A 56957-nucleotide genomic window follows, 5' to 3' on the forward strand; every position below is an offset into this window, starting at 1 on the left:
AAACCTGCACCGCTGGCTGGATATGGCGCAGGAGCGCATCGCCTTCCAGGGCCTGCCGGCGCGTATTTGCTGGCTGGGGCTGGGCGAGCGTCATAAAGCGGCGCTGGCATTCAATGAGATGGTGCGCAACGGCGAGCTGAAAGCGCCGATCGTGATTGGTCGTGACCACCTCGACTGCGGCTCGGTGGCGTCACCTAACCGTGAAACCGAGGCGATGAAGGATGGCTCGGATGCGGTGTCAGACTGGCCGCTGCTGAACGCGCTGCTGAACACCGCCGGCGGGGCCACCTGGGTGAGCCTGCACCACGGCGGCGGCGTCGGTATGGGCTTCTCGCAGCATTCCGGGGTGGTGATCGTCTGTGACGGTACGGCTGAAGCGGATGCACGCCTTGGTCGCGTACTGTGGAACGACCCGGCCACCGGCGTGATGCGTCATGCCGATGCGGGCTACGAGCTGGCGCAGACCTGCGCAGAGCAGCACGGTCTCAATTTGCCGATGCTGAAGTAGTTCCAGGTGCGCATCAATGCGCACCCTACGGGATGTTACCCTGGCTGGGCAATGCCGCAATGTGGGTCTGTTAAGACTTAACACTGTTCGCAAAGATTGCACTGTGTAAGGTCGGCATTCATGCCGACCGCGTGCAGCGCCAGCACGGCGGTATCCCATCGCGCTCTGTAGGTTCGGCATTTATGCCGACCGCGTGCAGCGCCAGCACGACGGTTTCCCATCGCGCCCTGTAGGGTCGGCATTTATGCCGACCTTGCCCCTGCCCCTTATGCCAATCCGCTATAGCCTATAGCCAAATTATTCCTTTCCACGATAGACGCCCCCCACGCTTACCACTACAGTGGACACTTAACTTCCCGCGTCGGAGATTGCGCAGCTGACGCTGCTGATGGAGCCTTACCTTATGAGCCTGCCTGCTGTCCTGCTGGAAAACGCCCTCACCTGGCGTCGTCAGTTACATCAACACCCTGAACTGGGTTACCAGGAGCGGCAGACCAGCGAGCTGGTAGCCCAGGTGCTGACCGATGCCGGACTGCAGGTGTTTCGCGGTCTCGCCGGCACCGGCGTGATCGGCACGCTGGAAAATGGTCCCGGTCCGGTCATCGGGCTGCGCGCCGATATGGATGCCCTGCCGATCACCGAAAAAGGCGAGCCGCAGTGGAAATCGAGCCGGCCTGGCGTGATGCACGCCTGCGGTCACGATGGCCACACCGCGATACTGCTGGCCGCAGCCTGTCAGCTGGCCGCCACGCGTAATTTCAAAGGTACGGTACACTTCCTGTTTCAGCCGGCCGAAGAGAATCTCGGTGGTGCGCGCAAAATGGTGGAGGAAGGTCTGTTTCAGCGCTTCCCGATGGATGCCGTGTACGCGATGCACAACTGGCCGGGATTGCCGGTGGGATCGCTGGCGGTAAATCCGGGCGCGATGATGGCATCGCTGGATTCGTTTGAGATTACGCTGCACGGCAAAAGCTGCCATGCGGCGATGCCGGAAAGCGGTGCCGACCCGATGGTGGTCGCCGCCGAGCTGATTCTGGCGCTGCAAACCATCCCGTCGCGCCGCCTGTCACCGCTGGCGTCGGCGGTGGTCAGCGTCACCCAGATTCACGGTGGCGAGGCCATTAACGTCATTCCGGAGCAGATCACGCTGCGCGGTACGGTGCGATGTCTGCAGACCGACGTGCGCAATCGCGTGCGCGGTCTGATTGAAGATTTTGTCACCACCCTGCCGCGCCCGTTTGGCGTCAGCGGCGAGATTCACTGGTATCCCGGCTATCCGGTTACCGCCAACCATGTCGCCCCGGCGGAGCAGGTGCGTGACGTGGCGTGCCAGCTGCTGGGTGAACAGCAGGTGCACTGGCAGGTTAACCCGTCGATGGCGTCTGAAGATTTCGCCTGTATGCTGGAAGCCTGTCCCGGCGCCTATTTCTGGCTCGGCGCTGACGGTGCCACGCCTTCAGCCCCGCTGCACAATGCGAACTATGATTTCAACGATGCACTGCTGCCGATTGGTATTACGTTCTGGCAGCAACTGGTGGAGAGCGTACTGATTAAACGCTGATGGCGCTGCTCAGCAAGCCATTTCAGCTGCGCAGGCGCGCCCCCCCTGCGCAATCGCGGCGGTGCCCGCCGTCACCGCCCAGGTTTCTCGTGCATGGCCGGCCGGGCAGCCCGGTTAAATTCCCGCCTGCTGTAACCGCGTTTCGGCATCGGCCATTGTTGCGGCTTCGCCGGTCGCCACCAGACAGCACGCCAGCTGCAGGCGCAGCGCCTGCGGCACCGCACGTTCACCGGCCAGCACCTGGCGGATCCACGTTGCGGTATCCTGAGCGCCTTTGCTCTCTGCTAACGCCAGCGCGACCTCTGGCTGCCTCTCAACCCACACTTCCGCTTCTGCGCCGGCACCGCGAATATAATTAATCGCCGGGCAGCGCTGCGGATTGGCATAGACCTCACCTTCAGTGCCGTTCAGCAGAATGGCCGGTGCATCGATATCCTGGAAGAATTTCCCCACGCGCGGCACATATTCCGGATGCGACACGCTCGCCAGCCGCAGCGCGGCGCGTTCGGCAAACGGCGTCGCCAGCTTGGCCAGCGTGTGAGCGCTGTTGCGCACGCCCATGCGCCAGCGCAGCGCCAGCTGTTTAGCCATTGGCGCACATAAATTATCGATGGTGATGAACGCCAGCTCGCCAGCGTCGAGTTTCGCCTGCGCCTGCTGCGCGCTGGTCACCGGCGCAATATCCAGCGCCGCCAGCACCGCTTCGCTGGTCACGCGGGTTGGGTCATCGCTGACGCCGTGCAGCAACACCGGAAAACCGAGCTTCACCAGCAGCAGCGCCAGCAGCGGCGTCAGGTTGCCCTGGCGACGCGCGCCGTTATAGCTGGGGATGACGATGGGCATCGGACGCTGTGCCGGGGCCTGCAGCCGCATCATGCGCTGCTGCATCGCGTGGTAGAAGCCGTGCATCTCCGCTTCCCCTTCCCCTTTGATGCGCAGCGCAATCAGCACGCCACCCAGTTCGAGATCCGGCACCTCGTCCGCCAGCATCGCGCTGTAAAGCGCCACGGCAGTGTCAAAGTCGATATCGCGTGCGTGATTCTTGCCGCGGCCAATCTCTTTAATGATCTTATTCAGTTCCATCACACTTTCCCGCTTCCAGGGCGCGCCGTCACCCGGCGGCCAACAATCGTGCATCCGGCTGTTGCCGCATACTCAGGATTTCTTGCTGCGCTTCGCCGGTTTGTCCGCTTCCGGCACCGGCGGTTGTTCAATCGGAAACACCGGCAGCGCGGCCAGCAGGCGGCTGCCGTAGGTTTTGCTCAGCAGCCGGCGATCGTAAATGATGATTTCACCAAAACACTGATGGCTGCGGATCAGACGCCCGACCTGCTGGATCAGCGTAAACGATGCGCTGGGTAAACTTTGTACTTCAAACGGGTAGCGTTTGAGGCTCTTCAGCCACTCCCCTTCGGTCAAAATTACCGGACTGTCTACCGGCGGAAAAGCAATTTTATGGATGTGCACCTGCGACAACAGATCGCCTTTCAAATCGAGCCCTTCGGCAAAAGATTGCAGGCCAACCAGAATGCTGCTTTGTCCGGCGGTCACCCGTTGCCGGTGAAGCTCCACCAGGCGTGAACGCGGCTGATCGCCCTGCACCAGCATCGACAGACGCAGCTCCGGCACCAGGCTGACAAACTGCTGCATCGCACGCCCGCTGGCAAACAGCACCAGCACGCCTTTGTGCTGCTGCGCCTGCATTTGCTGGAGGAAGAAGCGCGCCATCTCAGCAATGTGCTCCGCTTCATTGGCCAGCAGCGGCTCATAGCGCATTTGCGGGATGATCAGCTTGCCCTGATCGACATGGTTAAACGGCGAGTCGAGTGCCACAAAGCGGTCGCCGGCCTTTTGGTTCAGGCCGGACATCTCCTGCAGGCGATTAAAGCTGTTCAGCGAACGCAGCGTAGCCGAGGTCACCACCACGTGCGGGATTTTGCGCCACAGCAGCTTTTCCAGCTGGTCGCTGACGCGAATCCCGGCGCAGTGAAACAGCAGATGCGCCTGGCCATCACGAATTTCACGCGTCACCCATTTCGACACCGGTGCGTTGGACGCTTTTTCCATTGCCGCCAGCCGCCACAGTTTGCTGATGGATTCAAACCAGCCGAAGTGGCGATTGAGCTGCAGGATGGCTTTGTGCAGCCGCATGATATCGGCCTTGCCGGTCTGTTCGCCCAGCTCGTTGAGCAGCCCTTCGCTCAGGCCACGCAGCGCATCACTCAGCTTAAACAGCCGCGCGCACAGGGTCAGCAGTTCTGGCGGCAGCTCACCGAGCACAAAGCGAAACTCGCCAGGCTGATTGTCGCGCGGCAGCAGAGGATTGAGCGCGTTGCACAGCGTCTGCAGCTGCTCGCGCATCTCATCGCAGTGCCCTTTCAGGCGCTCGGGATTGCTCAGCGGCGGCGGGGATTTCGGCCGGAACTGCGCCATGGTGGTCTCCACCAGCCGCACAAACAGATCGAGCTGCAGGCTGCTCCAGCCCGGCGTGATCTCCGCGCTCATCTCCAGCGCATCCCGCGCCACTTCCGGCAGATGGTGCCCTTCATCCAGTACCAGCATCAGGTGTTTGGCCGGCGGCAGCACCGACTCATTCTCCATTGCCGCCATCACCAGCGCATGGTTCGCTACTACCACATCGGCCTGCTCGATTTCGCGTCGCGCCACAAAGAACGGGCATTCGCGGTACCAGCGGCAGTGGTGTGCCAGGCAGTTCGCTTTATCAGTGGAGAGGCGCTGCCACAGGCTGTCGTCAATCGCCACGTCGCTGTGATCGCGCAGGCCATCCCACTTATAGCTGCTGAGGTCTTTCTCCAGCCGCGCGCATAATTTCTGCTCCTCTTTCGAACCGGTCACCGCCTGTTCGTCGAGATACAGCAACAGATCGCCCTGCTGATCGTCCGTGGCTGCCAGCGCGGTCAGGTTGCGCGGACAGACATAGCGCCCGCGACCAAAAGCCGCGGTGAAGGTGAGGTCAGGAATGATTTTCTTTAATAGCGGCAGATCTTTGCTGAAGATCTGATCCTGCAGCGCCACGTTGGCGGTGCTGATGACTAAACGTTTCTCTTCGGCGCGGCTGACCGCAATGCCGGGAATCAGGTAGGACAGGGTTTTGCCGACGCCGGTGGGCGCCTCAATGGCCAGATGGCGACCCTCGTCACCGGCCAGACTCTTCGCCACTTCGGCGATCATCTGGCGCTGCGGCGCGCGCGGGATAAAGTCAGGAACCTGCTGCTGCAGCGCCTTATACCATTGCGCAATCTGGCTTTTTATCGCTGCTGTCAGGGCCATAGTGAATACTGTTGGTTAAACCGGCCTGTATTTTTACACAGTATTGCCGCAGCGTCAGCTTTCGCGCTCAGTTTTTCGCGCTGGATTCAGAATTTCGCGCATCGCGCGGATCAGCGGCTCGCGCGCGCGGCCGCGCCGGAAGGCGAACGAAAACGGCGCACGAAAGTGAAAATGGTGGGGCAGCAGGCGCAGCAACTGGCCCTGCTGCTCGCGGCTGCGCGCGTAATGCTCGGGCAAAAAGCCGATATAGCGCCCGGAGAGAATCAGCGTCAGCTGCGCTTCAATGCTCTCCACCGACGCGGTGCTGTGGCGGAAACCGCGCTTGTTGAGCTCCTGCTGGTTCCAGTAGCGCCGCGTTACCATGCCGGTCTGCTGCACGCGACGCACATCCGCATCGCCCTGCGCCAGCGCATGCTGCGGACTGCAGTACAGCCACTGCTGCTCCTCGTACAGCGGCAGCGTCACCAGATTGCTGGCGCGCAGCGGAAAGTGCCCGATGGCCAGGTCGAGCCGATCTTCCAGCACCTGCTGCTGCAGTTCGTTGGGCTCGCACACGCTGAGGGTGAGAAACACCGCCGGAAAGCGCTGGTTAAAACGGGCGATAACCGCCGGCAGATCCAGCGTGCTGTCGGTGACGGTGGCGTCGACCACGCCGAGCGCAAACGTGCCGCCCTGCGCGCTTTTCAGCGTCTCCACCTGCGACTGCCAGCCGCTCAGGGTCGCCAGCATTTCCCGGGTATAGGCGTAGAACTGTTCGCCTTTGCTGGTCAGCGCAAAGCCCGCGCGGCCGCGCTGGCACAGAATAAAGCCCAGCTGGCTTTCCAGTTCACTCATGTAGGCGCTGATGGCCGGTGTGGTCATGTTCAGCGCCTGCTGCGCACGCGAATAGCCCTGGTTTTCCACCACGCTGGCGAACACCTGCAGCAGTTTCAGATTGGGTAAGGTTGGCACCGCACTTCCTTCAGGGATTGCTGACAATAGTTAACGAATCGCTGAAGTGATTATCGGCTGGCAGGGATTTTTTCTGCAAGCCGCTTTGGCGATGATGCAGCCATTCCCTGAAAAAGAGAGCTTTCGCTATGTCGCAACAAAATTTGCTGTTCCCGGCGCGCGTGCTGCGTGGTGCGGGTGTGATTAACCAGCTGGGGGCTATCTGCGCCGGGCTGGGCCAGCGCGCACTGCTGATTGGCGGCCAGCGCGCGATGCAGGCGGTGGCGACGCAGGTGAAGCTGCAACTCGACGCCGCTGGCGTCACGCTGCTGGCACCGGTGTGGTTTGGTGGCGAAACCTCGCTTAACCATATCGAACGGCTGGCGGCGATAGCGGTTGAACAACAGGCAGAGGTGCTGATCGGTGCGGGCGGCGGCAAGGCGCTGGACACGGTTAAAGCGGTGGGCGCACAGCTCGGGCTGCCGGTGATAACCATCCCGACGATTGCCGCCACCTGCGCTGCGGTGACCCCGCTGACCATTCGCTACGACGATAACGGCAACTTCTTTGATATTTTCCCGCTGCCACAGGCGCCGGCGGCAGTGCTCATCGACAGTGAACTGCTGGCAGCCGCCCCTGCCCGCTGGCTGGCCGCGGGCCTCGGCGATACGCTGGCTAAATGGTATGAGTTCCGCGCGGTAAGCACGCGCCATCCGGCGCGCACCGGCAATGCGCTGTCATCGCTGGCGCACAGCCAGATCTGCTATGAGGTGATCGCGGAGCACGGTCCGGCGGCTTACGCAGCGGTGCTGCGCGGTGAGAGCGGCACTTCGCTCGATCAGGTGCTGGACGCGATTTTTACCTGGGCCGGTCTGACCTCGCTGATGAGCAATGGCGCCCACGCCGCCGCTGCGCATGCCATTTACGAAGGCTTTACTTTCTGCGACAAAACGCGCGAGTTTGGTCACGGCCTGCTGGTGGGTTATGGCAATTTGTGCCTGCTGGCGCTGGAGGATCGCAGCGACGAAGAGCTGGTGGATGAGATGCGCCTGGCGCGTGACTGCGGCGTACCGTTGACGCTGGCCGAGATTGCCGCGCTGGATGAGAGCGAGCTGGCGTTGATTATACGCGAATCTGTCCACGCGCCGGATATGGCGAACATGGCCGAACCGGTCAACGAAGCGCGGTTGCGGGCGGCGATGGCGCGGATTGAAGGGCTGGCGGAACGGGTTTGATTGCGGTCGCAATGGATGTGGTAAATCCCAGGTCACCGTAAACGGCGACCCTACGGGCCAGCGCGCGTTTTTGTAGGGTGCGCATTTATGCGCACTGTCATCATCAGGTCGCGCTGGCCTGACCGACCGGCATTACGCCATGGCTGGCTCCCCACTTTTACCGGGTCGCCAGTAACACCGCGACTTGCCGCACATCCGCCACGTTATCCAGCGTCAGGCACAGCGTTTCCAGCTGCTGCACCTGTGCCGCCGGCAAGACGCGCGCGGCGAGGCTGCGGTATTTGGCGCGCAGCGCCGCGTCGCTCAGCGGATTCGCCGGCGATCCCGACGGCACCGCGACGTGCTGCTGCCACTGCTGGCCCTGCACCGTTTCCAGCCGGACCCACGGCTCATCATCGCGCCCCTGCTGGTGGTCAATCTCCAGCGCAATACGCGCCATCAGCGCGGCAGCTTCCGCACTCAGGCGACGGCTGTCGTCATAACTCACCAGCTCCGCGGAGCCATACAGCGCGCGCGCCGTCAGCGCATACGGCAGGCTCATTTGCGCGGCGGCGAGGCTGGTGAGCTCACGCGTGCCGCACATCTCCAGCAGGAACGAATTGAGCCCGACCACGATGCGCGCGATGTCTCCGGTTGCCACCGCATGCTGCCGCAGCAGCTGATCCAGCGCATCGATCGCCGCATGCGTACCGCGACAGGCGGCGTACGGTTTGATGGAACAGCGCGCCAGTTTCCACACCTCGCCCAGTTGGGCCGTGAGCGCGGCGGGCTGTTGCGTTTCACCGGCCAGCGTTTGCAGAAAGCCGCCCCAGCGCGCCTCAAATACCGCGGCCGGTCCGCTGATGCCGCGCTGTGCCAGCAGTGCCGCCTGTACGCCCCCTTCCGCCGCGCGCGCCGCGTGCAGCTTTTTGGTGTGCGAGCCATCATGAATAAAGCCCCACAGGCCACCACTGAAGCTGGCTGCGATGCCCAGCGCCGAGGCACACTGCGCGGCCGGCAGCCGCAGCAAGCAACTGACGGCAGCCGCCGCGCCGAAAACGCCACAGCTGGCAGTTGAGTGCCAGCCCGCACCGTTGTGCGCAGCATACCCCCCGCAGGCTTCCAGCACGCGGCGGCCGATGTCATAACCGACGACCATCGCGGTGAGAAATGCCCGCCCGTCGACCGGCTGCGTCGCCAGCGGCAGTGCCGCCAGCAGCGCCGGTAACACCACGGCACCGGAGTGATCGCAGCCGCCGGTGTCGTCCAGTTCATACATGTGCGCCGCCACGCCGTTGAGCCACGCCGCCTGGCGCGGGGAAGCTTGCTGCGCACAGCCCCACAGCTGCGCCACGGTGCTGCCGCCCTCTTCAGCCACCAGCGCCCGGCATTCGCGCCAGATCGGGCTGTCACAGCCCGCCAGCGCCGCGCCGAGCGTATCCAGCAGATGGCGCTTCGCCTGCGCTACCAGCGGTTCCGGCAGCTGGGCAAAGCGGGTGGCTGCGATGAAGTCCGCCAGCCGATCAAGCGTGGTGTCCATGTTCGCCTCCGCTGACCCGGGCAAACACCTCTGCCGGATGATCGGCATCGTTATCCGGCTGCGTCTGCCAGTGCGCGGCCACCTGGCCGGCAGTAGCGATCCACACGTCATGCTGCTGCAGCGTTTCCAGCAGCTGACGCAGCAGGCCAATGCGTCCGGCGGTGCCGATAATTTCCGGGTGCAGCCGCAACAGGTAGCACAGGCCGAAACGGTGAAAACCGTGGAAATCCTGCGTCAGGTTAGCCAGCGTTTCGCCATAGGGCGCGATGCGCGACTGTCCGGGCGGAATCGCCGGGCTGAGGTTGAAGGCAAAATAGGGCGCATCTTCCAGCGTGTAGTGCATGGGCAGCTCCACCAGCCGGGTGCCGGGGTGAAAATAGGGTAAGTCATCACCGCGCCAGCTGGAGGACCAGCGGATGCCGTGCGTTGCCAGCGCCGCAGCAAGGCCCGGTTTCCACTGGCCGGCCGGCGTGCGAAACCCGGCAATCGGCTGGCCGGTCAGCTGCGCCAGCCGCTCGCAGCCGCGCGTTACGCTGGCAATCTGCTGCGCCAGGGTCAGCGCCGAGAAGTCTTCGTGTCGCTCACCGCTGCAGGCGATCTCATGCCCGGCGGCGACAATACGCTGCAGCACCTGCGGCTGCTCTTCGGCGACGATGGCCGGTAAGCACCAGCTGGCCAGCAGCTGTTTCTCTGCCAGCAGATCCAGCAGACGATCAACGCCGCGCAGCGTGCCATAGCGCCACACCGACAGGGTTTTATCGCGCCCGGCGACCGCAGGGGCCTGCGTCAGGATGCCGTGAATATCGTGATAGTCGATGGTAATGATGGCCGCCGATTGTTTGCCCGACGGCCAGCGTGAATGCTCAGTCATGTTGCTGCTCCTGCAAATACCACGCGGCCACCGCATCACAGCGCGCAAACCACACATCGTCGCGCGCCGTCATGTGGGCAAACAGCTGCTCCAGCAACAGCAAACGGCCGGGCTGCCCGGAAATTTTCGGGTGGAACAGCGTGGTCAGGCACAGTCCTTCGGCCATCGCGCCGTCAAATTCGCGCTGCCAGTTATCACCGGTGTGCGCATAGCTGGCGATGCGGTCGCCGCCCTGCGGAAAATCCGGCTGGCGCGTGTAGGCCAGCGAGGCGTAATCATCCATCTCCCATTTTCCGGGAATCTCCACCAGCGGCGTATGCCCGGCGACGGCAATGCTGTACGGCCGATCGTCACCGCGCATGCTGCTGGAGTAAATCACCCCGGCTTCCCGCAGAATCTGCGGCGTTTCGGCGTGCCAGTCGCCGGAAGGGGTGCGGAAACCGCAGGCGCGGATACCAAGATGTTGCTGAAAGATGGCGGCAGAGCGCGCCATCACAGCGCGCTGTTCATCTGGCGTAATCGCCCAGAACGATTCGTGGCGATAACCGTGATAGGCCACTTCGTGGCCCTGTTCGATAATCGCCTGGCACTGCCGCGGCCACTGCTCCACCACCCACGCCGGGACAAAAAACGTGGCCGGCAGCTGAAAGGCGCGCAGCAGATCCAGCAGCCGACCGAGCGCGCGAAACGGCCCGTAGGCGCCAAAGGTGAAATACTCTGGTGTTGACCACAGGCTGCCATTGAGCATGGCATCGCCAGTGGGACCATCAAGATCAAACGCCAGCGCCATACAGCCACGCTTGCCCTGCGGCCAGCGTACTGCGCCCGGTTGTTGCATACGCCCGCTCCTTAGCCCTGATTCACCGTGGCTTCGGCAATGCCGTTGTCGCTCAGGCCCCATTTGCTGAGGATTTTCTGGTAGCTGCCATCGGCAATCATGGCATTGATGGCTGCCTGAATCGCCGTGGTCAGCTCACCGGCATCTTTACCCAGCGCCATGCCGGTGTACTGGAAGGAGAAGGCTTTATCCAGCGGCTTAAAGGTGCCTTTTTCCAGGTTCATGATGTACGGCAGGGTTTCGCTGCCCTGTACCGCGCCATCCAGACGACGCTGACGCAGCTGCGTGCGCGCATCGGCGGTGCCTTCCGCGCCCACCACGATAATCGCAGGTTTACCGGCCGCTTCGCAGTGCGCTTTTGACCAGGTAGCAATCTCCTGCGGGAAGGTGGTGCGGCGGCTGGTGCCTACTTTTTTGCCGCACAGATCGGTGGCGCTGTTGATGTCGCTGCGCGCCGCCAGGGTGTAGAATTGCGGACCGGTTTTGAAGTAGTCGATAAAGTTAACCACCTTCTGCCGCTCTTTGGTGTCGGTCATGCCGGACATCACCAGATCGACGCGTTTGGTCACCACCGCGTTGACCATCTGTTCAAACGCGATCTCCTGCCAGTTAACCTTCACGCCGAGCTTCTCGCCAATTGCCTGGCCCAGCTCATAATCGACGCCGCTCAGCTGATTGGTGGCCGGATCTTTAAAATCCATCGGCGGGTAGTTCGGCATGATGGCGACGGTCAGCCCTTTCTCTTTGATACTGGCCGGTACGGCAATCTCCGCCCAGGCAGAGGATTGCAGCAGCAGCGCGGCACTGATGGCACTCAATAACAATTTTTTCATCTATTCACCCCGGTCACGTTAAAGAAGAATCGCGTTGATAAAGTTTTTCATCCGTGGGTTTTGCGGGTTCAGCAGAATCTCTTCCGGTGCGCCCTGCTCAATAATGCGTCCCTCATCCATAAACACCACCTGGTTGGCGACCTCACGCGCAAAGCCCATTTCGTGGGTCACCACCAGCATGGTGGTGCCTTCTTTTGCCAGCTGGCGCATCACCGCCAGCACTTCACCGACCATCTCCGGATCGAGCGCCGAGGTCGGTTCATCAAACAGCATCAGTTTGGGTTTCATCGCCAGCGCGCGGGCAATCGCCACGCGCTGCTGCTGACCGCCGGAGAGCGACTGCGGATAGTCGTGCGCTTTGTGCGCCAGTCCGACGCGATCCAGCAGCGCCATCGCCTCTTCGCTGGCCTCGCGTTTCGGGCGCAGCAGCACGCGACACGGCCCCTCGATGATGTTCTCCAGCGCGGTCTTGTGCGGAAACAGGTTGAAGCGCTGAAATACCATACCGGTCTGCAGCCGCTGGCGCGCAATCTGTTTGTCACTCAGCGGGTGCAGCTTGTTGCCGGCAATGCGATAGCCCGCCAGTTCGTTGTCGACCCAGATGCCGCCCTGATCCACTTTCTCCAGCTGGTTGATACAGCGCAGAAAGGTGCTCTTACCGGAACCCGACGGGCCGAGAATGCACATCACCTCGCCGTAGTTCACTTCCAGGCTGACGTCCTTCAGCGCGTGGAACTGATCGAAATATTTGTTCACCTTGACGGCGCGCACGATGTTTCTCATCTCTCACTCCCGGTTACTGGCGACGACGATGGCCGCGTGAGAAGTAGCGTTCCAGCTGGCTCTGCCCGAACGACAGCAGCGTCACGATAATCAGGTACCAGATGCCCGCCACAAACAGCAGCTCCATCACGCGCGCGTTGGCGAAGTAGATGGTTTGCGCGTTGTACAGCAGCTCGGAGTACTGAATCATGCTGGCCAGACTGGTGGTTTTGATCATGCTGATGAACTCATTGCCGACCGGCGGCAGAATCACCCGCATCGCCTGCGGCAGAATGATGCGCTGCAGCGCCTGCAAACGTGGCATGCCGATGGCTTTGGCGGCTTCATACTGACCGGTATCCACCGATAACAGCCCGGCGCGCACCACTTCTGAGGTGTACGCGCCCTGATTGATGCTCAGGCCGAGCAGCGCGGCGAGAAACGGCGTCATCACCGTGACGGTTTGCACGCTGAACAGACCGGGAATGCTGATGGTGGGAAACACCAGCGCCAGGTTGAACCACAGCAGCAGTTGCAGAATCAGCGGCGTGCCGCGAAAGATCCACGCATAGCCCACCGCGATATAGTGCAGCACCGGATTGGGCGACATGTACATGATGGCGGTGATGACGCCAAACAGGATGCCCAGCGCCATCGCCAGCACCGACATAATCAGCGTGTTAACCACGCCGTTAAGGATCGCCTGCGCGGTGAAGAACTGGCCGACGAACGACCACTCAATATTGCCGTGCGCAAAGGCGTTAACCAGCAGCGCCAGCAGCACGAGGATCACTGCCGATGCGGTGATGCGGCCATAATAGCGGCGCGGCACCACCTGATAGCGATCGAGATCGTAATGGGGCTGGACGCGGCCATTGTTGACCGATGGTTCAACCGGTGTGGTGTGTGACATAGGCTCTCCTCAGGCGCGCGGTCCGGCGTAGTCATCGGCCCAGCGCTGCTGGTCCTGCATCAGGGTTTGCAGACGGGCCAGCTGCTCGCGCACCCGTGCCGGCGCGGTGCCGCCGTAGCCGCTGCGGGCTGCCAGCGCCGCTTCCAGCGTTAACGCCTGACGCACCTCGGGCGTGAGCCGTGCATCGACGCCGTGCAGCTGCGCATCGCTGAGATCGGCCAGGCCGCAGTTTTCGCGTTCACACAGCTGCACCAGCTGGCCGGTAATCTCGTGCGCCTCGCGGAATGGCACGCCGCGCATTGCCAGCCAGTCGGCCACTTCGGTCGCCAGCGTAAAGCCATCCGGCGCCTGCTCGCGCATCACTCCGGTGTTGAATTTCAGCGTCGCCATCATGCCGGCCATGGCAGGCAGCACCATCAGCAGCGTGTCGACCGCATCAATCACGTTACGTTTGTCGTCACTGAGATCGCGGTTGTAAGAGAGCGGCATGGCTTTCATGGTGGTCAGCAGCGCCATCAGGTTACCGACCAGCCGGCCGCTGCGGCCGCGCGTCAGCTCGGCAATGTCCGGATTTTTCTTCTGCGGCATGATCGAACTGCCGGTGGCATAACTGTCGTGCAGCTCCACCCAGCGGAACTGCCGTGACGCCCACAGGCACACCTCTTCACACAGCCGGGACAGGTTGATGCCGATCATGCTGGTGACGAACAGGAATTCCGCGGCGTAGTCGCGGCTGGCGACTGCATCGATCGAGTTTTCACACGGTGCCAGATAAGCGAGATCGGCGGCGGCCAGCTCTGGCTGACGCGCAATCGCCGAACCGGCCATCGCCGCCGCGCCCAGCGGACAGCGCGCGCTGCGGCGATCCCAGTCCTGCATACGCTCAATGTCACGCGCGAAGGATTGGGCATGCGCCAGCAGCTGATGGCCAAACACAATCGGCTGCGCCTGTTGCAGATGGGTGAAGCCGGGCGCGACGCTGTCAGTGTGTTGCGCGGCCTGCGTCACCAGCGCCTGCTGCAGCTGCAACAGCGCGCTCACCAGCTTGCGGCCGTTATCCCGCAGGTAGAGACGCAGATCGTTGACGGTCTGATCGTTGCGTGAACGGCCGGCACGCAGCTTGCCGCCCAGCGCGCCGAGGCGTTCTGTCAGCGCGCGTTCGATGAAGGTATGCACGTCTTCATCGGCGGCAATCGGCTGCAACTGGCCAGCGCGGTAATCGGCGTCCAGCGCATCAATCGCCGCCAGCATGGTATCCAGCTCGTCAGCGCTCAATAGCCCGGCACGCGCCAGCTCGCGCGCATGGGCGCGGCAACCGGCGAGGTCGTACGGCGCCAGCGCAAAGTAATAATCCGGGCTACGCGACAGCGCGGTTAAACTGGCTGCCGGAGCCGCTTTAAAACGTGCGCCCCATAACAGTTCGGCATTCTCAGACATGCTATTTCCCTCACAAATCAGCCGCAGCAATATGAAAAAGTTTGGATTCAGCCGGCAGCGATAATAAAAACTTATTTTATTGCCACGCTGGCAAATAGGTGGTATTTCAGATTCACTGTACTTTCACCGCAATTATTCCGGAGTTGAATAGCAAAAATGGAAAGTAAAGTTTCCCAGTCTGGAAACAATGCGAATAATCGCGGCGATAATGCGGTTCTGGCGCTGAGTAATATCGACTTAAAATTGCTGCGGGTATTTAAATGCGTGGTGGAAGCCGGCGGATTAACCGCCGCCAGTCACGAATTAAATATTGGCCTGGCGGCGATCAGTAAACAGGTTTCTGACCTGGAGATTCGGCTGGGCATGACGCTGTGCAGCCGCGGCCGTGAAGGTTTTGAGCTGACGCAGTACGGCATCAATGTTTATCAGGCCACGCTGGAGCTGTTCGTGTCGCTCAACCTGTTTCGCGAGCGGCTGCACAATAGTCGCAACGAGCTGCTGGGCGACATCGCGATTTGCGTGGTGGATAACACCATTAGCGATCCGCACTCGCCGGTCACCAGTGCGGTGCAACAGCTGCACCAGAAAGCGCCAAAGGTGCAGATTCGTCTGCAGACCGCCCAGCTGGATGATATTGAACGCGGCATAAGCGAAGGGCGTTTTCATTGCGGCATTGCGCCCGTGTATGAAATGAAAAATGAGTTTGATTACTTCGAACTTTATAAAGAATACGCAAAATTATATTGCGCTGCGTCACATCCTCTCTATTGCGGATCTTGCGATAAAAATATTTCGGTGGACGTATTACGTCAGCAGAAAATTATTAATCATTTATATGTTACTCCGCGCGATGAACGCCGCCTGATTCCGGTGCAGGAGAGCGGTGTGCAGGCGGTGCAGGTGGAATCGGTAGCCATGCTGATTTTAACCGGTCACTTTATTGGGTATTTACCGGAACATTATGCCGCTCCGTTTATTGCCCGCGGACAACTGTGTGAGCTGGGCGATGACACGCTGCGGCGCGAAACCGCATTTTGTCTGGTGATGAAGAAAGGCCGGAAAATAAATCCTATCATCCGGCTGTTTATGCAGGCGCTGGGGTTGAGCGATGCGGCGGCGGCGCACTGATTTGGTGCATGTGACCGGGTTTCTGCTGGCACGGGATGGGAAAGTGTACGCTGATGCCCTCACCCCGGCCCTCTCCCACCGGGAGAGGGAGAGGCAGCCTGTGGACAAGGGAGAGGCGGCGTCCGGTAACAGCAACCAGAACGCTTACGCCAGCCGCTTATACATCACCGTGGTAGCATCCAGCTCGCCGGCCGTGGATTCGGCATAGTACGGAATCGAACCCGCCACCTGCCAGCCGAGCGACAGATAGAGCGCGCTGGCAACATCGCCGCTGCGCGTATCCAGCACCAGCAGCGTTTTACCCTGCTGCTGCGCCAGCTGCTCGGCACGTAACATCAGACGGCGCGCAATGCCCTGACGTCGCGCACGCGGATGCACCAGCAGCTTGCTGATCTCCGCGCGATGGCGGCCGTTGGGCATACTGCTGAAGCCCAGCATCACCGTGGCCACTATCTCGCCCGCTTGCCAGGCCACCAGCAGCTGGTTATCGCCGCTCGCCAGGCTGTAAATTTTGTCCTGCCAGAAACGCGCCATCACTGCGCGATCGTCTGCGTCAATGAAGCCGACGCTGGCACCGTCTGCCACGCAGCCGTGCAGCACCTCACACAGTGACGCCAGCAGCGGCTGCGCCTGGGTAGCGCTGAGAGAGTCGATTTCAATCATGGTTTGCACACCACCAGAATGTAGCGCGCGCCGCCTTCGGCATGCGCCTGAAAAGAGGAACGTCCGCTGAGGTGGAAGCGCAGGCAATCGCCGGCCTGTAGCGTCCAGCTCTGCGTCTCCATGGTGATGGTCAGCTCGCCCGACTGCAGCCAGATGTGCTGTTCCAGCCCCTGTACCGGCGGCGCATCATAATCAATGCGCGCGCCCGGACGCAGCACGCCCTCCACCAGCTCCGCTTTAAACTGACTGGCCGGCGGCGAGACGTTGCGCCGCTGGAAGCCGCTGAGCGTATCCTGCCAGACCGGCTGCTGCTCCGCTTTCAGCAGCAGCGCCGCTTCTTCTTCTACTTCGCTGAGCAGTCGCGACATGGTTAAACCGTAGGCCACGCACAAGCGATTAAGCAAAGCGGCGGTAGGGCTGGTCTCGGCGCGCTCAATGCGCGACAATGATGCCCGGCTAATGCCGGTTGCCAGAGCCAGTTCATCCAGCGACCAGCCGCGCTGCAGGCGTAATTCCGCCAGACGTGCCGCAAGCCGATCTTCCGTATTTAGAGCAGACATCTTCAACCTCTCATTTTCGGGAAATAAATCTCACATAAGAGATAAAGCCCGAAATCGTGCAGTGGGTCAAGTTGTACAATAAAATAATCATTGTACAAGCTCACTCTGGCGGTTAAGGTGTTGTTATGCAGGTCAGAATTTTAGAGGATGCCATGGCCTTATACAGTATCGGTGATGTTGCCGAGCGCTGTGGAATTAACCCGGTAACCCTGCGCGCCTGGCAGCGTCGTTATGGATTGTTAAAGCCGCAGCGCACTGAGGGTGGTCATCGACAATTTGATGATGAAGATGTTCAGCGGATCGAAGAGATCAAACGCTGGATAGAGAGCGGTGTGCCTGTTGGCAAAGTCAAAGCCCTGCTTGAAGGAGAGACCTTCAACGTGCATGACGGCTGGACGGCGCTGCAGGAAGAGCTGATGAGCGTGCTGCGCCACGTGCGCGCCTCCAAGCTGCGCACCAAAATCGCCACCATTGGCCGTGAACACCCGGTCGATGCGCTGATTGACCACGTTTTTGTACCGGTACGCCAGCGTCTCGGGCTGGATCAAAATACCGCCCGCACCATGTGCAGTCTGCTGGACGGCGCGCTGATTGATTATGTCGCGTTCTGTCTGGCAGGCGCGCGTAAAAAAGCCGGCAAAGATGCCTTAATGATTGGCTGGGGCGTAGAAGATCGCACCCGCATCTGGCTGGAAGCCTGGCGCTTAGCGCAGCAGGGCTGGCGCATTGATGTGCTGGCAGAACCACTGGATATGCCGCGTCCGGAGCTGTTTCCCGGCCAGCATCTGTTTATCTGGACCGGTAAAAAGCCGACGCGCCGCCAGCTGGAGCAGTTCGAACACTGGCAGGCTCAGGGCTTCTCGATTCACGTCCACGAACCCACCTGAAAAATCGCACATGCGGCCTTTGCCTTACCGCATGTGCGCGTTATCATGCCGCACTTCATGACTTTTCTCAGGTTTACCTATGAACTGGAATAAAATTCTCATTGGCACCCTGTTTGCCATCATGGCGATTGGCGGCATGGGCGGCATGATGCTGGTTGGCTACAGCCTTATTCTGCATACCCACTGAGTGCGTGCTGCAACCGCTCCAGCAGCCGGTCGCAGATCAGCGCCAGCAGCGCCACCAGCAGCGCGCCCTGAATCACATAGGCGGTATTGAAGCCGCTCAGACCGATAATCACCGGCGAACCCAGACTCTCCGCTCCGACGGTTGAGGCGATGGTCGCGGTGCCGATGTTGATCATCACAGAGGTGCGCACGCCTGCCATAATCACCGGTGCCGCCAGCGCCAGCTCTATCTGCCACAGACGCCGCCACGGTCCCATTCCCAGACCGACGGCGATCTCACGGCTGCTGGCCGGAACGCTGTCCAGTCCCGCCAGCGTGCCTTGCAGAATCGGCAACAGCCCATACAGAAACAGCGCCATCACCGCCGGCGCAGCGCCAAAGCCCATGACCGGCACGGCAATCGCCAGCACCGCCACCGGCGGAAAGGTCTGACCGGCAGCCGCCAGCGTCTCCAGCAGCGGGCGGAACGCCCTGCCGCCGTGACGGGTAGCGAAGACCGCACAGCCAACGCCCACCACAATCGCCAGCGCGCTGCCGCTGATCACCAGCAGCAGATGGGCCAGCGCCAGCTGCCAGAAACTCTCCTGCTGGTACAGCGGACGCTCCAGCTGTGGAAACCAGTGCGCAAACAGCGGCGCACTGTGCGGTAAACCCCACAGCAACAGCAGAAATACCCCCAGCAGCCAGTAGAGCGGATCGCGCAGCACTCGCATCAGCCCGCCTCCTGCTGTCGCAGCAAATCGCTAAAGTGCAGCACGCCCAGCGGCTGCTGATGCTGATCGACAACCGGTAATTTGTCGGTGCGGCGCGCAATAAACTGCGACAGCGCCTCGCGCAGCGTCAGCCCGGCGGCGATCGGTTCCGCCTCCAGCCACTCACCGCGCCGCGCCGCACTGCCGGCCCGTCCCAGCGCCAGCAGACGCACGCCCAGCTCGCTGCGGCCAAAGAACTGGCGCGCGAAATCACTGGCAGGCTGCGTCAGCAGGTCAATCGGCCGTCCCTGCTGCACAATCTCTCCGCCGTCCATCAGCACCAGCTGATCGGCGAGGGTTAACGCTTCGTCGATATCGTGCGTCACCAGCACCACGGTGCGCCCCGACAGCTGCTGAATGCGCAGCATCTCCTGCTGCAGCGCCTGCCGGTTGACCGGATCGAGCGCGCCGAAGGGTTCATCCATCAGCAGCAGTTCCGGGTCGGCGGCCAGCGCGCGCGCCACGCCAACACGCTGCTGCTGGCCGCCGGAGAGCTGGTGCGGATAGCGCGTCGCCAGCTGACTGTCGAGATTGAGCAGCGCCAGCAGCTCCTCAACCCGTGCGGCAATTTTTTCCCGCGGCCAGCCGAGCAGCGACGGCACGGTAGCAATATTTTTTGCCACATTCCAGTGTGGAAACAGGCCGATGGACTGAATGGCATAGCCAATGCGCCGCCGTAGCGCGCGCGCATCCATCTGCTCGATCGGCTCACCGGCAAAACGGATTTCACCGCTGTCATGCTCAACCAGCCGGTTAATCATTTTCAGCGTGGTGGATTTACCCGAGCCGGACGTGCCGATCAGCACGGTAAAACTGCCCTTCTCAATCTTTAGCGACAGGTTGCGAATCGCCTCTTTACCGGCGAACGCTTTGCTCACCTGATGAAATTCAATCATGTCCTCTCTCCAGCAGCGCCGACAGCAATCGCAGCAGCGCATCGAATATCACCGCCAGCGCCACCACCGGAATCACGCCCAGCAGCACCAGATCCAGCGCGCTGCTCAGCAATCCCTGAAACACAATGGCGCCGAAGCCGCCGGCCCCAATCAGTGCGGCGACCACCGCCAGCCCGACGGTTTGCACCACCACCACGCGCAGTCCGGAGAGCCACACCGGCAGCGCCAGCGGCAGCTCAGCGTGCCAGAACTGCTGCCAGCTACTCATGCCCATGCCGCGCGCGGTTTCACGCACTTCCTGCGGCACCTGCTGCAGCCCCGCAACCACGCTGCGCACCAGCGGCAGCAGTGCATACAGCACCAGCGCAATCAGCGCCGGCGCGACGCCAATCCCGCTGATACCGAGGCGCGCCAGCTGCGGAAAATGCGCCGCCAGCCCGGCCAGCGGTGCAATCAGCAGGCCAAACAGCGCCACAGACGGCACGGTCTGGATCAGATTCAGCACGCTGAAGGCGGCATGTTGCCAGCGGGCGCGACGCGCGATGGCGAGTCCCAGCGGCAGACCAATCAGCAAGGTGGGCAACAGCGTGCCGCCCAGCAGCAGCAGATGCTGGCTGAACGCGGCGTTAAAGACGGCGGTGCGATTGCTGTACTCTTTCAGCAGCGACAGCGCGTCAAGCTGACCACTCAGCAGCAGTATCAGCGGCGGCAGCCACAGTTGCAGATTAAGCAGAATACGCAGCGGCGTCTGCTGGCTAAGCTGGCGAATCGCTTCGGCGGCCAGCAGCAGCGCTAATCCTGCCGCACACCATAGGCCGCTGCCCAGCGCGGTGCGCGCCAGCGGGCTGCCGCTGCGGGCCAGCTCACTGGCGGCGTGGCCGCCGATGCCAATCAGCAGGGCGAACAGTAGCTCCGCGCCCAGCAGCTGCGCCAGCGCCGCACCGCGACCTGGCGGCCACCACAATCCCAGCCATAGCCATAACAGCGGCAGCAGCAGCAGCCAGCCCGCCGTTACCTGCCAAAGCATCAGCGGCTGTCCGGAGACCAGCCGGTTGGCCGCATAGCTCAGCAGCGGTAGCGCTCCCAGCGCCAGCGTGATCAGCAGCGTCAGCACCAGCAGCACCGGCTGCTGGCGCGGTCGGTTTATCCGTGACAGCACCGCTTACAGCAACTTATTCTGCTGCAGCCACTGCTGCGCCACCTGGCTGGCGTCCTGTCCGTCAACGGCGATTTGCGCGTTGAGCTGCTGCAGGGTTTTCTCATCCAGCTTGCTAAATACCGGCTGCAGCCAGTCGGCAATCTGCGGGTACTGTTGCAGCACGCTGGCACGGATCACCGGCGCAGGCGCGTAAATCGGCTGCACGCCCTTCGGGTCGCTCAGGGTTTGCAGGCCGAGCGCCGCGACCGGGCCGTCGGTACCGTAAGCCATCGCCGCATTGACGCCGGACGTTTGCTGGGCGGCCGCTTTGATGGTAACGGCGGTGTCCCCGCCGGCCAGCGACAGCAGCTGTGACTGGCCCAGCTTGAAGTTGTAGGCTTTCTCAAACGCCGGCAGCGCATCGCTGCGCTCGATGAACTCCGCCGACGCCGCCAGCTTAAAGGTGCCGCCTTTTTTCAGGTAAGCGCTGAGATCGTCGAGGGATTTCAGGTTATTCTGCTGCGCGACATCGCCGCGCACCGCAATGGTCCAGGTGTTGTTAGCCGGTGCTGGCGTCAGCCACACCAGATGATTTTTCTCTGCATCGAGCTTTTTCACCTTCTCAAAGCCCTGCTGCGCGTTTTTCCACGCCGCGTCCTTCTCATCATTGAAGAAGAACGCCCCGTTGCCGGTATATTCCGGGTAGATATCCAGCTCACCGGCGGTGATTGCGCCGCGCACCACCTGCGTGGTACCGAGCTGGATTTTATTCACGGTTTTTACCCCATGCTGGTTCAGCACCTGCAGAATGATGTTGCCGAGCAGCGAACCTTCAGTATCGATCTTGGAACCTACCTTGACCGGGTCCGCTGCCTGCACGGCCCCGACACTCATCGCGAATGCGATCATCCCCAATAAACCCTGCTTAATCATGGCGCTTTCCTCAGCATTATTTTCTTTCAGTGATTATCAAGCGTAGCCTGGCGAAACGGGATGGGTGCGGTCAAGCGGCGCAATTCGTTCTTTTTCTGCTATCCGTTGCCGGTTTTATAGAACGCTTTGGTTGCACTTATAACCAAATAGAATTTTTCACATCCGTGGCGCGGCTTATGCTCATAGCCCCACTCTTTACAATAAATCACACAACATCATGTCTGACTTAACTTCTTCGGCGCACGTGGCGCTGGCAGGGAATACGCCGCAGGGCGAGACGCAGTGGATTCGCAGCGCGGCCGACGTGACGCGGCTGGTCAATAACAGTAACGCCTCGCGCAGCAATGCACGCATCGTCATCGCCATTGCGCTGGGCGGGGTTTTTCTCGATGCCTACGATCTCGGTGCGCTGGCCTTCGGTATTAAAGATGTCACGCGCGAATTCAATCTGACGCCCGCCGGCACTGGCATGGTGGCGTCGGCTATCACCTTTGGCGCGATTGTTGGCGCGCTGATCGGTGGCTATCTCACCGATAAAATTGGCCGCTATCGGGTCTTTATGGCCGATATGTTCTTTTTCGTGGTGGCGGCACTGGCCTGTGCCTTTGCGCCGAACGAGTACGTGCTGGCGGCGGCGCGCTTTGTAATGGGGCTCGGCGTCGGCATCGATCTGCCGGTGGCGATGGCGTTTCTGGCGGAGTTTTCCCGACTGCGCGGTCAGGGCAATAAGGCCGCCAGCGTCGCGATGTGGTGTCCCACCTGGTACGCGGCGATCAGCATCTCCTATCTGCTGGTGCTGCTGCTGTATGCGGTGCTGCCAGAGAGCCATACTGACTGGCTGTGGCGGCTGATCCTCGGCTTTGGCGCGGTACCGGCGCTGTTGATCATCGCCATCCGTAGCCGTTACATGAGCGAATCACCGATCTGGGCGGCAAATCAGGGCAACCTGCAGGGTGCAGCGGCAATCCTGCGGCGGTCGTATAACATCAACGCGGAGGTCGCGCAGGATGCCGATCTCACTGCCGCACAGCCAGTACGTAAAGCCAGCTGGCGCAACTACGGCGCGCTGCTGCAGGGCGTTTACCGCCGCCGTACGCTGCTGGCAACGATAACCTCGATTGCCTCGTCGTTCGCCTATAACGCCGTGGCCTTTGGCCTGCCGGTGATCATCTCCAGCTTCCTCGCGCAGTCGATGCTGACCACCATTCTGGTCTCGCTGGCGCTTAACCTGCTGTTTGCCTTTGTCGGGGGGCTGCTGGCGGTACGGCTGGTGCCGCGGCTGGGCGCATGGAAGATGTCGGTAGCCGGTTACACCTGCCAGTGTGCGGCGCTGCTGGGCCTGGCGCTGATTGGTCGCCCGGCCGGCGGCGAGGAAGCGGCCCTGGCGATTGCCATGCTGGCGCTGTTCCTGTTCGGCCAGGGGTTTGGTCCAGGTTCGCACACCATGACCTTTGCCTCGCTGAGCTATCCGGCTTCGCTGCGTGGCGTGGGCGTCGGCTTTAATCAGACGCTGATGCGCGCCAGTTCGACGGTATCCCTGTTTGTGTTTCCGCTGCTGGTCGCGGCGTTCGGCACCGGCGTGTTCTGGGTGATCCTGCTCGCACCGCTGGCCGGATTACTGGCGCTGCTGGCGATTCGCTGGGAACCGTCAGGCTATGACGTCGATGCGGAAGATTTTCAGTAAGCGGATAACGCCTCAGCGATGAGGCGTTGGCTCAGGCGGTGAGGCGGAAATCGCCCAGCGTGTTGGGGATGCGCGGGAATGTGTGCAGGAACCACGGCGTGAATTTTGCCGGATTGTCGCGCATCTCCTGCTGAATCTGTTCGACTGAGCGGTAACACCAGTCGTCAGCCTCATCAAGGTTGAGTACCGGCACTTCGTCACTGATGGCGAAAAACACGTGACCGTACTCATGTTCGATCAGACCGTTGCTGAGCGGCAGGTTATAGCTCAGTTCAAACACCGGCGTTAACGCCAGATCCAGTCCCATCTCTTCACGCAGGCGGCGCTCAGCCGCATCGCGCGTCGGTTCCTGCGGGTAGGGATGGCTGCAGCAGGTATTGCTCCACAAACCGCCGCAGTGATACTTGCTTTGCGCCCGGCGCTGCAGCAACAGTTCATGGCGCGAATTGAACACGTAAACCGTTACCGCACGATGCAGCAATCCTTTCTCATGCACTTCCAGCTTTTCCATCTTGCCGGTGGGACGATCGAGGTGGTCAACGAGGATAACTTCAATGGCGGGCATGACAACTCCTTCGGAAAAATCCCCACTATTGTACACAATAGCGGAAGCGGCAGCGGAGAAAATCGCGCACATTCCGTGCGCTGGCGCGATAAGCAGTAAGCTTAGCAGCCAGCAGATAATTCAGCAGAAAAAGGCGGGAAAAAGCGTGACAGCGGCGCAAAAAACGCGCCGCTGTGCTCTCTGACGGGATGAATTACAGTTTGAAGCCGTGCACCACCTGCTCAAGCTGCACGCTCTGCTCTTCCATGGCGCGCGCCGCTGCCGAGACCTGCTCCACCAGCGCCGCGTTCTGCTGGGTGCTGCCGTCGAGCTGGGTAATCGCCACGTTCACCTGTTCGATCCCCATGCTCTGCTCGCGGCTGGCGGACATGATTTCGCTCATCAGCGTTGTGACGCTGCTGACGCCCTGCATCAGCTCGTCCATGGTTTGTCCGGCCTGCTCCACCAGCTGGCTGCCGGTGTCGATATTGGCCACCGACTCCTCAATCAGCTTCTTGATTTCGCGCGCGGAGTTGGCGGAACGCTGCGCCAGATTGCGTACCTCCGATGCCACCACGGCAAACCCGCGTCCCTGTTCACCGGCGCGTGCCGCTTCTACCGCCGCGTTGAGCGCCAGAATGTTGGTCTGGAAAGCGATGCTGTCGATGACGCTGATGATATCCACCACCTTACGCGAGGAGTGATGGATTTCGCCCATGGTGCTGACCACCTGACGCACCACTTCACTGCCGCGCGCCGCGACCTGAGACGCGCCATCTGCCAGCTGGTTAGCGTGCGTGGCGTTGTCGGCGTTCTGACGCACCGTGCCGGTCAGCTCTTCCATCGACGCGGCGGTTTGCACAATGGAACTCGCCTGCGATTCCGTCCGCGCCGAGAGATCGGCGTTGCCGCTGGCAATTTCGCGTGAAGCTGCGGTAATCGCCAGTGCGCTGTCGCCCACCTGGCGCATCAGCCCCTGCAAATGGGCGATGAACTGGTTAAAGCTTTGCGCCACGGCGTTGAACTCCGGGCTATTGCTGGCCGGCAGACGCTGCGTCAGATCTGCGCCACCGGTCGACAGCGCTTCGATGTTTTGATGCAGCAGATTCAGGCGTTTCATCATCGCGCGGACAAAGCCAAGCAGCACCAGCAGCAGCAGAATCGCCAGCGGGATCTGGACCAGGCCGAGACGGGTCAGCATGCTGTGCGTCTGCGCATCCAGCAGCGCGGACGGCACGTCGCTGGCCAGATACCACGGGCTACCGGGAATGGCCTGCAGGAACAGCGTGTGCTCACCATCTTCTCCGCTGAAGGTGGTTTGCGACGGCTGAGAACCGGCCTGTGCCAGCAGCCCTTTCAGCGCCGCCGCCATTGGCAGCTGGGTGTCAGCCAGATTTTCCAGCTTCGGCGTACCCTCCAGCAACGCGGCATTGCCGACCACTTTGCCGTCCGCTTCGACAATCAGTACGCGACCATGAATCGCCTCACCCATCTGCTGCGCCAGCTGGTTGAAAAAGCCGAGCGTGACGTCAATGGTTGAGACGCCCCACACAGTGCCGTTACGGTAAATCGCCATGGCGCAGTTGGTGCGCGGCTGCGGGCTGGCAGCATCCTGATAAGCCTTCGCCCACGCGCACTGGCCTTTTTCTGCGGCCATGCCATCTTTGTACCACGGCTGCTCCCAGTATTTGTCGGCAGCATCGGAGTTCCAGTAGGTGTTGACCTGCAGCTGGTTGCTGGCGTTACGCGCAAAGAACGAGCTGTCTTTCTCTTTCGCCGGATCGCGCCGGTTGGGTAACGGCCAGATACCGCCGCCGAACACGTTGCTGTCCTGATACTGGTTAACCAGCGCCGGCAGCAGCGTATCAATGGCGGCGCTGTCCATCACGCCCGCCGCTTCGGTAATGGCACGCTGCTGCGCCTGCACGCGGTTCATCTGCTCGACGATACGTCCGGCGAGACCATCCACCTCATAGCGCACCAGCCGGCTTTCGTTCTGGCTAAGCTGTGGCGCGATGAACTGGTTGATCACCAGGACGGTGACCAGCATAAGAACAACGAAGAATGCGACTAAGGTCGCGGTGAAACGGGATTGTGTGGTTTTTAACATCGGTGTGCCCTTACCCTGGTGTGGCGAGTTGCCTGATCGAGGTTAACGGCTTGTTACAGAAGAACTTGAGGTGCGCAAGATCACAAAATGGTTAACTGATTGAATAGCGTGATCATAAGAGCGCTTATTGTCACCGTCATTACCCTGCTGTTCCTCAGCAATGAAGAGACTGCAAACAATGAAACGTAACGCTAGGGTGCTCCTGACCAGGCATTAACGATTAATCCTGCGCCGGAAATAAACAGAATGGCGTCTATCAGCACGGCAAATTGTGTGACTGACAGTCTCTGGACTATCACCTTCGTGCTCAGGGTGCCCAGCATAATGCCACTGCCCACTAACACACCGGTGAGCACAACCTGCATTGAGAGCGCCTGCTGGAAGGCGAACGTACTGACCTTGCTGAAATATAACAGCAAGGCGCTCGATGCTTCCGTGCCAATAAACGCGCCACGGCTTAATCCATAGGCGGTAAAAATCAGCACGCTCACCGGTCCGGTGGTGAGAACCAGTCCTGTCAGAAAACCCACCACGCCACCACAAAGCCCTAACTGCTTTATCGAGAGCGTCCAGTGACTGTTTTTCAGGTTGCGTCTGACCAAAATCATCACCCAGAAAAACAGCCCCAGCGCACCATCAATGAGCCAGGCAGGTAAAGAGAGCAGCACATGTGCGCCTAACGACGCAGCTGGCACGCCAGGCAGGCTATAGGCCAGAGTGGCGCGCCAGTCGATTTCACGCCACCAGACCGCGATGCGCGAGAGATTTCCCAGGATTGCGGCGATAGCCATGACTGGCATCGCCACTCTGGGGCCGAAATTGCTGACCATCAGCGGCAGCAGCAGTAACGAAGAACCGGTGCCGATGACGCCACTCAGCGCCCCGGAGAGGATCGCGATCAGCGTCACAAAGAGATAATCACCCACTGACTTTCCTCATTTTCAACGGCAAAGCACGCATCTTAATCAGGGCGATTCGATCATAATATCGATAAATATTGCCCACTCTTGATACTAAAAGTCACAGATGAAAAAACGTAACCTGCCGCCGTTGAATGCATTGCGGCTGTTCGAAACGGCCGCGCACGCCAACAGCCTGAGTGACGCGGCTGAGGAATTAGGGATGACTCACGGTGCCTTTAGCCGCCAGATCAAAGTGCTTGAAGAGTGGCTGGGGCAACCGTTATTTGAACGTCAGGGACAGCGCAGCGTGGCGGCGGAGCATGCCCGGGCTTTTGCCGCAGAGATCAGCACCGCTTTTGACATCATCAGCGATGCTGCGGTGCGCTTTGGCAAAACACCTAACACCCGCACGATACGCGTCAATGCGCAAACCACCTTTGCGATGCACTGGTTGATCCCGCGCCTGCCGGCATTCCATAGCCAATATCCTGACATTGAAATCTCGGTATCCACCTCAAACAGTTCGGAGGTGAAAGGGCTATCAGGCTTTGACGTATTGATTCGCCGGGATGCGCTGAACAAACCTGAATGGCGTTACTTTGACAAGAAAGCGTTATTTGAGGAAAAGCTCACCCTGATTGCCGCGCCGAAACTGTTAGCCACAAAAGCGCTGAACACCCCTGCAGACCTGGCGACCCACGTTGTCGTGTTATCCAGTACGCGGTCAGGTGAGTGGGAACGGTGGATGAAGCAGGCTGGCGTCGGCGAGGTGCGCCCGGAACGTTTTCAGCGATTCGAACACAATTATATTAGTCTGCAGGCGATTATTGATGGCGTCGGTGTGGGTATCGGTGGAATACAAATGCTGGGACATGATCTGCAGGGCAACCGGCTTGTCACCCCGTTAGCTGTTGAGGCGAAGGGAAGCCGCTACGTGGCGTTAATTGCGCCTGACGTGGATAAATCATCGTCGCTAAACCGCTTTGTCGCATGGCTGGAACGGGAAGCATGCGGTTAATACCCGCCTGGTCGCTGCCAGAGGGGTATATCGGGGCTTTTTCGGCAGGCACTACGGTGCGGGCTCCACCACTTCCTGGCGCGGACGGAACACATGATCGCTGCCCTGCGCCAGCAAACGCTGCAGCAGTTGCTGGCCGCCGCGATCGTCCGCCTGGGCAAACAGTCGCTCGGCTTCGGTGATCGGCGTCGCCCACAGCAGATTTGGCCGATCGCCGTCGCGCTTCGGCAGCCGCAGTTGCGCGTTTTCGCCCGCCAGCCCGTTGGCCAGCAGGAAGCTTTCAAAGCCGACCGGCGCGACTTCCGACGCCAGCGTGTGCCCTTCGCCAATCCACGTCAGCCGCGCCCACGGCAGATGAGCAAACTCCGCCAGCGCGCTGGCCATCTGTACCGCGTTGGCCTCGGTCATCACTTCACCATCCACCGCCATCGCCAGCTCTACACGCCGGTACTGCGGTGCCAGCTCGTCAAACAGGTAATCCACCTGCGGCATCGGCCGGATACTCATGCCGAGCGTGAAGAAATACCACACGCCGTTATGCCAGTGCTGCGAAATCGCCATCGGCGGCCAGTTGCCCTGATCGATGGCGTAATATTTTACCGACTCACCAAACTGCGCCTGGTAACGTTGCAGCAGTTCGCTCTGCACGCGATCCCACTGCTGGCCATCGTGCCAGTCACGCCAGAAATGACGCTGCTGTTCGGCGCGCGCGTAGTAATCGTTGGTGGAGGCCGAACCGAGCGGCGCGGTGAGACGGTTCTCTTTGATGCAGCCCGCCGAGAAGCTGACCTGCTTGTCCTGATACAGGCTCCAGCCAGGGATCACCGCCAGCAGCTGGCCGTAATACCACAGCGCGGCACCGTCGTCGCTGGGCTCCCACAGAATCTGCAGGCCGGCCGGATCGAGCATCGGCTCCGCTTCCAGCGTGCGGCAATAGCTGGCGCTGAGCAGCGGCGCAATACCCTGCTCCATCGCTTCGCGATCTTCCTGCGCCGGTGCCGGCAGCAGATTGCGCAACCAGCAGCCGCGCACGGCGTACTGACTGCGGAACAGGTCGTTCGGCCAGATATAAAAATAGGCGGTACGCGCATCCTGTTCGACGATGGCGGTTAAAGTGTGTTGCTGATTCGGCACCTCAGCAATCAGAGGTTGGTGTGTCATAACGCCTCGACAATGCCTGGAGGGATCCATTTTCCCCGAGAATAGAGCAGGATCGGCACTCGCGCCATGTGACACAAGGGTAAAACTCTCAAAGTGCGCCAGGCCATCGTTCAGCCCGGCTTAAGAATGGCGGGGGCAGCGGCGGCGAAGCTTCAGATTTTTTTGCGATTCTTTTACCGCTTCGCATGCTATTGTCAGCGCACTCTTCTGTTGCGGAGCTGTCGTCATGGTGCTGCAAACCCTCGATCTCAATCTGCGCGAAATCGTGATTCTCGCCCTGCTACTGTGGCTGTTTGTCCGCTATACGTGGGTGATGGCAGCCCTGACTCTGATCGTCGCTGCCATCGCGCTGCTGGTGCTGCTGCCGCTGGATATCTACTACACACTAGTGCCGCTGGCGCTACTGGGCGTTGGCCTGGGCATGCTGCTGCATCACTATCAGCAGCGCCAGCTCCTGCTGAAACGCGAGGCGCGCACGCCGCGCAGCTACACCAGCAAGCAGGATGAATTTCACCTGTAACGCGGATCGCGCCCCATGCGCTGCATGGCACGCGCCCAGGCGCCACGCTGAATTGACCAGCGCAACAGGGCGGCAATCAACGCGATCTGCTTATCAATCCGCCATTGCGCCACTGGCCCGATCGGCTGTTGCATCAGCTGTTGCGCCCAGTCGGGCAGCAGACCACAGCCCGCCCGCAGCATGATGCGCATCGCCGGTTTCGCCTGCCAGCTGGGTGCCGGCGCGTTAAGCAGCAGCTGCATCACTTCGTGAGTACGTGCATCGTAAACCAGCTCTGCCCGCATCGTCTGTAAATAGGCCTCAACCGCCTCTACGCTTTTCGGCACCTGCTGCGCACCAAGCGCTTCCGCTACCCGCGCCGCTTCGGCGTAATAACGATCGCGATCGGCGAGGCTGAGCTGCGGATTTTTGTAACGCAGATGCGCGGCCAGAAAGCGGCTGGTTTCTGCAACGTGCACCCAGGTGAGCAGATGCGGATCGCTGGCGGCATAGGGTTTGCCGGTGTTATCGATGCCAGTAACGCGCAGATGGATGCGTTTGACCCGCTCAATCAGGGTATGCGCATCGGCGGTGTTGCCGAAGGTGGTGACGGCGATGAACTGGCTGGTGCGCCGCAGCCGGCCGAGCATGTCCTGGCGGAAACTGGAGTGATCCCACACGCCCGCCAGCGCCGCCGGATGCAGCATCTGTAGCATCAGCGCGCTGATGCCGCCGCACAGCATCGCGGGAAAGTCGCCGTGCACCTGCCAGATGATGTGGTCAGGACCGAACAGGCCGGGATCACCCGGCGGTTGAGAGATGTCAAATTCGTTGAGCGACAGGCCGTTAAGGCGAAAGACCTGCTGTTCAATGCGGTGGCGGAGATTCATTTGTTCGTTCTTGCGCTAATGACCTTTTCCCTCACCCCAGCCCTCTCCCGCGCGCGGGAGAGGGGGCAGTCCGCTGAAGCTGGCAGGTCAGAGGATAATATCCGCTAAAAGTCGGTTTGATCGGTTCCCTCTCCCGCCGGGAGAGGGTGAGGGAAAATCAGGATAACAAACCCTCAATTACAAATAATCGAACTGCGCATCCTGGGTTCTGACCGAATCCAGCCCGATCATCACGTTGAATTTGCCCGGCTCGGCGACGTGCTGCATCTTCTGATTCCAGAACTTCAGCGCATCGACATCAATCTTAAAGCGCACGGTCTGCGACTCGCCGGCCTTCAGCATAATGCGCTGGAAGCCGCGCAGCTCCTGCACCGGACGGCTGATACTGGCAACCGGATCGTTCAGGTACAGCTGCACTACCGTGGCACCATCGCGTTTGCCGGTATTCGTCACCGTCACGCTGGCTTCCACTGTGCCGTTACGCGGCATGGTCGGGGCAGATATCTTCACCGGCGACACGCTGAACTGGGTATAGCTCAAACCGTAACCAAACGGATAGAGCGGACCGTTGACCGCGTCGTAGTAATGCGAGGTGTACTTGTTCGGCTTCTCGAAATTGTACGGACGGCCGGTTGGCAAATGATTGTAATAAATCGGAATCTGCCCGACCGAGCGCGGGAATGACACCGGCAGTTTGCCTGATGGGTTGTAATCACCGAACAGCACATCGGCGATGGCGTTACCGCCCTCGGTACCGCTGAACCAGGTCTCCAGCATCGCATCCGCCATGCGGTCCTCATTCACCAGCGCCAGCGGACGGCCATTCATCAGCACAATCACCAGCGGTTTCCCGGTGGCTTTCAGGGCCGCCAGCAGCTTCTGCTGGCTCGGCGGGATCACCAGGTCGCTGCGGCTCGACGCTTCATGCGCCATGCCCTGCGCCTCGCCCACTGCCGCCACTACCACGTCCGCTTTTTTCGCCTGTGCGACCGCTTCGTCAATCAACTGCTGTGGCGAACGGGCATCGACGCTGACCGCCTGCTCATACAGGTTGAGGAAGTTCTGGATACCTTTGTTATCGGAAATATTGGCCCCTTTGGCATACAGCACGGTGCCTTTGCCGGCCATGGCGCTGCGCATGCCCTGCAGCAGCGAGACAGATTGCTTCGCCACGCCCGCAGCCGACCAGCTGCCCATGATATCGCGCTGGCTATCGGCCAGCGGTCCCACCAGCGCCACGGTGGCCTCTTTCTTCAGCGGCAGGGTTTCATGCCAGTTTTTCAGCAGCACCATACTGCGGCGCGCCACGTCGCGCGCTTCCGCCCGGTGCAGGCGGCTTTCCGCATTGGTGTCCTGCGGATCGCTGCCTTTCGGACCGAGATGGCTGTACGGGTCGTTGAACAGGCCCATGTCATATTTAACGTTGAGCACGTGACGGGCCGCATCGTCGATTTCCGCCATGCTCACCGCGCCGCTTTTCACCAGTCCCGGCAGGTATTTGCTGTAATACTCGTCGCTCATACTCATGTCGATGCCGGATTTCAGCGCAATGCGCACGGCATCCTGCGGATCGCTGGCGACGCCGTGTTTGATTAACTCTTTGATGGCACCGTGATCGCTGATGGTGATGCCTTTGAATTTCCAGTCGTTGCGCAGAATATCTTTCAGCAGCCAGCTGTCGGCGGTGGCCGGCGTGCCGTTCAGCGAGTTGAGCGCCACCATCACGCCGCCGCTGCCGGCATCCAGCGAAGCTTTATACGGCGGCAGATAATCCTGGAACAGGCGCTGCGGACTCATGTCGACGGTGTTGTAATCACGACCGCCCTCTACTGCGCCGTAAGCTGCAAAGTGCTTAACGCTGGTCATGATGGCGTAGCGGTCGGCTGCGCTCTTGCCCTGCATGGCTTTGACCATCGCACTGCCCATCTGCGACGTGAGATAGGTATCCTCGCCAAACCCTTCAGAGCCGCGGCCCCAGCGCGGTTCGCGCGACACATCCACCATCGGCGCCCAGGTCATGTTGAGGCCGTCGTCTGCCGCTTCATAGGCTGAAATGCGTCCCACTTCGCTAACGGCTTGCAGATCCCAACTGGCGGCGAGGCCAAGCGGAATCGGAAAAATAGTGCGCTGGCCGTGCACCACGTCATAGGCAAAGAACAGCGGCACCTTCAGGCGGCTGAGCTGCATGACCTGATCCTGCATGGCGCGGATATCCGGACGCGTTACCGTGTTGAAAATCGCCCCGACCTGGCCGTGCTGAATCATGTCGCGAATCGCCTCTTTTGGCGTATCCGGACCGACGCTGATCAGGCGCATCTGCCCAATCTTTTCATCCAGCGTCATTTTGCTCAGCAGCTGATTAACAAAGGCGTCGCGCGCCTGTTCCGTCATTGGATGGGGGCCGAACAGATCGTCCGCAAACGCGGGTTGCACGGCAAGGGAAACAGCGAGGCTAACAGAGTAAATCCATTTCATCAGGTCGGGTTCTCTTAAGTAACTGCGCAATATCGAAATAACCGGGGCAGTGTGCCACAAGATGAGGATAGCAGGTAGCCGCCATTGTCACACTGCGCCCCCGTGGCCGACGCGTGCTACAGTAGAAACGCCACGTTAACGACAAGGATAGGCTAATGAATAACAACACCTCACACCCTGCCCTGCTGTCCGAGCTGCGCCGTCTGGTCGGCGCATCACAGCTGCTGACCGACGCGGAGCAGACCGCACGCTATCGTAAGGGTTTCCGTTCCGGCGAGGGCGATGCGCTGGCGGTGGTTTTCCCCGGCTCGCTGCTGGAGCTGTGGCGCGTGCTGCAGGCGCTGGTACAGGCCGATGCCATCGTGCTGATGCAGGCCGCCAATACCGGCCTGACCGAAGGTTCAACGCCCAACGGCAACGATTACGATCGCCCGGTGGTGATCATCAGTACCCTGCGTCTCGACAAACTGCAGCTGATCGACGGCGGCAGGCAGATTCTCGCCTTCCCCGGCAGCACGCTGTATCAGCTGGAGAAAACCCTTAAACCGCTGGGGCGCGAGCCGCACTCGGTGATTGGCTCCTCGTGCATCGGCGCCTCGGTGCTGGGCGGCATCTGCAATAACTCCGGCGGCTCGCTGATCAAACGCGGCCCGGCCTACAGCGAAATGGCGCTGTTTGCGCAGGTGGACGCCGACGGCAAGCTCCGGCTGGTCAACCATCTGGGCATCGACCTCGGTCATTCGCCGGAAGAGATTCTCGGCCGGCTGGACGACGAGCGCTGGCAGCCGGATGATGTGCGCTGGGATGCGCGTCACGCGTCCGACCACGAATACGCCGAGCGGGTGCGGGACATTCATGCCGATACGCCGGCGCGTTTCAATGCCGACCAAAGGCGCCTGTTTGAGGCGTCAGGCTGCGCCGGCAAACTGGCGGTGTTTGCCGTGCGGCTCGACACCTTCCCCACCGAGCCGAAGCAGCAGGTATTTTACATTGGCACCAACGACCCGGCGACGCTCGGCGAGCTGCGTCGCCACATGCTGGCGGAGTTTACCCATTTACCGGTCGCCGGTGAGTACATGCACCGCGATATATTCGACATCGCCGAGGTCTACGGCAAAGACACCTTTGTGATGATTGATAAACTCGGCACCGACAAGATGCCGCTGTTTTTCACCCTCAAAAGCCGGGTTGATGCCTGGCTTAGCAAGCTGAGCTTCGTTAAGCCGCACCTGACCGATCGCCTGCTGCAACGCATCAGCCGCTGGTTCCCGGCGCACCTGCCGAAGCGCCTGAAGCAGTATCGTGATAAATACGAGCACCACCTGATGCTGAAGATGTCCGGCGACGGCGTGGCCGAAGCGCAGGCGTATCTGCAGGAGTATTTCCGCGAAGGCGGCGGTGAGTTCTTTGCCTGCGACGCCAAAGAGGGCGCGCACGCTTTTCTGCATCGTTTTGCCGCAGCCGGTGCCGCCGTGCGCTATCACGCGGTGCACGCTGACGAAGTGGAAGATATTCTGGCGCTGGACATTGCGCTGCGCCGCAACGATCAGGAGTGGTTTGAGCGCCTGCCGCCGGAGTTTGATAACGATCTGATTCATCGCCTTTACTACGGCCACTTCTTCTGCCATGTGTTCCATCAGGATTACATTGTGAAGAAAGGCGTAGATGCCCATGCGCTGAAGGGGAAGATGCTGGCGATCCTCGCGGCGCGCGGCGCGGAATACCCGGCGGAACATAACGTTGGCCATCTGTATGCGGCCAAACCGCAGCTGCAGGCGTTTTACCGCCAGCTCGATCCGACCAATACCTTTAACCCGGGCATCGGGAAAACCAGTAAGCAAAAAGGCTGGGCGGTGAAAGCCTGAGTCAGATCTGCCGGACCCGTAGCGGCGCGATTTATCGCGCGGGTTTGCTGCATCAGAGGCAAACCTTAGCGCAATGAATTGCGCCGCTACGGTCTCATGCCATTATGGCAACGCTTCACCTTCATTCTGCGTCGCCGGCAGCGCGCGGCGTTCGATGATCATGGTCTGCGGCGTCGACAGCACGATGCCCTCTTTGCGCAGGCGCGTCAGGATATCGAACAGCAAATCGCTTTTCGCACCGGAAATCTGGCGCTGGCTGGCGACGTTGCCGGTCACGCTCAGCACAATGCCGGCCGGCGTCAAATCTTTAAACGAAACCGACGGCTCCGGCGTTTCGAGAATACGCTCGTTCTCGCGATACACGTCCAGCAACAGTTCGCGCACCTGCACCGGATCGATATCCAGCGGGAAGGTCAGCTGAATCGTCACCACGCCCTGCGCATTGCCCATGGTGGCGTTGCGCACGTTCTGCGAAATCAGCTGCGAGTTCGGCACGATCACCGTGGATTTATCGCCCAGCTGAATCTCAGTCGCACGCACGTTAATACGGCGAATATCCCCTTCGATGCCACTGATGCTCACCAGATCGCCGACCTTCACCGGACGCTCGGTCAGCAGGATCAGACCGGAGATAAAGTTCTTCACAATCTCCTGTAAGCCGAAACCGATCCCCACCGACAGGGCGCTGACGATCCACGCCAGCTTGTTCCACTGCAGCCCCATAATCGACAGCGTCAGCAGGATAATCAGCACGTAGCCGATATTGCTGAACAGCGTCACCAGCGACACGCGCATGCCGATGTCCATGGTGGTCTTCGGCAGGAACTCTTTGTCCAGCCAGCGCCGCACCGAGCGCAGCACGTAGATACCCACCACCAGACACAGAATGGCGTTCACCATGTGCGCCGGCACAATGTTGAGCGACTCCAGCCCTTTGCCACCCCAGAACTCAATGACTTTCTGGATCAGCTCAATCGGCGTGGACGAGGCAAACGTGCCGTTGAGCAGCGCCAGCGCAACAAACGCCACCAGCAGGGTTTTCCCCACGGCGCTGAGCAGCGTTGCCGCCTGCTGCAGATAGCGCTCGTCAATATTCAGTGAGGTCTGCAACCGCTTGCCGGTCGCGTTGTTGGTGGAGAACAGGCTTTCACAACCGTCGTTGATCAGATGACTGAGGAAGTAGAACGAGCCAAACAGGATGCCGCACCAGATCACTTCATAGCTGAGGAAGCGCGCCAGCGTGACGTAGCCAACAATCAGCGAAACCAGAATCGCCACGGCGGTGACCGTCAGCGCCAGCTGCACCAGGCCGACGATGGTGGGACGCGCTTCCGGCGGATTGCCGGCCTGCGCCATGCGACGACGCACGCGATTGGTGCGCATGCTGATCGCCAGCCCGGTGCTGCCAATCAGCAGCGCCGTCAGGCCGTTAGCAAAAATGGTGGTGTTCAGGCTGGTGCCGACCGTGTAGTTAAACGACTCGGCGGTCTGGAAGATAAACACCAGCGCGGCGGTAATCGGCGGGAACGGCTTCAGCGCCAGCGCCACTTCACTGGAGATGCCCGGCAGACGCCAGCTCGGGCGGCGCGTTGACAGAAATGCGCGGCCGAGACCGGCGATCAGTCCGCAGTAAACGCTAAGCTGCACCAGACGGCTGATAAAATCCTGCACGTCGCTGGACACTTCATCGCGCCGCACAAACGCCAGCGAGAGAAAGTTAAAGGTCAGCACCACGGCCGCCAGCGTAGTCAGCGCAATCGCCGCGGCGAGGAAGCTGCGGCGCAGCCGCCCTTCCGGCAGTTTGTGAATGCTGACCCACGCCAGAAACTCTTCGCTGTAACGCCGGCCCAGCGTCATCACCAGCAGTGCCGCCAGCAGCCAGCCGACCGTGCCCACGCGCCAGCCCGGCTCCCACGACAGCGCGGCGGTATCCTGCAGCTCGCTGATAAAATCGCCAATTTTTTCGCCATCCAGGTCCTGACGGCTGAACAGCGGTGACCAGAAGCGTGGCCCTAAAATACTGCCGGAGTTGAGCGCCAGCTGGCTTTTCAGCTGATCGCGCCGCAGGTTGACGATCTGCGAGGACAGCACCAGCGCCCCGTTTTTGATGCCGTCGGCCTGCTTGATCTGATCATCCAGCTTGCCCTTCTGATTCTCCAGCGCGGCGCGTTTGCGCGTCACTTCCGGCGTCTCTTTCACGCCGCTGTCCGCCTTCGGCGCCGGGCCGAGCACCGCCAGCTGCGCATCCAGCTGCTGACGCTGCGGAATCAGCGCCTGGCCGAGGGTTTCCGCATTACCTGACAGCTCCAGCGCCATCTCATTGAGCTGGTTGAGCTGGTTTTCGTTGGTATCGCCAGACACCTGGCCCTTAATTTTGTCGAGGATCTTCTGCATCTTCGGCAGTTCAACCGCCGGATTGATCTTCGGTGCCGCGTCTTCTTCCTGCTGCGCGGGCGCGGCGTTGTCATCCGCATAGCTGAGCGCCGGCGTGAATAACACCAGTAGCAGCAGGAACGGGGTAAACAGAGAACGAAACTTGAACATATGAGTGAGATTCCAGCGCAATAACAGCCTATAAACGCAAGGTTGACCGTGAATGGTCGCCAGTGTAGGACTTTGCCGTCAGGGAAACTATAGGAATGGTGGCGTAAAACATTGGTGCTAACGATAAGAAATTTTGTTCATTTAAGCGCCGTTGATCGTCAGTCACGCGCCACCCCGGCACACGGCGCACTCCCTTGCGCCGCTACGCTAAGTAACGGGTTGCGTTACTCTACATCCGCACTGCTGGCAAGCTGCGACGCTTTCTGCTTTTTGTACGCCAGCGCGGCCGCCGGCACCGGCGCCGCCTTGCCGGTTTCCAGCCAGTCGCGCAGGCGGTTGGCATCGGCAAAGTGGGTATATTTGCCAAACGCATCCAGCACCACCAGCGCCACCGGGCGGTTATTAATCATGGTACGCATTATCAGGCAGTGACCGGCCTCGTCGGTGTAACCAGTTTTGGTCAGCTGGATGCGCCAGTCATTTTTGTACACCAGATGGTTAGTATTGCGGAACGGCAGCGCGTAGCTGGGGTGTTTAAACACCGCCGTCTCCTCTTTGGTGGTGCTCAGCTGACCAATCAGCGGATACTGGCGCGTGGCCCGGAGCAGCTTCACCAGATCTTCCGCACTGGAGACGTTGTGCAGCGACAAACCGGTCGGCTCCACATAGTGGGTGTGCGTCATGCCGAGCGCGCGCGCTTTGGCGTTCATGGCGCGGATAAAGGCATCGTAACCGCCGGGATAGTGATGCGCCAGGCTTGCCGCCGCGCGGTTTTCTGAGGACATCAGCGCCAGCAGCAGCATGTTGCGGCGGCTGATTTCACTGTTGAGCTTCACGCGCGAGAATACGCCGCGCATTTCGGGCGTCTGGCTGATATCCACCGACAGCATTTCGTCCATCGGCAGTCGGGCATCCAGTACCACCATCGCGGTCATCACTTTGGTGATCGACGCGATAGGCCGCACCCGGTCCGGATGGCTGGAAAACAGCACTTTATTATTATCGAGATCGACAATCAGCGCACTGCCGGAGGCGATTTGCGGCTGGGCAATCGGCGCCAGATCGGACAGTTTTGCTGCGGCGGCGAGCGCCGGAGTCATCACAGCTGGCGCGGCGACAAACAGCGCCAGCGACAGCAAAGAAATACGCATTTTTACAGACATCGTGTCAAAAAAATCCGGTGAGGAGGTTTGCGCTGTGTTGTAACACAGGCCGCCGGCGTCAGGCCTGATGCGACGCGGGCTGGCTGCGCTATCATACGCGCTCGTCTGCGAAATTTCTTAGAGAGATTGTTTCCGGGCGTTAAAAAAGGCGGGCATAACAGTCGCTGCCAGGCGCAGCGGGATCAGTCAGGTCGCCATGGCTGACGACCTGACCCTTATCACGGTCAGAACAAGCGTGGTCCGTAACCCCACAGAATCACCGTCAGCGCCAGCAGCACCTCAAACACCAGCACGCCAATCGCCAGCGTCGAGCCGGAGAAGCGCAGGCTCTCTTCACGGTCAATGTTAAGGAATACCGGGATGCCGACGTACAGCAGATAGCCGGTGTACATCAGCGCTAACGCTCCGGCCAGTACGCACAGCCACACCAGCGGATAGAGCGCCACCAGCCCGCTGATGAACAGCGGCGTTGCCACATAGCCGGCAAACACGGTGCAGCGCTGGATGCTGGGACGCTGCGGATAGTCGCGCGCCATCCAGTGAATGACGCGGCCCATCACCGCCACACCGCCTAAGATGATCAGGTAAAACAGAATGCCGAGACCAATACCGGTCAGCATGTTGAGTTGCACGAACTGCCCTTCGCCCAGGTTCCAGCCCAATTGCGTGGTGCCGATAAAGGCGCAGATCACCGGGATCGCCGCCATCAGCAGAACGTGATGGGTGTAGTGGTGCGAAACGCTCTCGTTTTCCTGCTTGATATCACGCATCTCCTGATTGGGATGCGCCAGAAGACCCCAGACATGATTCATACAATCACTCCTCTGATGCGACGGGCTGCCCCAGCGATCAGGCTGTCCAATGCAGGCAGCTTCAGTTCAAGTATAATCGGCGCGGCTGTTTTTGCGGCCAGCGGCACAAAAAAAGCCGCAGCCAGCTAGACTGTTAGCTGTATCGCTTACCCAGGGAGGAGCAATTGCACATCGATATCAATGGATTAATCACCCAGTACGGTTACCTGGCGCTGCTGATTGGCTGCATTGCCGAAGGGGAAACCTTTACCCTGCTGGGCGGCGTCGCGGCGCACGAGGGCCTGCTGCACTTCAGCGGCGTGGTGCTGGCGGCGATGGGCGGCGGCATTATTGGCGATCAGCTGCTGTTCTGGCTTGGCCGTCGCTATGGCACGCGCATTCTGCGGCGCTTCCGCAAACATCAGGACACCATTAAAAAAGCTAACCGGCTGATTCAGAAGCACCCCAGCCTGTTTGTGATTGGCGTGCGCTTCATGTACGGCTTTCGCCTGATTGGACCGATTATTATTGGCACCAGCCGCCTTAAGCCGCTGCGCTTTTTCGTGCTTAACGTCATTGGCGCCGCGCTGTGGGCGCTGATTTTTGTCACCCTCGGCTACTTCGCCGGTGAAATTATTACGCCGTGGCTGCACAAGCTTGATCAGCACCTCAAGCACTTCATCTGGCTGGCGGCGGCAATTGTGTTCGGCATCGTGCTGCGCTTTGTGATTCGCCGCTGGAACCGCCGCCGCGCCGGTTAACTGTGGTAACCCTTGAACTGCGGGTTGGCCAGCATGAAGCCGCCGTCGACCACGAATGACTGCCCGGTGGTGTAAGTGGCCCATTCCGAGCACAGCCACGCCACCAGACTGGCGATTTCGCGCGTATCGCCAGGGCGGCCAATCGGGATTTCCGGCATGCGCTGGCTGTGCGCCTCGCTGTTGCTCATGTCATTCATCGGCGTGGCGATAGCGCCCGGCGCCACGGCATTCACCAGAATGTGGTGCGGCAACAGGCTCAGCGCCATCGATTTGGTCAGCCCGCCAAGCGCATGTTTGGCTGCGGTATAGGCAGCGGCATCCGGCAGCGGCGTATGCTCATGCACCGAGGTGATGTTGATGATGCGCCCGCCGTCGCCCTGATCCACCATATGACGCGCGGCAATCTGTCCGCAGACAAAGGCGCCGTCTACGTCAACGGTAAAGACTTTGCGCCAGTCCTCAAAGGTCACATCGAGAAAATCGGCTTTGGTCATCACGCCGGCATTATTTACCAGCACATCAATGCGGCCCAGCGAATTGATCAGCTGCGCCAGCTGCTGCCCGCCAGCCTGCGGATCGGACAGATCGAGCTGCCGCACCTGGGCCAGCTGGCCTTTACTCTCCACCAGCCGCGCGGTCTCCTGCGCGCCCTCTTCATCCGAGCGCCAGGTAATGCCGACGGTGTAGCCGGCCTCGGCCAGCATCACGGCGCAGCTGCGTCCAATCCCCGAATCTGAAGCGGTCACTACGGCGACTTTCTGTTTGCCCAGTGTCATAACGTTCTCCTGCCTGATGGGTGTCTTCACAGTATAGAAGTTATCGTTCTGTGCCACGTCGCAGCCGATTCTGCCGTTTCGTCTATAGTTAACAATCGGATAGCGTTCAGGAGGCAGGATGAGCAAGATTAAACGCAGAATTGACGACCACGGCGTCATCGGTGATTTACGCACCTGTGCCCTGATCGCGAACGACGGCACCATTGATTATCTTTGCTGGCCTGAACTTGACAGCCCCTCCGTGTTTGCCGCCCTGCTCGACAGCGACGAAGCCGGCCTGTTTTCGCTGGCACCGCAGTGGCAAAACGCGCGCCAGCAGCAGCTCTACCTGCCCGATACCAACATTCTGCAAACCCGCTGGCTTGATGAGGCCGGCGTGGCGGAAATCACCGATTACATGCCGATCTGCGACGAGCGCAGCAAAGTGCCGCGCCTGGTGCGGCGGGTAAAAATGATCCGCGGCACCGCCACCTTTGATCTGCGCTGCGCGCCGCGCCACGACTATGCCCGTGCCGAAACGCGCACGGAGACGCGCCCAGGCGGTATCGCCTTTGTCGCCGAAGGCCAGCCGTCGCTGCGCCTGAGCGCCACGGTGGTGATGACGCGCGAACCGGACAGCGCGGTGGCGCAGTTTACCCTGCAGGCCGGTGAGCACGCCGAATTTGTGTTTGGCAACGATGACGATCCGCAGGTGCAGCATATCGCGACCGAGCGCTGCTTTCGCGATACCGTGGATTACTGGCGGCGCTGGAGCAGCCACAGCTCCTATCGCGGTCGCTGGCGCGAGATGGTGACGCGCTCGGCGCTGGCGCTCAAGCTGCTCACCTCGCACCAGCACGGCTCGATTGCGGCAGCCGCCACCTTTGGCCTGCCGGAAGAGCTGGGCGGCGAGCGTAACTGGGATTACCGCGCCTCGTGGATTCGCGATGCCTCGTTCAGCATGTACGCGCTGATGCGGCTCGGCTATGTGGAAGAAGCGCGTGACTTCACCCATTGGGTCGGCCGCTGCGTTGAGCACAGCCACGACGATACGCCGCATTTGCAGGTGATGTACCGTCTTGACAGCGGCACCGAGCTGCACGAGACCGAACTGCTCAACCTCTCCGGTTACGCCAACTCGCGCCCGGTGCGCATCGGCAATGATGCCTGGCGTCAGACGCAGCTGGATATTTATGGCGAGCTGATGGATGCGGTCTACCTTGCCAATAAATACGGCGAAGCCATCTCGCAGCGCGGCTGGCGCCATGTGTCCAGCATGATTGACTACGTCTGCGTTAACTGGAACCAGCCGGACGCCGGTATCTGGGAGATGCGCGGCGAGCCGGAGCACTTTCTGCATTCGCGCCTGATGTGCTGGGTGGCGCTGGACCGCGCACTGCGGCTGGGCATGAAGCGTTCGCTGCCGATGCCATACGATCGCTGGGACCGGGTGCGCAGCGAGATCCGCGACGACATCTGGCAGAACTTCTGGAACGATGAACTCGGCCACTTCACCGCCACGCGCGGCGGTAAATACCTGGATGCGTCGATGCTGCTGATGCCGCTGGTGCGCTTTGTCAGCTCGACCGATCCGGAGTGGATCGCCACGCTGGATGCGATTAAAACCCATCTGGTGAGCGACGGTTTAGTGCGGCGTTATAACATCAGTGAGACGCCCGCCGATGCGCTGACCGGTGGCGAGGGCGCGTTTGCCGCCTGTTCGTTCTGGTATGTGGAGTGTCTGGCGCGCGCCGGGCGGGTGCATGAGGCGCACTTCGAGTTTGAAAAGCTGCTGAGCTACGCCAATCCGCTGGGATTGTACGCCGAGGAGTTTACCTCGCACGGCAACGCGCTGGGCAACATGCCGCAGGCGCTGACCCATCTGGCGTTGATCAGTGCCGCGTTTTTCCTCAACCGTAAACTGAGCGGCGAAGTGACGCTGTGGCAACCGTAAGAAAATTCACATTTTGGGCGGCGTGGCAAAGAGAATAGTCTGTGAAACGCCGCGTTTTGCGTAAAGTATCTTCAACCAGCGAAAATCCTGATTCCCATCATTGCGCCTATGCACATATAATGCGCAGCGGGTTATTCTGACCCTGATGGGTTCGACACACTGACAAGCCATGAAAATGGCCATAACGACTTGTAAAAACATGAAAAAAAGCATTCGCGCGTTCGCTTCACTCGCCCTCGTACTGGCGGCGTTCAGCCAGTCGGCCTTTGCAGTCGTCTATCCGCTGCCTCCAGCGAATAGCCGCCTGATTGGCGAAAATATTGAAATCACCGTGCCAGACGACAGCAAACTGCCGCTGGAAGCGTTTGCGGCGCAGTACCAGATGGGCCTCAGCAACATGCTGGAAGCCAATCCGGGCGTGGACGTTTACCTGCCGAAAGCAGGCACTAAAATGGTGATCCCGCAGCAGCTGATTCTGCCTGACGCACCGCGTGAAGGCATCGTGATCAACAGCGCCGAGATGCGTCTGTATTACTACCCGAAAGGCACCAAAACTGTCGTGGTGCTGCCGATCGGTATCGGCGAGCTGGGTAAAGATACGCCGGTTAACTGGACCACCGCGGTTGAGCGCAAGAAGAATGGCCCAACCTGGACGCCAACCAAAGCGATGCACGCAGAGTACGCGGCGCGCGGCGAGAGCATCCCGGCCGTGTTCCCGGCAGGTCCGGATAACCCGATGGGCCTGTACGCGCTGTACATTGGCCGTCTGTATGCGATTCACGGCACCAACGCCAACTTTGGTATCGGCCTGCGCGTGAGCCACGGCTGCGTGCGTCTGCGTGCGGACGACATCAAATGGCTGTTCGACAACGTGCCAGTGGGTACGCGCGTCCAGTTCATTGACCAGCCGGTAAAAGCCACCGTTGAGCCAGACGGTTCGCGCTACATCGAGGTTCACAACCCGCTGTCGACCACCGAAGAGCAGTTCAACTCACGTGAACTGGTGCCAATCAGCCTGACGTCCGCCGTGACCAAAGTGGTGGCCGATGCCAGCACCAATCAGGATGCCGTGAACAACGCCATCCAGGCACGTACCGGTATGCCGACCAAAATCAACGGTCAGCCGGGCGAAGCCCAGCCTGCGCCGGTGATGGTACAAGAGTCTTCTGACGCGATGCCGAAAGAAGAGCCGATGACGCCGCAGGGTGCCACCGCCGTCGCGCCACAGGCCGATGCGCAGCAGCCCGCTGAAGCCGCCCCGGTTGAGCAGGCCGCGCCGGCACAGCCTGCCAGCAACGGCAACAGCCTGTAAGGGTTCGCTGTCGATGATCAAGCCAGCCGCAGGGCTGGCTTTTTTATTGCCCGATCGCCGGGGTCATTGTGCGGTTGTATCGCGGTGCCGTTGCGCACTCAATCGTGCGGTCGGCGTAACGCCAGCCAGCCCGCCACCAGAGTAAACACCAGCACCACCAGCACTAACAGCAGAAAGCCGTGCGGATTGTTCGCCAGCGGAATGCCGCCCACGTTCATGCCAAAAAAACCGGCTACGATATTGATGGGCAGCGCCAGCACGGTGATTGAGGTGAGCAAAAACAGCGTTCGGTTGCTCTGCTCCATCAGGCGGGCAGCGATCTCCTCCTGCAGCAGGCGAATGCGTTCCATCAGGCTGGCAAGATCGTTAAGCGCTACACTGAACTCCTCGGTGAAAATCCGCAGCTCGCTGAGCGGTTCCCGGTTGAGCCAGTTTGGCGGCCGGTTAAGCAGGCGAAACAGCGCGGCCGGCTCCGGCGCCAGCAGCCGCTGGACGCGCAGCAGCATGCGGCGCAGATGGCCCAGCTCGCTGCGGTTGGCTTTGATCGCCGCGCTCAGCAGCCGCTCTTCTATCGCATCCACCGCCTGGCTGGAGCGCCGCACCACCTGCTCCAGCTGCGCTTCCTGTTCGCCGAGCAGCCACAGCAGCATCGCATCCGGCGCGCTGAAGCACAGCCGATCAATCTGCTGATGCATACGTTCAATCATGCCAACCGGGCGATAGCGCGCGCTGACCATCACCTGCGGCCGGCACCAGATCCACAGCGTCGCATTTTGCGTGCTGCGCTCCTCTTTACTGAAGGTGACGTCATTCAGCACCGCCAGCAGCGCATCGTTTTGCTGCGCCAGCCGGGTGCGCGGCGAGGCCGAATGAATCTCATCGAAAAAATCGTCATCTACGCTGAAGTGGTCCTGAACCCAGCGCTCGGCGCGGGCATGATTCAGGTTAATGTGCAGCCAGAGAAAGCAGCCGTCGGGTAAGGTGTGCCGCGCCAGCTGCGCGGCCTCGCGGGCGTTGAGCCGCTGTGGCGGCGCATCCGGGTTGAACAGGTAACCGTGAATCAGTCCGGCGACGTCGTTGTTGAAGTCGGGCAGCGAGGCAAGCGGCAGGACAGGCTGGAGCATAGCGGCGTGAAGATCCCAGAGCGGTCAGATCCATAGCCTGCGACAGGTCTGTTACAGCATGATGACAGCCCGCGCTGGCATCATCATTCTGTCATACAAAACCCGTATCACACTGCAGTTAACGGGTGCCATTCGTGCATCGTTAATTCACCCCGGGGGTGTGTTATGGCTGAAAACAGTTTCCCTGCATCATCGTCCGCCCGCGGACGGCCCAATCTGCACCCGCGCAGCGGTCGCGCGTCGCGCGTGCTCTTTCTGCTGCTGCTGGTGGCCGGGCTGCTCTTTACCGGCATCAACCTGTTTAACGACGTAGAAGAGACCGGCGCGGTCGTCACCAGCTATACGCCGTTCCTGCTGCTCGGCGTGGCGCTGCTGATTGCGCTCGGCTTCGAGTTTGTTAATGGCTTCCACGATACCGCCAACGCCGTCGCCACGGTGATCTACACCCACTCGCTGTCGCCGGGCGTGGCGGTGGTGTGGTCCGGCTTGTGTAATTTCCTTGGCGTACTGCTCTCGAGCGGCGTGGTGGCGTTTGGCATTATTTCGCTGCTCCCGGTGGAGCTGATTCTGCAGGCGGGCAGCGGTCACGGCTTTGCTATGGTGTACGCGCTGCTGTGCTCGGCGATTGTCTGGAACCTCGGCACCTGGTATTTCGGCCTGCCCTCTTCCTCTTCGCACACGCTGATCGGCTCGATTATTGGCGTGGGCGTGGCGAATGCGCTGCTGCACGGCCGCAGCGGCACCAGCGGCGTCGACTGGGATCAGGCCATCAAGGTCGGTTACGCCCTGCTGCTGTCGCCAGTGATTGGCTTCATCTGCGCCGCCGTGCTGCTGCTGGCCATGAAGGCATTGGTACGCAATCGCCAGCTGTATCAGGCGCCGGAAGGTAATCAGCCGCCGCCAGCGTGGATTCGTGGCCTGCTGATCCTCACCTGTACCGGCGTCTCGTTTGCTCACGGCTCGAACGACGGCCAGAAAGGCATGGGGCTGATTATGCTGATCCTGGTCGGTACTATGCCGATCGCCTATGCGCTCAACCGCTCGCTGCCGCCGGAGCAAATTCCGCGCGTAGCGGCGTTAACCCAGGTCACCGAACAGCAGCTGCTGACGCTGCAGCCGCCGCCCGCCGCAATGCCGGCAGCGCGTGAGGTGCTGACGGAATATGTGCGCACCAGCCAGAACCGGCCGCAGGTGCTGCCGGCGCTCGGTATGATGCTCGGCGATATCGGCGAACAGATTCGCCAGTACGGTTCGGTAGAAAATATCCCGGCGCAGGCGGTCACCAACACGCGCAACGATATGTATCTCGCTTCGGAAACCATCAAGCATCTGCAATCGGCCAACGTCGCGCTGCCGGAAGAGACGGCGCGCAACCTGACGGCGGTGAAGCACGAGCTGGACGCGGCTACGCGCTTTATCCCGATGTGGGTCAAAGTGGTGGTGGCGATTGCGCTGGGTCTCGGCACCATGGTCGGCTGGCGCCGGATTGTGGTTACGGTGGGTGAGCGCATCGGCAAAACCCATCTCACCTATGCGCAGGGTGCCAGTGCGGAGCTGGTGGCGATGGCCACCATTGGCGCAGCCGATGCCTTTGGTTTACCGGTGTCGACCACCCATGTGCTGTCGTCCGGCGTGGCCGGTACCATGGCGGCCAACCGATCCGGCCTGCAGCTCGCCACCCTGCGTAATCTGGCGCTGGCGTGGGTGCTGACGCTGCCGGTATCGGTGCTGCTGTCAGGGCTGCTGTATGCGCTGTTTATTCATCTGGCCTGATAGGCTCTGAAGACTGCTGGTGCAGGCGCAGCGTAATCAGGAACGCGCCCAGCACCATCAGTGCTGCCGCCAGATACACCGACTGCATGCCCCAGTGGCCGATTAACAGCCCCGCCACCGGTCCGGTCAACCCCAGCCCCAGATCGAGAAACGCCGAATAGGTACCGAGCGCCGATCCCTGATCCTGCTGCTGTACCCGCTTCACCGCTTCCACGCCCAGCGCCGGGAACACCAGTGAGAAACCGCCGCCGGTGAGGAAGGCGCCAATATCCACCAGCCAGCTGGTGTCCGCCTGCCAGATCAGCAGCAGACCGGCGCCCTCCAGCACGAAGGAGATCAGCGAGACCTGCAGCCCGCCGAAGCGCGTGATATAGCGCCCGCACGCCAGCCGCACCAGCACGAAGCCGAGGCTGAACAGCGTCAGCGCGAACGCCGCGCCGCTCCAGTCGCGACTGGCGAAATAGAGGGTAATGAAGGTGGAGATCACGCCAAAGCCGATGGTGCCAAATCCCAGCGCCAGGCCAAACAGCCAGACGCGGCTGACCACGCGATGAAACGGAATGCGCACGCCGGCGCTGACGCTGACCGCCGGCTTGCCGGAGGCCATCCAGAAGCCGATCGCCCCCATCAGAGCGACCAGGCCAGCAAAGCCGCTGATGCCAAAAATCTGATTCAGCAGCACGCCCAGCGGCGCACCAATCGCCATGGCAAAGTAAGTCGCCACGCCGTTCCACGAAATGACCCGCGCGGTTTGCCGCGGGCCAACGATGTTCATGCCCCACAGCGTCGAGCCGGTACTGCTGAAGCTTTCCCCGACGCCGAGAAACAGCCGCCCCAGCGCCAGCAGCGTCAGGCTCAGCAGCGGCGCACCGCTGCACAGCGCGGCAATGATCGACAGCACGCCGCTCATGCCGCAGCACACCAGCCCCATCATCACCACGCGTTTCGGGCCGTAGCGATCGGCCAGCCGGCCAGAGTGCGGGCGACTGAGCAGCGTGGCGAAATATTGCAGACTGATGATCAGCCCGGCGATAAACGAGCTGAAGCCCAGCTGGTTATGCACAAACCCCGGCAGCACCGCCAGCGGCAACCCGACGGACAGGTAGCAAAAGAAGGTGAAAACGATGACGGAGAGGATGCGTTTATTTAACTGAGCATTACTCAGTACAGCGGCGTCAGACATGGAAGATGGCGTCAGAAACGTGGTGAAAGCGAAGGTTCACTATACCGGTTAGCAGACTAAGGATCGCGGCTTTTTTTGTTATAAAACATGGCGGCAGCGCACACTCTCGTGTGGTGATCGCTGGCTTGCCCGTTAACGCGGCGGACCTGACGGTTCAGGTACCACCGCTCAGGTTCAGATGCAGGACACCTGGGCCATGCGTGCGGCATGGCGTTCGATGGCGCTGGCGATCTCGGCGGAGACACGCAGCGTGCGGATCTCGCTGAACAGGCCGTCGGCCTCATGGTAGGCTTTGCGCAGATAGCCCAGCCACTGCTTGATGCGCGCAACGTGGTAGTTGCCGGTATCACCCTGCTTTTCCAGCTGGGTGTAGCGCAGCAGCAACTCAACCACCTGCGACCACGGCATCGGGGCTTCGTTGTATTTCACCACGCGCCCCAGGTTAGGCACATTGAGCGCGCCGCGCCCGAGCATGACCGCGTCGCAGCCGGTAATGCGCAGGCAATCCTGCGCATCCTGCCAGTTCCAGATTTCGCCGTTGGCGATCACCGGAATTGTCAGACGCTGGCGAATCTCACCAATCGCCTGCCAGTTGATGCTCTCTGCACGATAGCCGTCCTCTTTGGTCCGGCCATGCACCACCAGCTCGCTGGCACCGGCCTGCTGCACCGCATCGGCGATCTCGAAACGCCGCGCGCCCGAGTCCCAGCCGAGCCGCACTTTCACCGTGACCGGCAGATGAGCGGGCACCGCCTCGCGCATTGCTCTGGCACCGCGATAGATCAGCTCCGGATCTTTCAGCAGCGTCGCACCGCCGCCGCTGCCGTTCACCAGCTTCGACGGGCAGCCGCAGTTGAGGTCAACGCCCCACGAACCCAGCTCCACCGCGCGTGCGGCGTTTTCTGCCAGCCACTCAGGATACTGGCCCAGCAGCTGCATGCGCACGCACGTACCGGAGGGCGTCCGGCTGTGATGGTGCAGTTCCGGACACAAACGATAGAAGGATTTTACCGGCAGCAGCTGATCTACCACGCGTAAAAACTCAGTGACGCACAGGTCATAGTCATTCACGCCGGAGAGCAGTTCACGTACCAGCGAATCCAGTACGCCTTCCATGGGCGCCAGTAAAACCCGCATACCGTTACGCGTTCCCGTTGCTCTTCGCTGCCGGACGACGTGAGCGCGCCGGTTTACCCGCGTTGCCAGCCGCCGGGCCGTTGTTGCCCGGACGACGCGGTGCACGCGCCTCGCCCTGTGGACGCGCGCCGCCGTTACCGGCGCTGGCACGCTGACCATTGCCACCGCTGCGGCTGCGCGGTGCGTCAGCACCCTGCCCCGGCGCGCGGCCCTGGCCACGTCCGCGTGGCTGCTGCTGACGGCCATTCTGAATCGGCTCCGCCTTGATGCTCGGATCCGGCTCAAAGCCCGGCAGCGCAATGCGCGGAATTTCCCGCTTCAGCAGGCGCTCGATATCACGCAGCAGCTTGTGCTCGTCCACGCACACCAGCGACAGCGCAGCACCGGTGGCCGCGGCACGACCGGTACGGCCAATGCGGTGCACGTAATCTTCTGCCACGTTCGGCAGCTCGTAATTGACCACGTGCGGCAGCTCTTCGATATCCAGACCGCGCGCGGCAATATCCGTCGCCACCAGCACGCGAATGCCGCCGGTTTTGAAGTCGGCCAGCGCACGGGTACGCGCGCCCTGGCTCTTGTTGCCGTGGATCGCGGCGGCAGTGATGCCATCTTTGTTGAGCTGCTCAGCGAGATGGTTAGCACCGTGCTTGGTGCGGGTGAACACCAGCACCTGCTGCCAGTTGTCGCGACCAATCATCAGCGACAGCAGTTCCCGTTTGCGCTTCTTATCGACAAAATGCACCTGCTGCGACACCTGCTCGGAAGCGGTGTTGCGGCGTGCCACTTCCACCTGTTCCGGGTTGGTGAGCAGTTTTTCCGCCAGCGCTTTGATCTCGTCCGAGAAGGTGGCAGAGAACAGCAGGTTCTGCCGTTTGGCCGGCAGTTTTGCCAGCACGCGGCGAATGTCATGGATGAAGCCCATGTCGAGCATACGATCCGCTTCGTCCAGCACCAGGATTTCCACCTGCGACAGATCGACCGCATTCTGGTGCGCCAGATCGAGCAAACGCCCCGGCGTGGCGATCAGTACATCGACGCCGCCGCGCAGTTTCATCATCTGCGGATTAATGCTGACGCCGCCGAACACCACCAGCGAACGCATATTGAGGTACTGGCTGTATTCACGTACGTTTTCGCCAACCTGCGCTGCCAGTTCACGGGTTGGCGTGAGGATCAGCGCACGTACCGGACGGCGACCGCGCGCCGCTGCCGGTTTTTCTGACAGACGCTGCAGCAGAGGCAGCGTGAAACCGGCGGTTTTACCCGTGCCGGTCTGGGCGCTCGCCAGCAGGTCACGACCGGCCAGCACCACGGGAATCGCCTGACGCTGGATTGGCGTCGGTTCACGGTAGCCCTGTTCTGCTACCGCACGCAAAATATCGGCATTCAAGCCGAGAGAGTCAAAAGACATGCAGGTGTATTACTCCGAACCGCCCTGATCGCGCTGCGCGATGTAGTTTTCAGGGGGGATATGACGCAGCCTCAAGGCCTGCGTGTGAAAAGGGCACAAACTACCATGCGTAAGAGCGGCAGTGTAGCAGCTTTCCGCAAGAACCGCGACCAGCAAAACGTGAGGGCGATGGGCCGCTGCGCGGTAGCGCATAAAAAAGGAGCCGCAGTGGGCTCCTCTTTTCTTGCTGGCACGTCCGCTTAGCTGCGTTTTTTCTGCACGCGCTGCGGTGGCTCTTTGGCCAGCAGCGACACCAGCGCCGGGCCCACCAGCATTACCACGCCCAGACAACCAATCAGCAGATTGTTGTGGATGAAGCGTGAAATCAGGAACAGCGTCAGCATCGCCGCGCCAAAGTAGTATGTCGTCGTCACTTCTTCCAGAGAGTCACCAAAGCGGCGCAAACGGGCACTACGCTGCAGGGCCAGCATGGTGATGAACACCAGCGCATAAGCTGCCACCAGGGTACTGCTCACTTCGACCAGTGCCTTATGTTTCCAGCCCCACACCAGCGCCGCGATCACCAGCAGGTGGGTCGCAATATGCAGGCAGGTTTGACCGGTAACAATCTGAACACGATTAGACCATTTCATTCTCTTCTCCTGGCAGACCCAACAGGTCGCCCAAGTGTATCTGACCGCAGCCAGACGGATTTCCTCAATGTAAAGCAAATTTCGGATAACACCCTAATTTTCTGTCTCCAGCACCACCCATTTGTGACAAAGACTACACTTTGTTCTGTTGATGATGAAAAGGAGCGCGTCGCAGTATGCCACAAAACACGCAAGGATCTTCATTTAAAGTCCTGACGATCAATACCCATAAGGGGTTCACCAGCTTTAACCGTCGCTTTATCCTGCCGGAACTGCGCGACGCAGTGCGCGCGACCTCGGCGGATATCGTCTTTTTACAGGAGGTGATGGGCACGCACGCCATCCACTCCGCACACATTGAAAACTGGCCGGAAAATTCGCACTACGAATACCTTGCCGACACCATGTGGCACGATTTCGCTTACGGCCGCAACGCGGTCTATCCCGAGGGCCATCACGGCAACGCGATACTGTCACGCTTTCCGATCACCGAATACCAAAACCGCGATATTTCTGTCGCCGGCAGTGAGAAACGCGGCATGTTGCACTGCCAGATCAGCCTGCCGGATCGGCCGGAACCGATTCACACCTTGTGCGTGCACCTCGGCCTGAAAGAGAAGCACCGTCTGGCGCAGATGCGCATGATGTGTGAACTGATTGAGTCGCTGCCACCGGATGCGCCCCTGGTGGTGGCCGGCGATTTTAATGACTGGCAGGTACGCGCTAATCGATTTTTACAGCGCGGAGCCGGTCTGCAGGAGGTGTTTAGCATGAAAAACGGTCGCCCGGCGCGCACCTTCCCGGCGCGCTTTCCGCTGCTGCGTCTCGATCGCATCTATATCCGTAATGCGTCGGTGAGCCAGCCGTGGGCGCTGCCGGTGAAACCCTGGTCACATCTGTCCGATCATGCCCCGCTGGCCGTGGAGATCTTTCTATGAATTTCAGCTGGCGCGAAGGTAACCAGCTGCGGCTGCTGGAAAATGGCGATCAATTCTTTCCGCGCGTCTCCGGCGCGATCCAGCGCGCCCAGCGTACGCTGCTGCTGGAGACGTTTATCCTGTTTGAAGATGAGGTCGGTAAGGGGCTGCACCGCGATCTGCTGGCCGCCGCGCAGCGCGGTGTTAAGGTGGAAGTGATGGTGGATGGCTACGGCTCGCCGGATCTTTCCAGCCAGTACATTAACAGCCTGACCGAAGCAGGCGTGCGCTTTATCTATTACGATCCGCGCCCGCTGGTGATGGGCATGCGCACCAATGTGTTCCGCCGTCTGCATCGCAAAATTGTGGTGATTGATGAGGAGATTGCGTTTGTTGGCGGTATCAATTTCTCCGCCGAGCACAACACCGATTACGGGCCGGAAGCCAAGCAGGATTACGCCGTGGAGGTGAAAGGACCGGTGGTGCTGGATATCGCGCGCTATGTGCAGCAGGCGATCGGCAGCGAACAGGTAACGCGCCGCTGGTGGGGCGCGCGCTCCCAGCGCCTGGCGGTGAACGCCCTGCCCGGTGATGCGCAGGTGCTGTTTGTCTACCGCGATAACGATGAGCACCGCGATGACATCGAACAGCACTATCTCGATATGCTGCGCAAGGCGAAGCAGGATGTGATTATCGCCAACGCCTACTTCTTCCCCGGCTATCGCCTGCTGCGGGAAATGCGCAGCGCGGCCCAGCGCGGTGTGCGCGTGCGGCTGATTGTACAGGGTGAACCGGACATGCCGATTGTTAAAGTCGGCGCCGAGCTGCTGTACAACTATCTGGTGGATGCCGGCGTTGAAGTGTACGAATACTGCCGTCGCCCGCTGCATGGCAAAGTGGCGGTGCAGGATCAGCAGTGGTCAACGGTGGGTTCCAGCAACCTCGACCCGCTCAGCCTGTCGCTGAATCTCGAAGCCAACCTGATCATTCACGACCACACCTTCAACCAGACGCTGCGCGATAACCTTGAGCAGCTGCTGGCTGCGGACTGCGTGCGCGTCGATGAAGACAAGCTGCCGCCGCGCACCTGGTGGCAGCTGACCAAAAGCGTCATCGTGTTCCATTTCCTGCGCCATTTCCCGGCCATCGCCGGCTGGCTGCCTGCCCATACGCCCCATTTGTCTCAGGTCGATCCGCCGGTGCAGCCGGAAATGGAAACCCAGGACCGGGTTGAAGCCGATAACGAAGGAGCGAAACCCTGATGAGCAAAAAGAACCCGCGCTGGCAGTTAGCGAAAAAAATCCTTACCTGGCTGTTCTTCATTGCGGTGATCGTGCTGCTGGTGGTTTACGCACGCAAGGTGAACTGGGAGGACGTGTACAAGGTCATTGTCGGCTATAACCGCTACGTGGTGCTGAGCGCCGCTGCGTTAGTGGTGGTGAGCTACCTCACCTACGGTCTGTACGATTTGATTGGCCGCGCCTACTGCGGGCATAAGCTGGCGAAACGTCAGGTGATGCTGGTGTCATTCATCTGTTACGCCTTTAACCTGACACTGAGCACCTGGGTGGGCGGTGTGGCGATGCGCTATCGCCTCTATTCGCGCCTCGGCCTGCCCGGCGGCACCATCACGCGCATCTTTTCACTGAGTATTGCCACCAACTGGCTGGGCTACATTTTGCTTGGCGGCGTAGTGTTTGTCGCCGGTATGGTGCCGATTCCGCCCGGCTGGTTCATCGGCGAAGGCACGCTACGGGTGATTGGTGCGGTCCTGCTGGCGATGGTGGCGGTTTATCTGTGGGCCTGTGCTTTCGCGAAGAAGCGCCGCTGGACGGTGAAGGGCCAGCATCTGCAACTGCCCTCGCTGCGCATGGCGCTGTTTCAGTTTGCCGTTTCCTGCGCAAACTGGATGGTGATGGGCACCATTATCTGGCTGCTGCTGGCGCGTGAAGTGGATTATCCCATCGTGCTGGGGGTGCTGTTAATCAGCAGTATTGCCGGGGTGATTATTCATATTCCGGCGGGCATTGGCGTGCTGGAAGCGGTGTTCCTCGCGCTGCTCAGCGGCCAGCATGCTTCGCACGGTGAGATTATCGCCGCGCTGCTGGCTTATCGCGTGCTCTATTTTATTCTGCCGCTGCTGCTGGCACTGGTGCTGTATCTGTGGCTGGAGAGCCGCGCGAAGCATTTACGGCAGAAGAATGAGCGCAAGATGGCGGCGCGATAAGGCGTGCCAGGCGCAGGCTGGAGAACGCGTAATACATTGCGCCGCTACGGACAAGGTGAAACGGGCTGATAAGTACAGACCGTTCACCTGGCCGTAGCGGCGCGATTATTTTCACAGCCTTAATGGCTGGTTACTCTTAGCGACGGTTCCCGAAAATCCGCAGCAGCATCAGGAACAGGTTGATGAAATCGAGATACAGCGTCAGCGCGCCCATGATGGAGAAGCGGCGCAGATTCTCTTTGTCGTTAACATCAATGCCCTCACCGATGGCTTTCAGCTTCTGTGTGTCATAAGCCGTCAGGCCCACAAACACCACCACGCCGATATAGGTAATCGCCCACATCAGCGCCGGGCTTTTCAGCCAGAAATTCACCAGCGACGCCAGCAGAATGCCGATCAGCGCCATAAACAGCAGGCTGCCGAAGCGGCTCAGGTCGCGTTTGGTGGTGTAGCCGTAAAAGCTCATGGCACCAAACATGCCCGCGGTAACGAAGAAGGTACTGGCGATCGACGAGTAGGTATAAACAAGGAAAATACTCGCCATTGTCAGCCCGGTCAGCGCGGAATAGAGCATAAACAGCCCGGTCGCCACGGCGCCGCTCATGCGCTGCACCATGCCGGAAAGCACGAATACCAGCGCCAGCTGCGCGATAATCAGGCCGAAGAAGGTGATGCGATTGGCAAACACCAGTTCCATGACGGCAGGCGTGCGCGCGGCAAACCACGACACAAACGCCGTCAGCAGTAAGCCGCAGGTCATCCAGCCATACACCTGCGCCATATAGGTTTGCAGCCCGGTCGACGCCTGCTGCACGATTGAACCATTACGTGGATATCGATCCATGATGCACCTCTTTAAAAGTTACTGATAACGTCAGTGTGAAGTGTACACCACCGATCGTCAACGGCGCGTCATACACTGCTGATATCGCCCGTCAACCCGCTGGGCAAACCACGCGGTGGTGAGATTACGGGTAATTTTCGGGCTCTCCAGCTTAATGCCCGGCAGCACTTCGCGCGGCAGACGTTTTCCCGCCATCTTATCGGCGAGGATAAAGGTCTGTTTCCATAGCGTACTGTCGCTGAAGCTTTCGCTGTCGCCCTTCTCCAGATCGCGGCGAATCTCACGTGTGCTCATGTCCAGCTGCTTCGCCAGCGTGCGCACCGCCAGTTCGGTGGCGCTCGCCTGTTCGCTGCCGTAGCGGATCAGGTCGCCGTCCAGCGCCAGTTTGATGCCGCTGGCACGCGCCACCGCAGCCTGGAACGCGGCGTTGCGGCTGGCGTACCAGCCGGCGTTGAAGTCAGCAAAGCGATACAGCGGCTGGCTGTAATCCACCGGATAACCCAGCAGGTGCAGCGTGCCGAAGTAGATACCGCCGCGCCGGCTAAACACTTCGCGCCGGATCGAACCGTCAATCGGGTATGGATAGCCCTGCGCATGCGCTTCGGCAAAGGCAATGCTGACCTGCATCGGCCCGCCGGTGTGGATTGGGTTGAGATTACCGAACAGCTTCTGCCCCATCGGCACCATATCGATAAAGTCATCGAAAATGGCGCTCAGCTCTTTCTCGCTGTGCACCTTATCGAGACGTGCCGCGTAGCTCTCGCCGTTGGAGGATTTGATCAGTAACGCGGTGCGCACCAGAAACGCCGGCACGTGCACGCTGGCGGCGCGGCGGTCAATTTCAGCCCAGGCGATTTTTGGCAGACCCGGCACGGTGGCATCGGCGCTGAAGTTAGATTCCTGATCGGTCACGGCGATCACCGCGCAAATGTTGCTGGCGCTGGCGTCGATGTGCTGCACGCGCAGCGCGGTATAGATGTCGTCGGCCCAGGCCGATTTTTGCGTCACATGGGCGGGCAGCAATTGCTGAATTTGCGCTTTCACGTCAGCGGGCTGGCGGGCCGGTAGCTGCGGCTCCTTTTTGGTGCTGCATCCGGCCAGCACCAGCGCAGCCAGCAGCGCTGCGCCGCGTAATATCGTGTTGGTGTTCATCCTGCTCCCTGATAAGCCAGCAAAAACCGTACCTTACCGTTTTCGTGGTCTGGCGGCTATCAGCGCGGGCGGATTTTGCGCGCTAGTTCCAGCGTTCAGCGGCCTGATGGTCGCTGTCGCGGGCATCGACCCAGCGATCGCCCTGCGCAGTGGCTTCGCGCTTCCAGAACGGCGCGCGGGTTTTCAGGTAATCCATAATAAATTCACTGGCGGCAAAGGCGCTGCCGCGATGGGCGCTGCTGACGCCAACAAACACGATCTCATCACCAGGGAACAGTTCGCCTACGC

The 56957-nt window shown here is 60.6% G+C and carries 50 protein-coding genes (2 of these 50 cut by a window edge); 16 read left to right on the forward strand and 34 right to left on the reverse strand.

The features are described from left to right. Both hutU and K7H94_RS12525 read left to right on the forward strand, forming a co-directional pair. Positions 1 to 508, forward strand: the final stretch of a protein-coding gene (hutU, locus tag K7H94_RS12520) for a urocanate hydratase (RefSeq protein WP_222952050.1). Its footprint begins 1178 nt before the window's first position; only the last 508 of its 1686 coding nucleotides appear in the window; its start codon lies beyond the left edge, outside the window; the stop codon is at positions 506 to 508. 403 nt (positions 509 to 911) lie between these two features. Further along, positions 912 to 2069: a M20 aminoacylase family protein gene (locus K7H94_RS12525; RefSeq protein ID WP_222951133.1), complete on the forward strand. Its 1158-nt coding sequence runs from the start codon at positions 912 to 914 to the stop codon at positions 2067 to 2069. A gap of 114 nt (positions 2070 to 2183) precedes the next feature. Here the strand turns inward: K7H94_RS12525 and ybiB are convergent, their stop codons facing one another. The 3 genes from ybiB to K7H94_RS12540 form a co-directional block, all read right to left on the reverse strand. Beyond that, entirely contained in the window at positions 2184 to 3152 is a 969-nt protein-coding gene (gene ybiB, locus K7H94_RS12530) for a DNA-binding protein YbiB (RefSeq protein WP_222951134.1), read from the reverse strand. 72 nt (positions 3153 to 3224) lie between these two features. Continuing rightward, positions 3225 to 5360: an ATP-dependent DNA helicase DinG gene (gene dinG, locus K7H94_RS12535; RefSeq protein ID WP_222951135.1), complete on the reverse strand. Its 2136-nt coding sequence runs from the start codon at positions 5358 to 5360 to the stop codon at positions 3225 to 3227. 54 nt (positions 5361 to 5414) lie between these two features. Continuing rightward, positions 5415 to 6311 (reverse strand): LysR family transcriptional regulator, encoded by an 897-nt coding sequence (locus K7H94_RS12540; protein ID WP_058780844.1) that lies wholly within the window; start codon positions 6309 to 6311, stop codon positions 5415 to 5417. 128 nt (positions 6312 to 6439) lie between these two features. Between K7H94_RS12540 and K7H94_RS12545 the strand changes: the two genes are divergently transcribed. After that, on the forward strand, positions 6440 to 7525 hold the full coding sequence (locus K7H94_RS12545) for an iron-containing alcohol dehydrogenase family protein (protein WP_222951136.1): 1086 nt from the start codon (positions 6440 to 6442) through the stop codon (positions 7523 to 7525). Between the two features lie 157 nt (positions 7526 to 7682). On the opposite strand, the gene K7H94_RS12550 is transcribed toward K7H94_RS12545, so the two are convergent. Genes K7H94_RS12550 through argH form a run of 7 tightly spaced genes read right to left on the reverse strand, consistent with a single transcriptional unit; the run spans position 7683 to position 14698 of the window. Continuing rightward, positions 7683 to 9044 carry an MmgE/PrpD family protein gene (locus K7H94_RS12550; RefSeq protein WP_222951137.1) on the reverse strand — a complete coding sequence of 454 codons (1362 nt, stop codon included), beginning with the start codon at positions 9042 to 9044 and terminating at the stop codon, positions 7683 to 7685. Beyond that, on the reverse strand, positions 9028 to 9915 hold the full coding sequence (locus K7H94_RS12555) for a polysaccharide deacetylase family protein (protein ID WP_132465439.1): 888 nt from the start codon (positions 9913 to 9915) through the stop codon (positions 9028 to 9030). Before K7H94_RS12555 ends, K7H94_RS12550 begins: the two co-directional genes overlap by 17 nt. Beyond that, on the reverse strand, positions 9908 to 10753 hold the full coding sequence (locus tag K7H94_RS12560; RefSeq protein ID WP_021508446.1) for a polysaccharide deacetylase family protein: 846 nt from the start codon (positions 10751 to 10753) through the stop codon (positions 9908 to 9910). The genes K7H94_RS12555 and K7H94_RS12560 overlap by 8 nt, the downstream gene beginning before the upstream one ends. Positions 10754 to 10764: 11 nt before the next feature. Then, positions 10765 to 11586, reverse strand: a complete 822-nt coding sequence (locus tag K7H94_RS12565; RefSeq protein ID WP_021508447.1) for an ABC transporter substrate-binding protein — start codon at positions 11584 to 11586, stop codon at positions 10765 to 10767. Between the two features lie 18 nt (positions 11587 to 11604). Next, a complete protein-coding gene (locus tag K7H94_RS12570; protein WP_021508448.1) occupies positions 11605 to 12369 on the reverse strand; it encodes an amino acid ABC transporter ATP-binding protein in 765 nt (254 codons plus the stop codon). Positions 12370 to 12382: 13 nt separating this feature from the next. Continuing rightward, the gene (locus K7H94_RS12575) at positions 12383 to 13261 is read right to left on the reverse strand and encodes an amino acid ABC transporter permease (protein ID WP_021508449.1); all 879 of its coding nucleotides are present in this window, start codon (positions 13259 to 13261) and stop codon (positions 12383 to 12385) included. A gap of 9 nt (positions 13262 to 13270) precedes the next feature. Continuing rightward, positions 13271 to 14698 (reverse strand): argininosuccinate lyase, encoded by a 1428-nt coding sequence (gene argH / locus K7H94_RS12580; RefSeq protein ID WP_222951138.1) that lies wholly within the window; start codon positions 14696 to 14698, stop codon positions 13271 to 13273. 156 nt (positions 14699 to 14854) lie between these two features. Here argH and K7H94_RS12585 point away from each other — a divergent pair, with 156 nt between their 5' ends. Further along, a complete protein-coding gene (locus K7H94_RS12585; RefSeq protein WP_021508451.1) occupies positions 14855 to 15826 on the forward strand; it encodes a LysR family transcriptional regulator in 972 nt (323 codons plus the stop codon). Between the two features lie 144 nt (positions 15827 to 15970). Here K7H94_RS12585 and K7H94_RS12590 read toward each other — a convergent pair whose 3' ends face one another. Then, positions 15971 to 16489, reverse strand: coding sequence for a GNAT family N-acetyltransferase (locus K7H94_RS12590; RefSeq protein WP_222951139.1), 519 nt, complete (start codon positions 16487 to 16489; stop codon positions 15971 to 15973). Further along, the gene (locus tag K7H94_RS12595) at positions 16486 to 17049 is read right to left on the reverse strand and encodes a helix-turn-helix domain-containing protein (RefSeq protein ID WP_058775322.1); all 564 of its coding nucleotides are present in this window, start codon (positions 17047 to 17049) and stop codon (positions 16486 to 16488) included. The genes K7H94_RS12590 and K7H94_RS12595 overlap by 4 nt, the downstream gene beginning before the upstream one ends. Positions 17050 to 17201: 152 nt before the next feature. Between K7H94_RS12595 and K7H94_RS12600 the strand changes: the two genes are divergently transcribed. After that, positions 17202 to 17936 (forward strand): MerR family transcriptional regulator, encoded by a 735-nt coding sequence (locus K7H94_RS12600; protein ID WP_031279872.1) that lies wholly within the window; start codon positions 17202 to 17204, stop codon positions 17934 to 17936. A gap of 167 nt (positions 17937 to 18103) precedes the next feature. On the opposite strand, the gene K7H94_RS12605 is transcribed toward K7H94_RS12600, so the two are convergent. Genes K7H94_RS12605 through osmF form a run of 4 tightly spaced genes read right to left on the reverse strand, consistent with a single transcriptional unit; the run spans position 18104 to position 21841 of the window. Continuing rightward, the gene (locus tag K7H94_RS12605; protein WP_058757824.1) at positions 18104 to 18835 is read right to left on the reverse strand and encodes an ABC transporter permease; all 732 of its coding nucleotides are present in this window, start codon (positions 18833 to 18835) and stop codon (positions 18104 to 18106) included. Beyond that, positions 18835 to 19770 (reverse strand): ABC transporter ATP-binding protein, encoded by a 936-nt coding sequence (locus K7H94_RS12610; RefSeq protein WP_059011161.1) that lies wholly within the window; start codon positions 19768 to 19770, stop codon positions 18835 to 18837. Before K7H94_RS12610 ends, K7H94_RS12605 begins: the two co-directional genes overlap by 1 nt. Beyond that, positions 19763 to 20929, reverse strand: a complete 1167-nt coding sequence (locus K7H94_RS12615) for an ABC transporter permease (RefSeq protein ID WP_058780853.1) — start codon at positions 20927 to 20929, stop codon at positions 19763 to 19765. The genes K7H94_RS12610 and K7H94_RS12615 overlap by 8 nt, the downstream gene beginning before the upstream one ends. Positions 20930 to 20932: 3 nt before the next feature. Continuing rightward, complete coding sequence (osmF, locus tag K7H94_RS12620; protein WP_222951140.1) at positions 20933 to 21841, reverse strand: glycine betaine ABC transporter substrate-binding protein OsmF; 909 nt, start codon at positions 21839 to 21841, stop codon at positions 20933 to 20935. A 217-nt stretch (positions 21842 to 22058) separates the two neighbouring features. On the opposite strand from osmF, the gene K7H94_RS12625 reads away from it, so the two are divergent. After that, the gene (locus K7H94_RS12625; RefSeq protein ID WP_104187061.1) at positions 22059 to 23525 is read left to right on the forward strand and encodes an MFS transporter; all 1467 of its coding nucleotides are present in this window, start codon (positions 22059 to 22061) and stop codon (positions 23523 to 23525) included. Positions 23526 to 23556: 31 nt separating this feature from the next. On the opposite strand, the gene idi is transcribed toward K7H94_RS12625, so the two are convergent. The 3 genes from idi to K7H94_RS12640 all read right to left on the reverse strand — a co-directional run bounded on the left by idi (position 23557) and on the right by K7H94_RS12640 (position 27105). Then, a complete protein-coding gene (idi, locus tag K7H94_RS12630) occupies positions 23557 to 24090 on the reverse strand; it encodes an isopentenyl-diphosphate Delta-isomerase (RefSeq protein WP_058757829.1) in 534 nt (177 codons plus the stop codon). A 193-nt stretch (positions 24091 to 24283) separates the two neighbouring features. Then, positions 24284 to 26179: a methyl-accepting chemotaxis protein gene (locus tag K7H94_RS12635; protein WP_058769488.1), complete on the reverse strand. Its 1896-nt coding sequence runs from the start codon at positions 26177 to 26179 to the stop codon at positions 24284 to 24286. A gap of 191 nt (positions 26180 to 26370) precedes the next feature. Then, entirely contained in the window at positions 26371 to 27105 is a 735-nt protein-coding gene (locus tag K7H94_RS12640; RefSeq protein WP_058757831.1) for a sulfite exporter TauE/SafE family protein, read from the reverse strand. Between the two features lie 100 nt (positions 27106 to 27205). On the opposite strand from K7H94_RS12640, the gene K7H94_RS12645 reads away from it, so the two are divergent. After that, a complete protein-coding gene (locus K7H94_RS12645) occupies positions 27206 to 28099 on the forward strand; it encodes a LysR substrate-binding domain-containing protein (protein ID WP_222951141.1) in 894 nt (297 codons plus the stop codon). Between the two features lie 51 nt (positions 28100 to 28150). On the opposite strand, the gene K7H94_RS12650 is transcribed toward K7H94_RS12645, so the two are convergent. Next, entirely contained in the window at positions 28151 to 29260 is a 1110-nt protein-coding gene (locus K7H94_RS12650; protein ID WP_058757833.1) for a suppressor of fused domain protein, read from the reverse strand. Positions 29261 to 29486: 226 nt separating this feature from the next. Between K7H94_RS12650 and K7H94_RS12655 the strand changes: the two genes are divergently transcribed. Then, positions 29487 to 29780 carry a hypothetical protein gene (locus tag K7H94_RS12655; protein ID WP_215480127.1) on the forward strand — a complete coding sequence of 98 codons (294 nt, stop codon included), beginning with the start codon at positions 29487 to 29489 and terminating at the stop codon, positions 29778 to 29780. Here the strand turns inward: K7H94_RS12655 and K7H94_RS12660 are convergent. After that, on the reverse strand, positions 29771 to 30649 hold the full coding sequence (locus tag K7H94_RS12660) for an oxygenase MpaB family protein (protein ID WP_222951142.1): 879 nt from the start codon (positions 30647 to 30649) through the stop codon (positions 29771 to 29773). The two genes, K7H94_RS12655 and K7H94_RS12660, sit on opposite strands and share 10 nt — an antisense overlap. A gap of 177 nt (positions 30650 to 30826) precedes the next feature. Then, positions 30827 to 33124 (reverse strand): beta-glucosidase BglX, encoded by a 2298-nt coding sequence (gene bglX / locus K7H94_RS12665; protein ID WP_222951143.1) that lies wholly within the window; start codon positions 33122 to 33124, stop codon positions 30827 to 30829. Positions 33125 to 33279: 155 nt separating this feature from the next. Between bglX and dld the strand changes: the two genes are divergently transcribed. Then, entirely contained in the window at positions 33280 to 34989 is a 1710-nt protein-coding gene (dld, locus tag K7H94_RS12670; RefSeq protein WP_222951144.1) for a D-lactate dehydrogenase, read from the forward strand. Positions 34990 to 35091: 102 nt separating this feature from the next. Here the strand turns inward: dld and K7H94_RS12675 are convergent, their stop codons facing one another. The 3 genes from K7H94_RS12675 to K7H94_RS12685 form a co-directional block, all read right to left on the reverse strand. Further along, entirely contained in the window at positions 35092 to 37533 is a 2442-nt protein-coding gene (locus K7H94_RS12675) for a DUF3772 domain-containing protein (RefSeq protein ID WP_222951145.1), read from the reverse strand. Positions 37534 to 37757: 224 nt separating this feature from the next. Continuing rightward, a complete protein-coding gene (pbpG, locus tag K7H94_RS12680) occupies positions 37758 to 38696 on the reverse strand; it encodes a D-alanyl-D-alanine endopeptidase (RefSeq protein ID WP_104187136.1) in 939 nt (312 codons plus the stop codon). Positions 38697 to 38920: 224 nt separating this feature from the next. Beyond that, entirely contained in the window at positions 38921 to 39508 is a 588-nt protein-coding gene (locus tag K7H94_RS12685; RefSeq protein WP_021508475.1) for a Yip1 family protein, read from the reverse strand. A 164-nt stretch (positions 39509 to 39672) separates the two neighbouring features. Between K7H94_RS12685 and K7H94_RS12690 the strand changes: the two genes are divergently transcribed. After that, positions 39673 to 40248, forward strand: coding sequence for a DedA family protein (locus tag K7H94_RS12690; protein WP_021508476.1), 576 nt, complete (start codon positions 39673 to 39675; stop codon positions 40246 to 40248). Here the strand turns inward: K7H94_RS12690 and K7H94_RS12695 are convergent. Continuing rightward, a complete protein-coding gene (locus tag K7H94_RS12695) occupies positions 40245 to 41024 on the reverse strand; it encodes an SDR family oxidoreductase (protein ID WP_222951146.1) in 780 nt (259 codons plus the stop codon). The two genes, K7H94_RS12690 and K7H94_RS12695, sit on opposite strands and share 4 nt — an antisense overlap. A 118-nt stretch (positions 41025 to 41142) precedes the next feature. Here K7H94_RS12695 and K7H94_RS12700 point away from each other — a divergent pair, with 118 nt between their 5' ends. Together K7H94_RS12700 and K7H94_RS12705 are read left to right on the forward strand one after the other, a co-directional pair. Further along, positions 41143 to 42957, forward strand: a complete 1815-nt coding sequence (locus tag K7H94_RS12700; RefSeq protein WP_021508478.1) for a glycoside hydrolase family 15 protein — start codon at positions 41143 to 41145, stop codon at positions 42955 to 42957. 199 nt (positions 42958 to 43156) lie between these two features. Then, the gene (locus tag K7H94_RS12705; RefSeq protein WP_058775308.1) at positions 43157 to 44269 is read left to right on the forward strand and encodes a L,D-transpeptidase family protein; all 1113 of its coding nucleotides are present in this window, start codon (positions 43157 to 43159) and stop codon (positions 44267 to 44269) included. A gap of 98 nt (positions 44270 to 44367) precedes the next feature. On the opposite strand, the gene K7H94_RS12710 is transcribed toward K7H94_RS12705, so the two are convergent. Then, positions 44368 to 45393 (reverse strand): transporter, encoded by a 1026-nt coding sequence (locus K7H94_RS12710; protein ID WP_088516317.1) that lies wholly within the window; start codon positions 45391 to 45393, stop codon positions 44368 to 44370. Positions 45394 to 45558: 165 nt separating this feature from the next. On the opposite strand from K7H94_RS12710, the gene K7H94_RS12715 reads away from it, so the two are divergent. Then, positions 45559 to 47166: an inorganic phosphate transporter gene (locus K7H94_RS12715; protein WP_215800269.1), complete on the forward strand. Its 1608-nt coding sequence runs from the start codon at positions 45559 to 45561 to the stop codon at positions 47164 to 47166. Here K7H94_RS12715 and K7H94_RS12720 read toward each other — a convergent pair. The 4 genes from K7H94_RS12720 to K7H94_RS12735 all read right to left on the reverse strand — a co-directional run bounded on the left by K7H94_RS12720 (position 47150) and on the right by K7H94_RS12735 (position 51529). Next, the gene (locus K7H94_RS12720) at positions 47150 to 48349 is read right to left on the reverse strand and encodes an MFS transporter (RefSeq protein WP_222951147.1); all 1200 of its coding nucleotides are present in this window, start codon (positions 48347 to 48349) and stop codon (positions 47150 to 47152) included. The genes K7H94_RS12715 and K7H94_RS12720 overlap by 17 nt on opposite strands. A gap of 174 nt (positions 48350 to 48523) precedes the next feature. Continuing rightward, entirely contained in the window at positions 48524 to 49486 is a 963-nt protein-coding gene (dusC, locus tag K7H94_RS12725) for a tRNA dihydrouridine(16) synthase DusC (RefSeq protein ID WP_222951148.1), read from the reverse strand. 4 nt (positions 49487 to 49490) lie between these two features. Continuing rightward, on the reverse strand, positions 49491 to 50897 hold the full coding sequence (rhlE, locus tag K7H94_RS12730; protein WP_021508484.1) for an ATP-dependent RNA helicase RhlE: 1407 nt from the start codon (positions 50895 to 50897) through the stop codon (positions 49491 to 49493). Between the two features lie 239 nt (positions 50898 to 51136). Then, positions 51137 to 51529: a YbhQ family protein gene (locus K7H94_RS12735; RefSeq protein ID WP_021508485.1), complete on the reverse strand. Its 393-nt coding sequence runs from the start codon at positions 51527 to 51529 to the stop codon at positions 51137 to 51139. A gap of 176 nt (positions 51530 to 51705) precedes the next feature. Here K7H94_RS12735 and K7H94_RS12740 point away from each other — a divergent pair, with 176 nt between their 5' ends. Genes K7H94_RS12740 through K7H94_RS12750 form a run of 3 tightly spaced genes read left to right on the forward strand, consistent with a single transcriptional unit; the run spans position 51706 to position 54673 of the window. Beyond that, positions 51706 to 52467 carry an endonuclease/exonuclease/phosphatase family protein gene (locus K7H94_RS12740; RefSeq protein WP_021508486.1) on the forward strand — a complete coding sequence of 254 codons (762 nt, stop codon included), beginning with the start codon at positions 51706 to 51708 and terminating at the stop codon, positions 52465 to 52467. Continuing rightward, positions 52464 to 53708 (forward strand): cardiolipin synthase ClsB, encoded by a 1245-nt coding sequence (clsB, locus tag K7H94_RS12745; RefSeq protein ID WP_222951149.1) that lies wholly within the window; start codon positions 52464 to 52466, stop codon positions 53706 to 53708. Before K7H94_RS12740 ends, clsB begins: the two co-directional genes overlap by 4 nt. Beyond that, positions 53708 to 54673, forward strand: a complete 966-nt coding sequence (locus K7H94_RS12750; protein ID WP_021508488.1) for a lysylphosphatidylglycerol synthase domain-containing protein — start codon at positions 53708 to 53710, stop codon at positions 54671 to 54673. The genes clsB and K7H94_RS12750 overlap by 1 nt, the downstream gene beginning before the upstream one ends. A gap of 136 nt (positions 54674 to 54809) precedes the next feature. Here the strand turns inward: K7H94_RS12750 and K7H94_RS12755 are convergent, their stop codons facing one another. The 3 genes from K7H94_RS12755 to moaE form a co-directional block, all read right to left on the reverse strand. Next, positions 54810 to 55517, reverse strand: a complete 708-nt coding sequence (locus K7H94_RS12755) for a Bax inhibitor-1/YccA family protein (RefSeq protein WP_021508489.1) — start codon at positions 55515 to 55517, stop codon at positions 54810 to 54812. 57 nt (positions 55518 to 55574) lie between these two features. Further along, entirely contained in the window at positions 55575 to 56669 is a 1095-nt protein-coding gene (locus K7H94_RS12760; protein ID WP_021508490.1) for a DUF1615 domain-containing protein, read from the reverse strand. Positions 56670 to 56751: 82 nt separating this feature from the next. After that, a protein-coding gene (gene moaE / locus K7H94_RS12765; RefSeq protein ID WP_021508491.1) for a molybdopterin synthase catalytic subunit MoaE crosses the window boundary here: on the reverse strand, positions 56752 to 56957 show its end. The gene runs 247 nt beyond the window's last position; the window shows 206 of its 453 coding nt (coding positions 248–453); its start codon lies off the right edge, out of view; the stop codon is at positions 56752 to 56754.

The organism is Pantoea dispersa (assembly GCF_019890955.1).
GTDB classification, from domain to species: Bacteria; Pseudomonadota; Gammaproteobacteria; order Enterobacterales; family Enterobacteriaceae; genus Pantoea; species Pantoea dispersa.

Excerpts from the sequence above, each read along its gene's own strand:
- K7H94_RS12525 (WP_222951133.1), top strand. The coding sequence starts at position 912 with ATGAGCCTGCCTGCTGTCCTGCTGGAAAACGCCCTCACCTGGCGTCGT.
- ybiB (WP_222951134.1), bottom strand. The coding sequence starts at position 3,152 with ATGGAACTGAATAAGATCATTAAAGAGATTGGCCGCGGCAAGAATCAC.
- dinG (WP_222951135.1), bottom strand. The coding sequence starts at position 5,360 with ATGGCCCTGACAGCAGCGATAAAAAGCCAGATTGCGCAATGGTATAAG.
- K7H94_RS12545 (WP_222951136.1), top strand. The coding sequence starts at position 6,440 with ATGTCGCAACAAAATTTGCTGTTCCCGGCGCGCGTGCTGCGTGGTGCG.
- K7H94_RS12550 (WP_222951137.1), bottom strand. The coding sequence starts at position 9,044 with ATGGACACCACGCTTGATCGGCTGGCGGACTTCATCGCAGCCACCCGC.
- K7H94_RS12555 (WP_132465439.1), bottom strand. The coding sequence starts at position 9,915 with ATGACTGAGCATTCACGCTGGCCGTCGGGCAAACAATCGGCGGCCATC.
- K7H94_RS12560 (WP_021508446.1), bottom strand. The coding sequence starts at position 10,753 with ATGCAACAACCGGGCGCAGTACGCTGGCCGCAGGGCAAGCGTGGCTGT.
- K7H94_RS12565 (WP_021508447.1), bottom strand. The coding sequence starts at position 11,586 with ATGAAAAAATTGTTATTGAGTGCCATCAGTGCCGCGCTGCTGCTGCAA.
- K7H94_RS12570 (WP_021508448.1), bottom strand. The coding sequence starts at position 12,369 with ATGAGAAACATCGTGCGCGCCGTCAAGGTGAACAAATATTTCGATCAG.
- K7H94_RS12575 (WP_021508449.1), bottom strand. The coding sequence starts at position 13,261 with ATGTCACACACCACACCGGTTGAACCATCGGTCAACAATGGCCGCGTC.
- argH (WP_222951138.1), bottom strand. The coding sequence starts at position 14,698 with ATGTCTGAGAATGCCGAACTGTTATGGGGCGCACGTTTTAAAGCGGCT.
- K7H94_RS12585 (WP_021508451.1), top strand. The coding sequence starts at position 14,855 with ATGGAAAGTAAAGTTTCCCAGTCTGGAAACAATGCGAATAATCGCGGC.
- K7H94_RS12590 (WP_222951139.1), bottom strand. The coding sequence starts at position 16,489 with ATGATTGAAATCGACTCTCTCAGCGCTACCCAGGCGCAGCCGCTGCTG.
- K7H94_RS12595 (WP_058775322.1), bottom strand. The coding sequence starts at position 17,049 with ATGTCTGCTCTAAATACGGAAGATCGGCTTGCGGCACGTCTGGCGGAA.
- K7H94_RS12600 (WP_031279872.1), top strand. The coding sequence starts at position 17,202 with ATGGCCTTATACAGTATCGGTGATGTTGCCGAGCGCTGTGGAATTAAC.
- K7H94_RS12605 (WP_058757824.1), bottom strand. The coding sequence starts at position 18,835 with ATGCGAGTGCTGCGCGATCCGCTCTACTGGCTGCTGGGGGTATTTCTG.
- K7H94_RS12610 (WP_059011161.1), bottom strand. The coding sequence starts at position 19,770 with ATGATTGAATTTCATCAGGTGAGCAAAGCGTTCGCCGGTAAAGAGGCG.
- osmF (WP_222951140.1), bottom strand. The coding sequence starts at position 21,841 with ATGATTAAGCAGGGTTTATTGGGGATGATCGCATTCGCGATGAGTGTC.
- K7H94_RS12625 (WP_104187061.1), top strand. The coding sequence starts at position 22,059 with ATGTCTGACTTAACTTCTTCGGCGCACGTGGCGCTGGCAGGGAATACG.
- idi (WP_058757829.1), bottom strand. The coding sequence starts at position 24,090 with ATGCCCGCCATTGAAGTTATCCTCGTTGACCACCTCGATCGTCCCACC.
- K7H94_RS12635 (WP_058769488.1), bottom strand. The coding sequence starts at position 26,179 with ATGTTAAAAACCACACAATCCCGTTTCACCGCGACCTTAGTCGCATTC.
- K7H94_RS12645 (WP_222951141.1), top strand. The coding sequence starts at position 27,206 with ATGAAAAAACGTAACCTGCCGCCGTTGAATGCATTGCGGCTGTTCGAA.
- K7H94_RS12650 (WP_058757833.1), bottom strand. The coding sequence starts at position 29,260 with ATGACACACCAACCTCTGATTGCTGAGGTGCCGAATCAGCAACACACT.
- K7H94_RS12655 (WP_215480127.1), top strand. The coding sequence starts at position 29,487 with ATGGTGCTGCAAACCCTCGATCTCAATCTGCGCGAAATCGTGATTCTC.
- K7H94_RS12660 (WP_222951142.1), bottom strand. The coding sequence starts at position 30,649 with ATGAATCTCCGCCACCGCATTGAACAGCAGGTCTTTCGCCTTAACGGC.
- bglX (WP_222951143.1), bottom strand. The coding sequence starts at position 33,124 with ATGAAATGGATTTACTCTGTTAGCCTCGCTGTTTCCCTTGCCGTGCAA.
- dld (WP_222951144.1), top strand. The coding sequence starts at position 33,280 with ATGAATAACAACACCTCACACCCTGCCCTGCTGTCCGAGCTGCGCCGT.
- K7H94_RS12675 (WP_222951145.1), bottom strand. The coding sequence starts at position 37,533 with ATGTTCAAGTTTCGTTCTCTGTTTACCCCGTTCCTGCTGCTACTGGTG.
- pbpG (WP_104187136.1), bottom strand. The coding sequence starts at position 38,696 with ATGTCTGTAAAAATGCGTATTTCTTTGCTGTCGCTGGCGCTGTTTGTC.
- K7H94_RS12685 (WP_021508475.1), bottom strand. The coding sequence starts at position 39,508 with ATGAATCATGTCTGGGGTCTTCTGGCGCATCCCAATCAGGAGATGCGT.
- K7H94_RS12695 (WP_222951146.1), bottom strand. The coding sequence starts at position 41,024 with ATGACACTGGGCAAACAGAAAGTCGCCGTAGTGACCGCTTCAGATTCG.
- K7H94_RS12700 (WP_021508478.1), top strand. The coding sequence starts at position 41,143 with ATGAGCAAGATTAAACGCAGAATTGACGACCACGGCGTCATCGGTGAT.
- K7H94_RS12705 (WP_058775308.1), top strand. The coding sequence starts at position 43,157 with ATGAAAAAAAGCATTCGCGCGTTCGCTTCACTCGCCCTCGTACTGGCG.
- K7H94_RS12710 (WP_088516317.1), bottom strand. The coding sequence starts at position 45,393 with ATGCTCCAGCCTGTCCTGCCGCTTGCCTCGCTGCCCGACTTCAACAAC.
- K7H94_RS12715 (WP_215800269.1), top strand. The coding sequence starts at position 45,559 with ATGGCTGAAAACAGTTTCCCTGCATCATCGTCCGCCCGCGGACGGCCC.
- K7H94_RS12720 (WP_222951147.1), bottom strand. The coding sequence starts at position 48,349 with ATGTCTGACGCCGCTGTACTGAGTAATGCTCAGTTAAATAAACGCATC.
- dusC (WP_222951148.1), bottom strand. The coding sequence starts at position 49,486 with ATGCGGGTTTTACTGGCGCCCATGGAAGGCGTACTGGATTCGCTGGTA.
- rhlE (WP_021508484.1), bottom strand. The coding sequence starts at position 50,897 with ATGTCTTTTGACTCTCTCGGCTTGAATGCCGATATTTTGCGTGCGGTA.
- K7H94_RS12735 (WP_021508485.1), bottom strand. The coding sequence starts at position 51,529 with ATGAAATGGTCTAATCGTGTTCAGATTGTTACCGGTCAAACCTGCCTG.
- K7H94_RS12740 (WP_021508486.1), top strand. The coding sequence starts at position 51,706 with ATGCCACAAAACACGCAAGGATCTTCATTTAAAGTCCTGACGATCAAT.
- clsB (WP_222951149.1), top strand. The coding sequence starts at position 52,464 with ATGAATTTCAGCTGGCGCGAAGGTAACCAGCTGCGGCTGCTGGAAAAT.
- K7H94_RS12750 (WP_021508488.1), top strand. The coding sequence starts at position 53,708 with ATGAGCAAAAAGAACCCGCGCTGGCAGTTAGCGAAAAAAATCCTTACC.
- K7H94_RS12755 (WP_021508489.1), bottom strand. The coding sequence starts at position 55,517 with ATGGATCGATATCCACGTAATGGTTCAATCGTGCAGCAGGCGTCGACC.
- K7H94_RS12760 (WP_021508490.1), bottom strand. The coding sequence starts at position 56,669 with ATGAACACCAACACGATATTACGCGGCGCAGCGCTGCTGGCTGCGCTG.